The organism is Pseudomonas sp. AC136 (assembly GCF_979258585.1).
This window is the reverse complement of sequence record NZ_OZ409865.1, coordinates 3,769,807-3,826,090: the sequence shown is the minus strand read 5'-3', so window position 1 is coordinate 3,826,090 and position 56,284 is coordinate 3,769,807. Positions and strand designations below refer to the sequence as shown.

Genomic DNA, 56,284 nt, shown 5'->3' with positions numbered 1-56,284 from the left:
TCTTCTTTCGAGCCCAGGTAAACGGCTACGCGCTGGTGCAGGGAAGTCGGCTGAATGTCGAGGATACGTTCCAGACCATTAGTGGAAACGCCACCGGCTTGCTCGACGATAAAGGACATTGGGTTGGCTTCGTACATCAGGCGCAGCTTGCCGGGCTTGCTCGGCTCGCGCGAATCACGCGGGTACATGAACAGACCGCCGCGCGTGAGGATGCGGTGTACATCGGCAACCATCGCCGCGACCCAGCGCATGTTGTAGTTCTTGCCCAGCGGGCCTTCTTCACCGGCCAACAGCTCGCCCACGTAGCGGCTGACTGGCGCTTCCCAGTGGCGGGAATTGGACATGTTGATGGCGAATTCAGCGGTGGTTTCCGGAATGCGAATGTCGTCGTGGGTGAGCACGAAGCTGCCCAGCTCGCGGTCGAGGGTGAAGCCTTTTACGCCGTTGCCCAGGGTCAGCACCAGCATGGTTTGCGGGCCGTAAATGGCGTAGCCGGCGCACACTTGCTTGGTGCCGGGTTGCAGGAAAGCCTGCTCGTCGAGGCTGTCGTTCTGGCTCAGGTATTGGTCCGGGCAACGCAGTACCGAGAAGATGGTGCCAACCGAGACGTTGACGTCGATGTTGGAGGAGCCATCCAACGGATCGAACACCAACAGGTAGGCGCCTTTCGGGTATTTGCCGGGGATCTGGTAGGCGTTGTCCATTTCTTCGGACGCCATGCCGGCCAGGTGACCGCCCCATTCGTTGGCTTCGAGCAGAATCTCGTTGGAGATGACGTCGAGTTTCTTCTGCACTTCACCCTGCACGTTTTCGGTGCCCATGCTGCCCAGTACGCCACCCAGGGCGCCTTTGGATACCGCGTGGCTGATCTCTTTGCAGGCACGCGCGACCACTTCGATCAGGAAGCGCAGATCGGCGGGAGTGTTGTTACTTCGGGTCTGCTCGATCAAGTAGCGGCTGAGGGTAACGCGGGACATGGAAGGCTCCAGAGGGTTTGAAATCCCGCGCAGTTTAGCGCGAGTCTGTCAGCAATTCCTCCTGTCAGACCCAGGGGCTGTCAGGAGAGTTCAGTAGTTGCCTAGGACATTGCCTAGAGCGACGCACTATCCATGCCACAAACTCTGTTACGACCGCTACGTTTGGCTTGGTAGAGCGCTTTGTCAGCGATTTGCAGCAGGTCATCCAGGAACTCGCCCTGGGCTGGCCAGAACGCCAACCCGGCGGACAGCGTGACGGCTTGCGGACCATTGCGCGTGGCCACTTGGGTGGTCGCCAACTGCATACAAATGGCCTCAACGCGCTGGCGAGCTTCTTCTGGCGCGACGCCGGGCAGAATCAGCAGGAACTCCTCACCACCGATACGAAATACCGCGTCGGTACTGCGCAAGGCATCGGTGAGCAACTGCGAAACCAGCACCAGCACGTCATCGCCGACCAAGTGGCCATGGGCGTCGTTGAGTGCTTTGAAATGGTCGAGGTCGATCAGCGCCAGCGCCAACGGTCTCTGCTCGCGCTGGGCGCGGGCCAGTTCACGGTCGAAGAATTCTTCGAGGTAGCGGCGGTTATACAGGCCGGTCAGCGGATCGCGCAGGGCCTGTTCCTGCAAGCGTTCGTGCAGGCTGGAAATGGTGCGCAAGCGGTCTTCGCTCACGGCCAGCGCTTCGGCCAACTTGCGCTCGCTGATGTGCCGCTGGGTGACGTCGCGCAGGTAGAGCATTTGCCCCAGCACCGAGGAACTGCTGCGCGTGGCACGCTCGATGGCGCGGCATGACACTTCGAAATAGCGAGCAGGATTGTCCAGCGTCAGCAGCCGGTCACCATTGGCGCTCAGCGGTTGGCTCAGCACGGCTTCCAGCGCGGCGCCATAAACCGGCCACTCGGCCAGGGGCACGCCTTGCCAGGTATCGCTTTGGCCGGCTAGGCGGCACGCCGCCGGGTTGGCTTCGAGCACGCGCTGTTGGGTGTCGACCACCAGCACCGGATCGAGCAATTCCTCAAGCAACAAATGCCGCGCCACGGGCAGCAGATCAAACAGCCGCACGCCGACAATCAGCCAGGAAAACGCCAGCAAGGTGAAGGCGAAACAGAACGGCGTCGGGTCGAAGCCAAACAGCTGAACGTCCCAAAAAACATAGGAGAGGTTGGCGCCCCACGGCAGCAGCGTGACCAGCCCGAACGCCAGGTAATGACGGCGATGCACACCGGTGCTGAGCACAGCCGCTTTGATCAGCACGGCCAGGCAGAACAGCACAAAGGCGTACTCGTAGATTGCCGTGGCGTAGAACAACGGGCCGTGCCGGTAAAGAATCGGCGCGCCGGGCAGTTCGGAGGCGGGGCCGGTGTCCGGCGTATAGAACAAGCCATGCCACGGGTTGCTCAGCGCCAAGGCCCAAACCACCAAGGGAACCACGGCGAACACCGCGACCTGACTCAGCGGCAGCGGCTGCCGCTCGCTGTTGACGTATTGCCAGAGAAACACCGCCCAAAACGTCGGCAGGCCGACGATGCCCGGCCACGCCATGCTGGCCCAGAACTGCTTGCATTCACCGCCCTGCGCAGCCAACTCCAGGCTGGCGGCGAGCAGCCACCAGAGGCTGGCCATATGCAAGAGAAAGAAACTATCCCGACCGGGAAAGCTGCGTTGGCGGGTAACCCAATGGGCAAGCATGACCACGCCCAGGCATACCACTAGGGTAAACACCACCGGCATGCTCAACGCCCAACCTGAATTACTGCAAAGGCTCATGACCCTACACCTACAGCCAAACGGCCCATCGCCCGGAACCGGGGAGCCATCTGCGGGTAAATGGTAGAAAGGTGCACCGGCCCAGCCAGAAGGCTCAATGCCAGTATCGAAGCGAACGCGCAACGATACGCCATCTAAGCGGAAAAACGTAGGTGGGCCAGGTAGGGTTGAGCGGAGCCCACCCTACTCCTGAGGCTTCTGCGCCTTTAACAAGCTCAGCGCCATGCCTACCAGCAGCGCCACACCCACGAGCAACACAGCCCAAAGCCCGTAACGCTGCCAGTCAACGTTCGCGGCGGGGCTCGCCGCCTGCGTGGCGGGGGGTGCCGCCACCGGTGTGCCGGCCTTGGCGATGCCGAGCGAGGCCAGGCGTTTATCGTCGTAGCCGGGAATCAGCGTGCTCAGCGGCAAGTTGTTGGCCGTACCACTCGCGTCACCCAGCGCCAGCACATACGGCGCGCTGCCCCGGGCGAGGAACACCAACTGCGTTGAGCGCAAGCCGATGCGCACGGTCGGCGCGGCCTGGCCCAGCCCGCCGCCGCGCGGGTCGACCTGCAAGCGCAGGTGTTGCACCCACTGGCCGGGTAGCTGCAGCTCATCATGGATCACGTCTTTGCCATTTTCCGGCAGGCGATACAGCAGGCCGCGCGTAAGCGACTGCCAATTGTCTTTGCTGTCACGCCGGGTGCTGACAGTAACCGGGGCCAGCGTGTTGGCTTGCGTCAGCTCCACGCGCAGCAGCTCAAGGGGCAACGGCACGGGCAAGTCGAGGGTGTATTCGCCGTCTTTCACCTGCTTGGTTGGCAAACCGTCGGACCACGACACCGGCGCCGCCACGCTGTTGTGGGTGGTGCTGCTCAGCTCGACGCTGACCAACACCGGTGCTTTTTGCGGCGCCAGCCAGAGCAAGCGCAAGTAGCGGGCGCGCTGGCCCGGCAAGGTGGTGTCGCGCTGTTCGATGCGCTCATCGGCGAAGGCCAGGCGGGCGATCTGGCCGTCTTCCCACGGGGTCCAGGTTTGCAGGTCGTCGCTGGCTTCGATGGAGAAACGCTGGAACCCGTCCTGCTCGGAGGTCCAGTCCAGGCTCAGTTTGTTCAGCGGCGCGTCGATGGCGCTGGCGTCGAGCAACCAGCCGCGCAGCACCTGATTGGGTTTGTCGGTGGCAGTCGCCGCCTCCGGGCCAACTTCAACAATGGTGCCCGTGGTGGTGCGCTGTACCCGCACGCTCGGCGCGCCGGCCGGGGCGTCGGCGGCGGCGTACAGCGGGAACCATTTCACCGCAGTGGCGGTGTTGGTTTCGCTGCGTTCGGCACTGCCAGCGGTCAAGGCATAGGCCTGCGCCTGGCCTTCGGCGTTGAATACGCGCACGTCACGCAGGTCGCCGAAGCGTGCGGCCAGGCGCAGAGCCATGGGTACTTCGAGCCGGTACCACGGCCCTTCGCCGCTCAGCGTCAAGGGAACCTGCGTGGCATAGTCGCCCGCTTGTTCGGCCAACGCGCCAGCGCAGGCCAGTGCCATCGCACCGCCCACCAACACACGGCGCATGGCCGCCAAAGAAAACAACGCACTCATGAACTGACCTGCTCTTCTTCAGTTTCAGTGGCCGCATGCCGAGGTGGCAGTGGCGCGAAATAGCCGACCACCAGCAACAGCACGCCGACACCAATAAACGACACGATGCGCTCCAGACCGCCACGGTTGCCCAGCTCGACAAAGAACAGCTTGGCGACCACCACGGCAATCAACGCGGCGCCCACCAACCACACTTCGCGACGGCTGCGCAGGTGGCCGAAAATCATCAGCGCCAGGGCGATCAGCGTCCACACAATCGACAAGCCCGCCTGCACCAACATCGATTCCAGCAGCAAATCCAACTGATACGGCACGCCGCCCCAGTGGTGCGCCGCGCGGAACACCAAAGCGGTGAACAAGGCAAACAACGAGGCGCCCGCCACCACCTGGGGCAGCCAGCCCAGGCGCTCGCCGCTAGGCAGGTGCGGCAAGGCGGTATGCAGCCAGCGACATACACCGAACAAGGCGAACAACAGGCCCAGCTCCAGCGGGTTGATCAGTGGCACGTAGGGCAGCGGGTCGGCATTGCCATCGCTGGCGATATTGGCCAGCCAGAACCAGCCGAGCATCAGCACCGCCAACGGCAGCGCGGCCAAGTGACGGTACTCGCGCGGGTAAGCGCGCACCGGCCACGGCCAATTACGCGGCGAGGCCATGGCCAGCAGGTAAATGCTCGGCAGCACCGCCCAACCCAACCAGCGCCAGGCGTTGTAATGGTCGGACAGCACGTACAGCAAATAACGCAGCTCCAGCGCCAGCACGCCGAGAATCAGCCAGCAGCCGAGCACATGCGCAGCGCTCAATGCGTTCGCGGGCAACAAGCCGGCCAGGCGGCGCAACGACCACAGGTGCACGGCAAATACCAAGCCCCACGCCAGCCAACCGAAGTTGGCCGCCGGGTGATAGGCCTCGTGCCAGATGTACAACAGCACCACGCCGGCAGCCGGCACCAGCATCGGACACAGCAACGCCAATGCCTGCCATTTCTCCCGCCCAGCCAGCCAACTCCAGAGCGCCACGCTCACCGCCGCCACCATCAGCAACAGCGGCGCCTGCAACGCCGGCTCGGCAAAACGCAGCACTTCGCTGACAGTCGCCAGCACCCACCAACCGGCGCCCCATACCAGCAGAAGTTGCGACAGCCGTTCCAAACTCAGCGAGCCCATTACATCGGCATCGTTGCGGGCGGCGCGCATCAGGCGCCACGCGCCGACCATGGCGGCCAGCGCCAGGGTTGCGGGCGTCCAGAAGCCGGCATGGGCCAGCGGGCGCAGGCCTTCGCTGCTCAGCGGTCCCAGCAACAGCGGACTGGCCGCCAGAAACGCCACGCCGCCCACTGCCTGCAGCAGCAATCCAAAGACAAAACTGGCGCGCTGTTGCAAATGCAGGCTCAGCCACACGATCAGCAAGCCGCTGCCCGCCCACACCGCGCTGGCGGTTTGCCAAGGCAGCACAAACAGCACGGCCAGATTGATAAACACCAGGCCCACCAGCAGCACCAGCGACAGCCCGCGCATCAGGCCGGCGTCGTTGCGCACTTCTTTATCGCGCGCCGCCACCAACATGCCGCCGACCAGCGCCAGGCCAATCAACGAGGCCACCAGCAAGCCGCGCCAGCCAGCACTGAACACGCCGCTGTCGTCGCCGGTCGCGCCGCGCAGTTGCAGCAGGAACAAGGCACCACCCACCAACTGCACGGCGAACGAGGAAAACAGGAAGCTGCGGGCGCGGATGCGCAAGCCGACAAACAAAGTCGCCAAGCCCGCCAACGCCCAGACGATAGCCGTGGCTTCGGCACGCAGGTTCAGCGGCGCCAACAGATAAAGGAACGTCAGGCCCAGCACTGCCAGCATCGGCAGAAACCGGCGCTCCAGCTCGGTGGTGTGATCATCCGGGGCTTTGCGCAATTGGTAATGGCTGAACAACAACGCCAGGCCGAGCATCAACGCCCCGAGCCATGAGCCGTAGAGCAGCGAGGTAACGCCGATGTGCAGGTCCACCAGAAACGCCAGCGCCGCGCCCAGTTGCAACAGCAGGGCAAAGGCACGAGCCAATGGCCGTTGCTGACGCAGGCCCAGCCAGTAAATGCCGGCACCCTCGACGGCCCAGGCGGCGGAGGTCCAGCTGGCGTCCAGCCCCAACGGAATGGCCAGCGAACCGAAGATCACGCCCAGCGCCATGCAGGTTTCCACCAGCAGCAAGGCACGGCCCGGTGCGCGACCGACCAGAATGCGGGCGATGAGCATATACAGCAGGCCCATGGCCAAGGCGCTGAACGCGGCGGCGAATTCAATGTGGTGCACCAGCGCGAACTGCAAGCCAAAGCCCACCAGCGGCGGGCCGAACAGCATGGTGCCGTCGACATAGTCGCCCTGACGGCGGGACCAGAGCAGCAGCGCGTCGCGGCTATCGTCCACCGGCCCGACGCTGTGCTCGCGCAGCTTGCGGCGCGCAAACAGCAGGCCGATGGCGACGTACATCAGGAAGAACACAATCAGGAACGGCTCGGTGCTCCACAGCAGCTCCGGCGTATAGGAGCGCATGCCCCAGGCGAAGCCGATGCCAAAGGTGCCGACAAAACCGATCAGGTTGAGCATGCGCCACGCCTTGAACCAGGCGATGGCGAAGATGCCGCTGTTGAGCAGGATGAAGTACGAAAACAGCGCGACGTGATTGCCGCTGCCGGTGGAGGTCAGAATCGGCGCCGCGAAACCGCCTAGGGCGGCGACAGCGGCCAGCGCCATGGCGTTCTGCGTGACAGCAAGAATGGCCGAGCAGATGGTCACGATCACCAACAGGCTCAGGGCCATTTTCGGGTCGAGCAGCGGATGCAGGCGGAAGGCCGCGAACACCGTCAGGTACAGCACGGCGATGCCGGTGCCCTGCAGCATCAAGGCGTAATTGGGGTTGCGTAGCCGCAGCCACCAACCCAGCGCCAGCAACGCCACCGCACTGGCGGCCACACCGGCATAACGCACCTGCACCGGCACGACCATGCCTTCGGTGGCGTAACGCAGCAAAAAGGCCAGACCGAGAAACAGCAGCACCACGCCAATGCGCAGTACGGTATTACCCCCGAACAGCCAGTTCTTCGCGGCGCTGAAACCGCGCTCGAACAGGTTGGGTTCACGGGGAGTCGGCGGTTGGCGAGGCGGTGCGGCAGGCGCCACGGGCTCGCGGGCCCAGTCGCTGACGGGCATTTGGTCGACAACGCCGGTCACCGACTTCGGCGGTGTGGCCAGCAACTCGGGCGGAAGCTCAAACACCAAGCCGGGCTCGCTGGTGGGAACGGCAACCGGCTCGGGCTGCGGGTCGAATTCGAAGGTGAAATCCAGATCGTCGACCGCGCCGCTGGAAAGGGGCGCTTCGGCTGCGGTGGCCGGCGCGAGTGGCGGCTCGGCGATAGGAGCGCTGCCGCCGGTGGCGAGGCGCTCTTCAAGATGCGTTAGGCGCGTGGTGACGGCGAGGGTGCCGCGCTCAAAGCGCTCGGCGAAACCGCTCAGTTTGGTCTGCAGCTCGTCATGGCGCAGTTGAAGGTTGCGCAGCTGAAGCCAGAGGCCAGCGGCAAAACCCAGCGAGGCGCCGAGCAACCCATCCGTAATCGACTCATCCAGCGAAACGCCGATGAGCAGACCGACCAGCATGAAAATCCATTGCATGCAGCGCTTCCTAGTGAGGCGAGGTGCCAGCCAGAGACAGCCACTGTTGTGGCGGCGTCACATCCCGCCACCGGGCATCCCTGTCCAGCACGCGCAGGCCTTGGCCCGCAACGGCGGCAGTATATCCGCCCTACCCCACCGCACCGCTACTACCAGCGCACGCTTTGCGCGTGATTCGGCGGATGGTTGTTCACAATTTCACCAATATCGCTATGATGCCGCCCCCACCGCTTCGCGCCCCTGCCCCACTGGCCGGGCGCAGCGTTTTCCACAGGTATGCACGTCATGACAAAGTTATTGGTAGTTGGCGCTGAGCTCGATCGCACCGACACCTGGATCAAATACGAACGCACCATGTGCAGCAGCTGCGTATCGAGCTGCTGCACCATGCCGGTGGAAGTGAAATTCAACGACCTGCTGCGCATCGGCCTGGTGCAAGAGTTCGAACGCAGCGAACCGGCCAAGCAGATCGCCAAACGCCTCATGAAAGAAGGTGTGGTGGAACGTTTCAACCAGAAGTACGGCATCTACACGCTGACGCGCATGGGCAACAACGATTGCCTGTACCTGGACCGCAAAAGCCGGTTGTGCACCATTTACGAACAGCGCCCGGATACCTGCCGCAACCACCCCAAGATTGGGCCTCGGCCGGGGTATTGCGCGTATAAGCCGAAGGCGGCTGCAAAGGTTTGATCAACCACCGTTTTGTTTTTGTAGGAGCGACCTTGGTCGCGAACGGCGCAAACGCCGCTCTGTAATTTCGTTTGCAGGGTTCGCGAGCAAGCTCGCTCCTACGGCCTTTGAGAAGAAACGCTGCTAAAAAAAAACGCCCCCGGTCTCGCGACCGGGGGCGTTTTTATTTAGCCGAAGCTAAACCTTACTTGGCAGCCTTTTTAGCAGCGCGGGTGCGCTCGCCTTCGTCCAGGATCTTCTTACGAAGACGGATGGATTTTGGCGTCACTTCGCACAGCTCGTCGTCCTGGATGAATTCCAGAGCCTGTTCCAGGGTGAAACGAACCGGCGGAACCAGGGCGATGGTTTCGTCCTTGCCCGAAGCACGCATGTTGTCGAGCTTCTTGCCTTTGGTTGGGTTCACGCCCAGGTCGTTGTCACGGCTGTTCAGACCAACGATCTGACCGTTGTAGATATCCTGACCGTGCTCAACGAACAGCTTGCCGCGCGCTTGCAGGGTTTCCAGGGAGTAGGTCAGTGCCTTGCCGGTTTCAACCGAAACCAGTACGCCGTTCTGACGGCCAGACATGTGGCCCGACTTCATCACGTCGTAACGGTCGAAGATCGAGGTCAGGATGCCGGCACCGTTGGTGAGGGTCAGGAACTGGTTACGGAAACCGATCAGACCACGGGCTGGAATGTTGTATTCCAGACGTACACGGCCTTTGCCATCCGGGGACATGTTGGTCAGGTCGCCTTTACGCAGACCCATCTCTTCCATGACCTTGCCCTGCGATTCTTCAGGGATGTCGATGGTGACGTTTTCGAACGGTTCGTTCTTCACGCCATCAACCACACGGATGATTACTTCCGGACGGCCTACGCCCATTTCAAAACCTTCGCGACGCATGGTTTCGATCAGTACGGACAAGTGCAGCTCGCCACGGCCCGATACTTTGAAACGATCAGCCGAGTCGCCTTCTTCAACGCGCAGTGCCACGTTGTACAGCAGCTCTTTGTCCAGACGCTCTTTGATGTTGCGGCTGGTCACGAACTTGCCTTCTTTACCGCAGAACGGCGAGTCGTTTACCTGGAAGGTCATCGAAACGGTCGGCTCGTCAACGGTCAACGGCTTCATGGCTTCAACGTTGTTCACGTCGCACAGAGTGTCGGAGATGAACAGCTGGTCCATACCGCTGATGCAGACGATGTCGCCAGCGGCGGCTTCTTCTACGTCTACGCGGTGCAGGCCGTGGTGACCCATCAGCTTGAGGATACGACCGTTGCGGCGCTTGCCGTCAGCGTCGATGGCCACAACCGGGGTGTTCGGCTTGACGCGACCACGGGCGATACGGCCAACGCCGATAATGCCGAGGAAGCTGTTGTAGTCCAGTGCCGAGATTTGCATCTGGAACGGACCGTCGCGGTCAACGGCCGGAGCCGGAACGTTGTCGACGATGGACTGGTACAGGGGGGTCATGTCTTCAGCCATGTCGGTGTGGTCGAGACCAGCAATACCGTTCAGGGCGGAGGCGTAAACCACTTTGAAGTCCAACTGTTCTTCGGTAGCACCGAGGTTGTCGAACAGGTCGAAGATCTGGTCCAGAACCCAATCCGGACGCGCGCCTGGACGGTCAACTTTGTTGATCACAACGATAGGACGCAAGCCGGCTTCGAAGGCTTTCTTGGTTACGAAGCGGGTTTGTGGCATCGGGCCGTCTTGGGCGTCGACCAGCAGCAGAACCGAGTCAACCATCGACATAACGCGCTCAACTTCGCCGCCGAAGTCGGCGTGGCCGGGGGTGTCGACGATGTTGATGTGGTAGCCGTTCCAGTTGATCGCGGTGTTCTTGGCAAGAATGGTAATGCCGCGCTCTTTTTCCTGGTCGTTGGAGTCCATCACGCGCTCGTCGTTGAGCTCGTTGCGCTCCAGGGTGCCGGATTGACGCAGGAGTTTATCAACCAGGGTGGTCTTACCATGGTCAACGTGGGCGATGATGGCGATGTTGCGTAGATTTTCGATCACTTTTGCATCTCGATCAGAGGATTCGGTTCGCCGCTAAGTCTAGGCGGCCAGTATGAAGAATGAGTGGCTCAACTGCCCCGTCGGTCGGGGGGGCGGTGGCGGATACTGCCGCCATTCAGACCCGGCGTTTTATGCCGGACGATAAACGCGCACATTGGCATGCCCCTCGCTGAGCAAGTGGTGGGCATGCAGGCGGCTCATCACGCCTTTGTCGCAATACAGCAGGTACTGACGGGTAGGGTCCAGTTCCTTGTAGCGACTGTTGAGCGCGAAGAACGGCAACGCTCTTACTTCGATGCCGTCCAACTCCAGCGGCAAATCTTCCTGGGCGTCCGGGTGACGGATGTCCAGCACGATCTGCCCAGGCAAGGCTTCACTCAATTCCTCGACCTGGATGTCTTGCCCCAACTCGTCGATCACCCGATCAATCGTTACCGAACGAGCGCGCTCCAGGGCACGCTCGAATACGGTCATGTCGATCTGGGCTTCTTCGTAAACGACGCGGTCAGGTTTTGCGCGGGTGGTCGGGTTTACCGAAATCACGCCGCAGTATTCAGGCATGTGCTTGGCGAAATCGGCGGTGCCGATGGCCTCGGCCATGTTGATGATGTCTTGCTTGTGGCTGGCAATCAGCGGGCGAATCACCAACTTGTCGGTGGCACGGTCGATGACCGAGAGGTTCGGCAGCGTCTGGCTGGAAACCTGGGAAATGGCCTCGCCGGTAACCAGTGCGTCGATATCCAGACCATCCGCAATTCGGCTGGCGGCCCGCAGCATCATGCGCTTGAGCACGACGCCCATGTGGGCGTTGTCGACCTTGCCGAGAATTTCGCCGAGCACTTCTTCAAACGGCACGCTGATAAACAACACGCGGTGCGAACTGGCGTATTGGCTCCACAGATAGTGGGCCACTTCCATCACGCCCAGCTCGTGGGCACGGCCGCCAAGGTTGAAGAAACAGAAGTGGCTGATCATGCCGCGACGAATCATTTGATACGCGGCCACGGTGGAGTCGAAGCCGCCGGACATCAGCACCAGCGTCTGCTCGATGGCGCCAAGCGGGTAGCCGCCCAGGCCTTCGTGCTGGCTGTGGATGATATAGAGAAGCTGATTGCGGATTTCCATACGCACCAACAGCTCGGGATCTTTCAGCGAGATACCGGCAGCGCCGCACTGACGACGCAATTGGCTGCCGACATAACGCTCGACGTCCATCGAACTGAAGCTGTGCTTGCCGGCGCGCTTGCAGCGCACGGCGAATACTTTGCCGGCTAGCTGATCGCCGAAGTGGGCTTTGCATTTTTCGACCATGTCGTCGAAATCGCCCAGCGGGTATTCGTTCACTTCCAGGAACTGACCGATGCCGGAGATGCGCCCGAGGCGCTGTTTCAGCTCGGCCAGAACTCTGGGCTCGGTGAGACTGGTCTCGACGTCAATGTTGTCCCACACGCCGTCCACCACCAGATTCGGATCCAGGTCACGCATCACCGCACGAATATTCTTCGTGAGCTGGCGGATGAAGCGCGTACGCACCGGCCGGCTTTTTATGGTGATCTCGGGGAAGACTTTGACGATAAGTTTCATGAAAACAGCGCGCGCGAGCCTGGCCTAAATTAAGGGGCGCGGATTATAGCGGAAATTGCTCAAGGTTTAACCAGGCAATGCGTAGAAAGATCCGGCGCGCACCAAAATGCATCACTGCATTTACTGAGAGAATCATTTTGGTGCGTTGCGCCTCGTTCTTTTCACGCGCAGCCCCCGCAGCGCCTGACTTTCGAGCAACAAACCCACTTCGGGGCACTGGCATGCAATTTGCTCCCTTGTGAGGCAGGTTGCCCTGGCGGACTATGCCGCCCGGCTTCACCGTTTTATTTGGGGCTAAAAAATCACAACGCCCCACCATCTGGAGGACACCATGTCGAAGGCGCTTCAACTAATCAAAGATCACGACGTGAAGTGGGTTGACCTGCGCTTCACCGATACCAAAGGCAAGCAGCACCACGTGACCATGCCGGCCCGTGACGCCCTTGACGACGAATTCTTCGAAGTCGGCAAAATGTTCGACGGTTCCTCGATCCATGGCTGGAAAGGCATCGAAGCCTCCGACATGATCCTGCTGCCAGTAGACAGCACTGCCGTTCTCGACCCGTTCACCGAAGAGCCGACCCTGATTCTGGTCTGCAACATCATCGAACCGTCGACCATGCAAGGCTACGACCGTGACCCGCGCTCCATCGCTGCTCGCGCTGAGGAATACCTCAAGTCGACCGGCATTGGCGACACCGTATTCGTAGGCCCGGAGCCTGAGTTCTTCGTATTCGACGAAGTTAAATTCAAGTCCGACATTTCCGGCTCGATGTTCAAAATCATCTCTGAACAAGCGTCCTGGAACACCGACAGCGATTTCGAAACCGGCAACAAAGGCCACCGCCCAGGCGTCAAAGGCGGCTACTTCCCGGTTCCTCCAGTCGACCACGACCACGAAATCCGTACTGCCATGTGTAATGCCATGGAAGAAATGGGCCTGGTCATCGAAGTTCACCACCACGAAGTGGCGACTGCCGGCCAGAACGAAATCGGCGTGAAGTTCAACACCCTGGTTGCCAAGGCTGACGAAGTTCAAACCCTGAAGTACTGCGTACACAACGTGGCCGATGCCTACGGCAAAACCGCGACCTTCATGCCTAAGCCTCTGTACGGCGACAACGGCTCGGGTATGCACGTACACATGTCCATCTCCAAAGATGGCAAGAACACCTTCTCCGGCGAAGGCTATGCCGGCCTGTCCGACACCGCTCTGTACTTCATCGGCGGCATCATCAAGCACGGTAAGGCTCTGAACGGCTTCACCAACCCGTCGACCAACTCGTACAAGCGTCTGGTCCCAGGTTTCGAAGCTCCGGTAATGCTGGCCTACTCGGCTCGCAACCGTTCCGCCTCCATCCGTATTCCTTACGTGTCGAGCCCGAAAGCCCGCCGTATCGAAGCACGCTTCCCGGACCCGGCTGCTAACCCGTACCTGGCATTCGCCGCCCTGTTGATGGCTGGCCTGGACGGCATCCAGAACAAGATCCACCCTGGCGATGCTGCTGACAAAAACCTGTACGACCTGCCACCAGAAGAAGGCAAGCTGATCCCACAAGTGTGCGGCAGCCTGAAAGAAGCCCTGGAAGAGTTGGACAAGGGCCGTGCGTTCTTGACCAAAGGCGGCGTGTTCAGCGACGACTTCATCGATGCCTACATCGAGCTGAAGAGCGAAGAAGAAATCAAAGTGCGCACCTTCGTGCACCCTCTGGAATACGACCTCTACTACAGCGTTTAAGTAGTAGCGTCCAAGCCAGACATGTCGCTTGCTTAGCGGCGTGATTGAAAAGGCCTCCCTCGGGAGGCCTTTTTTATTTTGGTGTGATTAACACCCCAGCCATAACGGTACGAACTTGCCAGCGCGGCGTTGCAGTGCAAGGCTTAGCACACATTCCACGAGACCCCCGCCATGCGCCTGATCGTGACCTGCCTGCTCGCCGCCCTCGCCCTGCCAGCCAGTGCCGAGATTTACAAATACACCGACGCCAACGGCAATACCGTGTTCACCAACCAGCCACCGCAAGGCACCAACGCGCAGGAAGTTTCGCTGCCGCCTGTCAACACGGTGCAATCGCCACCGCCGCCGACCATGCCCAACAGTAGCCAGAGCGGCGCGCCCGAGGAACAGGTGTACAGCGTGGTGGAAATCACTAACGTGCCGACCGAAGATGCGCTGCGCAGCAACAACGGCAACTTCACCGTGGGCGTTCGTCTGGAACCGGCACTGCGCATTGGCGACAGCATTCAGTTGGTGCTCGACGGCCAACCCTACGGCGGCCTCACCAACAGCCTGCAATTCCCGCTGAACAATATTGAGCGCGGCGATCACACCTTGGGCGCCCAAGTGTTTAGCGGCGACCGCCTGATTCAGCAGAGCCCCACTATTTCCTTTACCGTGCAGCGCACCAGCACCAACAATCCTGCGCGCGTGGCACCGCCCAAACCGACCCCAAGGCCAGCTAACTAAACCATGCGATTCGCTCTGTTCTGCCTGCTGTTGCTGGGCCTGCCAGCCATGGCCGATGTGTACACCTACATCGACAGCGAAGGTAACCGGGTATTTACCGACCAGCCGCGCGCCAATGCCAAGAAGCTGGACATCGCGCCCACTAACGGCATGAACCAGACCAACCCACCCAGCGTGCGTACAGTCACGCCGGTGGCGCCTGTCGCCGAATTGCCGGCGTACCAGCTGTTGCGCATTCTGGTACCGGAGCCGGATGCGACTATCCGCGAAGGGTCGTCCGGCGATTTGATCGTCACGCTCACCAGCGACCCGGGCTTGATGGACGACCACACCTATCGCCTGCTGCTCGACGGCAACATCATCGGCGCGCCCAGCCGCAGCCCGGTGTTTCCGCTGACCAATCTGGACCGCGGCACCCATCAGTTGGCGGCCGAAATCATCGATAGCCAGGGGCGCATCATCGAGCGCACGCCCAGCCAGCCCGTGCACATTGTGCGCACGTCGCTCGACAGCAAGCGCCGGGCAAACCCGTGCAAGAAAGACGATTACGGCGTGCGCCCGGAATGCCCGATTGGCGATAAGCCCGAAGAAGACGACGACATCTCCATCCTGCCGTTTTTCTAACGCCTGAAGCAAAGCACCAATATGGTGCTTTGCAGCGCACCAAATTCTATGCTCTCCCTGTTTTGGTTCGCACACGACAGCGGCTGGTGCAGCAAAACAAGCCAATTTCCCCATTCAGGCGCGTATCGCGCGTCTTTTCGGGGCTTTGGTTTGCTTTTTGCATTTTCAGTCCCATTCTCGGGATCCCATAGATGACCATCAACGACGCGCTGCACCGCCTGCTGCTGGACAACCTGACCACTGCGACTTTGTTGCTCAACGCGCAATTGCGCCTGGAGTACATGAACCCCGCAGCGGAGATGCTGCTTGCCGTTAGCGGTCAACGCAGCCACGGGCAATTCATTAGCGAATTGTTCACCGAGTCGCCCGAAGCGCTGGCCTCATTACGCCAAGCCGTCGAAGAGGCCCATCCCTTCAATAAGCGCGAAGCTGTGCTGATCGCGCTCACCGGCCAAACGCTGACGGTGGACTACGCGGTAACGCCGATCCTTAACCGGGGCGAGACCCTGTTATTACTCGAAGTGCATCCGCGTGATCGGTTGCTGCGCATCACCAAGGAAGAGGCCCAGCTGTCCAAGCAGGAAACCACCAAGATGCTGGTGCGCGGCCTGGCCCACGAAATAAAGAATCCGTTGGGCGGAATTCGCGGCGCCGCGCAACTGCTGGCGCGTGAACTGCCGGACGAGAACCTCAAGGACTACACCAACGTCATCATCGAAGAGGCCGACCGCCTGCGTAACCTGGTCGACCGCATGCTCGGCTCGAACAAGTTGCCGTCGCTGGCGTTGACCAACGTGCATGAAGTGCTGGAGCGTGTCAGCAGCCTGGTCGAGGCGGAAAGCCAAGGCGGCATCACCTTGGTGCGCGATTACGACCCGAGCATTCCCGACGTGTTGATCGACCGCGAGCAGATGATTCAGGCGGTGCTCAATATCGTGCGCAACGCCATGCAGGCCATCGGCGGCCAGAACGAGTTCCGCCAAGGCCGCATCCTGTTGCGCACACGCACCTTGCGGCAGTTCACCATCGCCCACACCCGACATCGCCTGGTGGCCAAAGTCGAAATCATCGACAACGGCCCCGGCATTCCCGCTGAACTTCAAGAAACCATCTTCTATCCCATGGTCAGTGGTCGTCCGGACGGTACCGGACTGGGCTTGGCTATTACCCAGAACATCATCAGTCAGCATCAGGGACTGATCGAATGCGAGAGCCACCCTGGCCATACCGTGTTTTCGATCTTTCTGCCGCTGGAACAAGGAGCTACTTCGTCATGAGCCGCAGCGAAACCGTCTGGATTGTCGACGACGACCGTTCCATCCGTTGGGTACTGGAAAAAGCCCTGCAGCAAGAAGGCATGACCACCACCAGCTTTGACAGCGCTGACGGTGTGCTCACCCGCCTCACTCGCCAACAGCCGGACGTGATCATTTCGGACATTCGTATGCCCGGCGCCAGCGGCCTGGATTTGCTCGCCCGCATACGCGAGCTGTATCCGCGCCTGCCCGTGATCATCATGACGGCCCACTCCGACCTTGAAAGCGCGGTCGCTTCTTATCAGGGCGGCGCCTTCGAATACCTGCCCAAGCCATTTGACGTGGACGAGGCGGTTTCGCTGGTCAAGCGCGCGTTCCAGCACGCTCAGGAACAGCAAGGCCTGCACGTTCCCGTAGAACAAACCCGCACGCCGGAAATCATCGGTGAAGCGCCGGCGATGCAAGAAGTGTTTCGCGCCATCGGCCGTCTGAGCCACTCGAACATCACCGTGCTTATTAATGGTGAGTCCGGCACTGGCAAGGAATTGGTGGCGCACGCGCTGCACCGCCACAGTCCACGTGCGGCCTCGCCGTTCATCGCACTGAATATGGCGGCCATTCCGAAAGACCTGATGGAATCCGAACTCTTCGGCCATGAGAAAGGCGCGTTTACCGGCGCCGCGAACCAGCGTCGCGGCCGCTTCGAACAGGCCGATGGCGGCACGCTGTTTCTGGATGAAATCGGCGATATGCCGGCCGATACGCAAACCCGCCTATTGCGCGTGCTGGCCGACGGCGAGTTCTACCGCGTGGGCGGACATACGCCGGTGAAGGTGGACGTGCGCATCATCGCCGCCACGCATCAGAATCTGGAAAACCTGGTGCAAGCTGGCAAGTTTCGCGAAGACTTGTTCCACCGCCTGAACGTCATCCGCATTCACATTCCTCGCATGTCGGATCGTCGTGAAGACATTCCGACCCTGGCGCGCCACTTCCTCGCCCGGGCGGCGCAGGAGTTGGCAGTCGAGCCGAAGCTGCTTAAAACCGAAACTGAGGACTACCTGAAGAACCTGCCGTGGCCAGGCAACGTGCGCCAACTGGAAAACACCTGCCGCTGGATTACGGTGATGGCGTCGGGCCGCGAGGTTCACATCGACGACCTGCCCCCGGAATTGCTCACGCAGCCCCAAGACAGTGCTCCGGCGACCAATTGGGAGCAGGCTTTGCGCCAATGGGCCGATCAGGCGCTCGCGCGCGGGCAGTCCAGCTTGCTTGATACGGCTGTGCCGACGTTCGAACGAATCATGATTGAGACTGCGCTGAAACACACCGCCGGACGCCGCCGCGACGCCGCCGTTTTGCTGGGCTGGGGCCGTAACACCTTGACCCGTAAGATAAAAGAGCTGGGTATGAAGATCGACGGCGGCGACGACGAGGAAGACGAGGGCTAGACCTTCCGGTCAAACGCACACAGAAAAGCGAGCCCTGAGCTCGCTTTTTTTTGCCCAAAACCGACGTTGCAACAAAACTGGCACACGCCCTGCATAGTGTTAAGTACGCAACACGAAACACCCCCAGTTTTCGGGGACCTTGGTACAGGCAGGCCGGGGATTCCCCTTTTTTATTCTGCGGTTCAACCCGCAACCGTCACTCCGCAGCAAGGCTGATCACCAGCCGCCAGCTCCCACCCTCCGCTGTACCGTGCCACTGGGCACGCAGCGGACGGGCCGCCACCAAGTTAAGCAGCAACCCACCCTTACTTCGCAAAAGCCGCCAATTGACGTTCTTACCGTCGAGTTGCAGCTGCCCTTGTCGCGAGCTGCCTTCGGCATCAAAGCGCATTACCAGCGCACCATCCACGTGCTCGGCGGTCACTTTTGGTTCGGTATCGAACAGCAGCTCAAGGCCGCCTGAAACGACTTGGACCTTCTCCAACATTATGGGCTGCGGATCACCGAGGCGGCCAATCATCATTCCCACCAGAAAACCGAACAGCGCGAGCGAGGCGATTACCCGGAGCAATAATTTTGGCCGCGGATCGGGCTCCACAGGGGTAAAATCGTCCACGCCCTCAAGTCGGAGTCGTGCATGTTTCACGTGATTTTGTTTCAACCGGAAATCCCCCCCAATACCGGCAACATTATCAGGCTCTGCGCCAATAGCGGATGCAGTCTGCACCTGATCGAACCGATTGGTTTCGAGCTGGACGACAAGCGTCTGCGTCGTGCGGGCTTGGACTATCACGAATACGCGACGCTTACGCGCCACGCAGATCTGAACAGCTGCTTGGAAAGCTTGGGCCACCCCAGGTTATTCGCGTACACCACCAAAGCATCTCGCCCTTTCCACGAGGCCACCTATGCCAAAGGCGACGCGCTGTTGTTTGGCCCGGAAAGCCGGGGATTGCCAGCTGAGGTGCTGGAGGCGCTGCCGGCCGAGCAACGGCTGCGCCTGCCAATGCGACCGGGCTGCCGAAGCCTAAATCTCTCGAATACAGTAGCGGTGGCTGTTTATGAAGGTTGGCGTCAGCTGGGGTTTGGCCTGGACTGATTACCTCGCGAATAAAAAAGGCGCCCCTGAAAGGCGCCTCTTTTTTTTTGCGTAACGGTTATTCCACGTTTAAACCGAGCGCCTTCGCCACACCGCGCCCGTACGCTGGGTCGGCCTGGGTGAAGTGCTGGAGCTGACGCAGCTGTACGTCTCGAGTAACGCTGTGCATCGCACCCGCGATATTGCTAATGAGCAACGCTTGTTGATCGCTATTCATCAAGCGGAACAGCGCTCCTGCCTGGCTGTAGTAATCGCTGTCGGTGCGGTGGTCGTAACGGTCGGCCGCGCCTTCCAACGCCAACGCAGGCTCACGATACTGCGGCGCTTGTTTCGGCGCGCTGGCGTAGCTGTTCGGCTCGTAGTGCGTGGCGGCCCCACCGTTGCCATCGAAGCGCATGGAGCCATCTCGTTGGTAGTTATTCACCGGCGATTTAGGCGCGTTTACTGGCAACTGCTGGTGGTTAGTGCCGATGCGATAGCGATGGGCGTCGGCGTAAGCGAATACGCGGCCTTGCAGCATGCGGTCGGGCGACAACCCCACACCTGGCACCACGTTGCTCGGCGCAAACGCTGCCTGCTCGACCTCGGCAAAATAGTTCTGCGGGTTACGGTTCAGCTCGATCACGCCGACCTCGATCAGCGGAAACTCCTTCTGCGACCAGGTTTTGGTCACGTCGAACGGATTCTCGCGATGGGCAGCGGCTTGCGTCTCGGACATCACCTGAATGCACACAGTCCACTTCGGAAACTCGCCGCGCTCGATGGCACCGAACAGGTCGCGCTGGGCGTAGTCCGGGTCGGTGCCGGCCAAGCGAGCAGCATCAGCGGGCGCCAGATTCTTGATGCCTTGCTGACTCTTGTAATGCCATTTCACCCAGTGACGCTCGCCGTTAGCGTTGATCAGGCTGAACGTGTGGCTACCAAAGCCATGCATAAACCGATAACCGTCTGGGATACCGCGGTCGGAAAACAGAATGGTTACCTGGTGCAGCGATTCAGGCGAAAGCGACCAGAAATCCCACATCATCTGCGGACTCTTAAGGTTGCTCTGCGGCAGGCGCTTTTGGGTGTGAATGAAGTCGGGAAACTTCAATGGATCGCGAATAAAAAACACTGGGGTATTGTTGCCGACGATGTCCCAGTTGCCTTCTTCGGTATAGAACTTCAACGCAAAACCGCGCGGATCGCGTTCGGTGTCAGCAGAGCCACGCTCGCCGCCCACCGTAGAAAAACGCAGGAAAATGGGCGTTTGCTTTCCGATCGCACTGAACAGATTGGCATAGCTGTATTGAGTAATATCGCGGGTAACCGTGAAGGTTCCGTATGCGCCGGAGCCCTTGGCATGCACGCGACGCTCAGGAATAACCTCACGATTGAAGTGGGCGAGTTTCTCGACGAGATGGAAGTCGTCCAACAACAGCGGGCCGCGTGCGCCTGCGGTGCGAGAATTCTGGTTATCTGCAACCGGCGCGCCGCTTGCGGTTGTGAGGATAGGGGACTCGCTCATTGGTGCTCTCCTGGTCATTTCATCCGGTGTCGCCCGGCGTTGACGGAGATATTAAAGACCGCTATCGAAAGGACCCAATTCATTAACCTAACGCTATCGATAGGTAAATTCTTTCACTCAGCGCCATTTCGATAGAGAGGCTTTCTTCGGGCATAAAAAAACCGGGCCAGGCCCGGTTTTTTCTTACAACCTACGACTTACTCGGCGTCTACTGCTGCGCCGCCGACCGGACGGTCAACCAGCTCAACATAAGCCATTGGAGCATTGTCGCCAGCGCGGAAACCGCACTTGAGGATACGCAGGTAACCGCCCTGACGGGTGGCGTAGCGCTTGCCCAGGTCGTTGAACAGCTTGCCAACGATGGCTTTCGAACGAGTACGGTCGAAGGCCAAACGACGGTTAGCCAGACTATCTTCTTTAGCCAGGGTAATCAGCGGCTCGGCTACGCGACGCAGTTCCTTGGCCTTAGGCAGGGTCGTTTTGATCAGCTCGTGCTCAAACAGCGACACCGCCATGTTTTGAAACATGGCCTTGCGGTGAGCGCTAGTGCGGCTCAGGTGACGACCACTCTTACGATGACGCATGGTTCTATTCCTTACCAAACTTACGTTCGGTGATTACGACGATCAGGCAGTCGCCTTGTCGTCCTTCTTAAGACTTGCCGGTGGCCAGTTGTCCAGGCGCATACCGAGAGAAAGACCACGAGAGGCCAGCACGTCCTTGATCTCAGTCAGGGACTTTTTGCCCAAGTTCGGAGTTTTCAACAGCTCTACTTCGGTGCGCTGAATCAGGTCGCCGATGTAGTAGATGTTCTCCGCCTTCAGGCAGTTGGCCGAACGAACGGTCAATTCCAGGTCATCAACCGGACGCAGCAGGATCGGATCGATCTCATCTTCCTGCTCGATCACCACTGGCTCACTGTCACCTTTGAGATCGACGAACGCAGCCAACTGCTGTTGCAGAATGGTTGCAGCGCGGCGGATGGCCTCTTCAGGATCCAGGGTACCGTTGGTTTCCAGGTCAATAACCAGCTTGTCAAGGTTAGTACGCTGCTCAACACGGGCGTTTTCAACAACGTACGCAACACGGCGTACGGGGCTGAAAGAAGAGTCCAACTGCAAGCGACCAATGCTGCGGCTTTCGTCTTCATCACTCTGACGCGAATCAGCAGGCTCATAGCCGCGACCACGAGCCACAGTCAGCTTCATGTTCAGTGCGCCGTTAGAAGCCAGGTTGGCAATAACGTGATCACCGTTGACGATCTCGACATCATGATCCAGCTGAATATCGGCAGCGGTAACAACGCCCGAGCCCTTCTTCGCCAGTGTCAGAGTCACTTCGTCACGACCGTGCAACTTGATAGCCAGACCTTTCAGGTTGAGCAGGATTTCAATTACGTCTTCCTGTACACCTTCGATGGCGCTGTACTCGTGGAGTACACCGTCAATCTCGGCCTCGACTACTGCACAGCCAGGCATTGAGGACAACAAAATGCGACGCAGCGCGTTGCCCAACGTGTGGCCAAAACCACGCTCGAGAGGCTCGAGAGTGATTTTAGCGCGTGTCGGACTGACCACCTGCACATCAATATGGCGGGGGGTCAGGAACTCATTTACCGAAATCTGCATGGATGCACCTATTTTCTAGCCCTTACTTGGAGTAGAGCTCGACAATCAGGCTTTCGTTGATGTCAGCCGAGAGGTCACTGCGAGCTGGAACGTTCTTGAAAACGCCCGACTTCTTCTCAGTGTCAACATCGACCCACTCAACGCGGCCACGCTGGGCACACAGCTCAAGAGCTTGAACAATGCGCAGCTGATTCTTCGATTTCTCGCGAACTGCAACCACGTCACCAGCACGAACCTGGTAGGACGGGATGTTTACAGTTTTACCGTTGATGCTGATCGCTTTGTGCGAAACCAGCTGACGTGATTCGGCACGGGTAGCACCAAAGCCCATACGGTATACAACGTTATCCAGACGGCATTCGAGCAGTTGCAGCAGGTTCTCACCAGTAGCGCCTTTCTTGCCGGCAGCTTCTTTGTAGTAACCGCTGAATTGACGCTCGAGCACGCCATAGATACGACGGACCTTCTGCTTTTCACGCAGTTGGGTACCGTAGTCGGATTGGCGACCGCGGCGCTGACCGTGGATACCAGGGGCAGCTTCAATGTTGCACTTCGATTCCAGGGCGCGAACGCCGCTTTTCAGGAACAGGTCAGTGCCTTCACGACGCGCCAGTTTGCATTTTGGACCAATGTAACGAGCCATTATCTATCGTCTCCTGATTACACGCGGCGCTTCTTCGGCGGACGGCACCCGTTATGCGGGATTGGCGTCACGTCGGTGATGCTGGCGATCTTGTAACCGCAGCCGTTCAAAGCACGGACAGCGGACTCACGACCTGGACCTGGGCCCTTGACGTTAACGTCGAGGTTTTTCAGGCCATATTCCAGCGCAGCTTGACCAGCACGTTCAGCAGCTACTTGAGCAGCGAACGGAGTGGACTTGCGTGAACCGCGGAAACCCGAACCACCAGAGGTAGCCCACGAAAGGGCGTTACCTTGACGATCGGTAATGGTCACAATGGTGTTATTAAAAGACGCGTGGATGTGGGCGATGCCATCAACCACTGTCTTTTTGACTTTTTTACGAGGACGAGCAGCAGGTTTTGCCATGACTAGATTCCTGTCGATTCGCGGGCGCGATTACTTGCGGATCGGCTTACGCGGACCCTTACGGGTACGTGCGTTGGTCTTGGTACGCTGGCCACGGACCGGAAGGCCGCGACGGTGACGAAGGCCGCGGTAGCAACCCAGGTCCATCAAGCGCTTGATTTTCATGTTGACTTCACGGCGCAGGTCACCTTCGGTGTTTACCTTTGCCACTTCGCCACGCAGAAGCTCAATCTGCTCATCGCTCAGATCTTTGATCTTTGCCGCCGGGTTAACCCCGGTGGTTGCGCAAATTTTTTGCGCAGTTGTGCGACCAACACCGAAGATGTAGGTCAGCGAGATAACAGTATGCTTGTTATCTGGAATGTTGACGCCTGCAATACGGGCCATTCAATGAAACTCCAATTGACAGCTACCTACGCCCCGGAAGCCAAGAAAAGGGCGCGAGATATTAACGCTGTAATAACAAATAAGCAACCCGACAGCGCACTAGCTGCCGGGCTTATAGCTTTTGATCACACTCAGCCTTGGCGCTGTTTGTGACGCGGTTCTGCACTGCAGATAACTCGCACGACACCTTCACGGCGAATAATCTTGCAGTTGCGGCACAGCTTTTTCACCGATGCACGAACTTTCATCACCAACTCCTCGAACCTTATGGACACATTAACGGAGCATGCCGTTGCCGTAGCCCTTCAGGTTGGCTTTCTTCATCAGGGATTCGTACTGGTGCGAAACGAGGTGCGATTGTACTTGGGACATAAAGTCCATCACAACCACTACCACGATCAGCAACGAGGTCCCGCCAAGGTAGAACGGCACGTTTGCGGCAACCACCAGGAACTGGGGCAGCAAACAAACAGCCATCATGTACAAAGCACCGAACATGGTTAAGCGAGTCAACACGCCATCGATATAGCGCGCCGATTGCTCACCTGGACGGATGCCAGGAATAAAGGCACCAGACTTCTTCAGGTTTTCCGCTACGTCTTTCGGGTTGAACATCAACGCTGTGTAGAAGAAGCAGAAGAAAACAATCCCCGCACTAAACAGCAAAATATTCAACGGCTGACCAGGAGCGATAGCCTGCGAAACATCCTGAAGCCAGCCCAAACCTGCAGACTGACCAAACCAGGCACCCAGCGAAGCCGGGAACAACAGAAGGCTACTGGCAAAAATCGCCGGAATAACGCCGGCCATGTTTACCTTCAGCGGCAAGTGGCTCGTCTGTGCAGCGAAAACCTTGCGGCCCTGCTGACGCTTGGCGTAATGCACAGCGATACGACGCTGGCCACGCTCAATGAACACCACGAAACCGATGATCGCTACCGCGAGAAGGCCGATTGCAACCAGAGCGAAGATGTTGATATCACCCTGACGCGCAGACTCGAAAGACTGCCCAATTGCACGCGGCAAACCAGCGACAATACCTGAGAAGATCAACATCGAGATGCCGTTGCCGACACCGCGCTCAGTGATCTGCTCACCCAGCCACATCATGAACATGGCACCAGCAACAAATGTGCTGACTGCCACGAAGTGAAAGCCGAAATCGCCCGAGAACGCTACACCCTGACCAGCCAGGCCAACGGACATGCCGGTTGCCTGTACAAACGCCAGAATCAAGGTGCCGTAGCGGGTGTACTGGCTAATCTTGCGACGGCCAGATTCACCTTCCTTCTTCAACTGCTCCAGCTGCGGGCTAACAGCAGTCATGAGCTGCATGATGATCGATGCCGAAATATACGGCATGATCCCCAGTGCAAAAATGCTCATGCGCTCCAGCGCGCCGCCGGAAAACATGTTGAACAAGCTAAGAATGGTCCCCTCGTTCTGCCGAAACAGATCCGCCAGCCGGTCCGGGTTGATACCTGGAACTGGGATGTGTGCACCTATCCGATAGACGATGATCGCCAACAGGAGAAAGCGCAGACGAGCCCAGAGCTCGGATAACCCGCCATTGCTGAGCGCTGAGAGAGCACCTTGCTTAGCCATTTATTCCTCGAATTTGCCGCCAGCTGCTTCGATAGCCGCGCGCGCACCTTTGGTGGCCGCGATACCTTTGAGGGTCACCGCACGAGTAATCTCACCGGACAGCATCACTTTCACGCGCTGTACGTTTTGATTAATCAGGTTGGCATCCTTCAGGGACTGCAAAGTCACAACATCGCCTTCCACTTTATTCAGCTCGGAAGTGCGAACTTCTGCACGATCCATAGCCTTCAGGGAGACGAAGCCGAACTTCGGCAGACGACGATGCAGCGGCTGTTGACCGCCTTCAAAGCCCGGAGCGATGGTGCCACCGGAGCGGGAGGTCTGACCTTTGTGGCCGCGGCCACCAGTCTTACCCAAACCGCTACCGATACCACGGCCCGGACGGTGCTTCTCGCGACGGGAACCCGGCGCAGGACTCAGATCGTTCAGGTACATGTGTTAACCCTCAACTCGCAGCATGTAGTAAGCCTTATTGATCATCCCGCGATTCTCGGGAGTATCCTGGACTTCTACAGTGTGACCGATGCGACGCAGACCCAAACCCTTAACGCACAGTTTGTGGTTAGGGATGCGGCCGGTCATGCTTTTGATCAGCGTAACTTTAACGGTAGCCATGATCAGCGGATCTCCTCGACGCTCTTGCCGCGCTTGGCAGCAATAGAACCTGGGGATTGCATAGCTTTCAAACCTTTGAAAGTGGCGTGAACCACGTTTACCGGGTTAGTCGAGCCGTAGCACTTGGCCAATACGTTCTGCACGCCAGCAACCTCGAGGACAGCACGCATAGCGCCGCCAGCGATGATACCGGTACCTTCAGAAGCAGGCTGCATGTATACCTTGGAGGCGCCATGGGCAGACTTCATTGCGTATTGCAGAGTAGTGCCGTTAAGGTCCACTTGAATCATGTTGCGACGAGCAGCTTCCATCGCTTTCTGGATAGCAGCTGGTACTTCGCGAGACTTGCCACGACCGAAACCTACACGGCCCTTGCCATCACCCACCACGGTCAACGCGGTGAAAGTGAAGATACGGCCGCCTTTTACGGTTTTAGCTACACGATTAACCTGAACCAGTTTCTCGATGTAGCCTTCGTCGTTGCCGTTGTCACGGCTGTCGCGTCTTTGATCGTTATTTGCCATAACTTAGAACTCCAGCCCGCCTTCACGAGCAGCATCAGCCAGCGCCTTGACGCGGCCGTGGTACTTGAAGCCAGAACGGTCGAATGCCACCTGAGTGACGCCAGCGGCTTTCGCACGCTCAGCAACCAGTTGGCCAACTTTCGTGGCCGCGTCGATGTTGCCAGTGGCACCAGTACGCAGATCCTTGTCCAAAGTCGAAGCGCTTGCCAAGACTTTGCTGCCGTCGGCCGAGATGACCTGGGCGTAAATGTGCTGCGAAGAGCGGTACACGCAGAGACGCACGGCTTCTAGCTCGTGCATTTTCAGGCGTGCTTTGCGAGCGCGACGCAGTCGAGTAACTTTTTTGTCGGTCATTTGCTATGCCCTACTTCTTCTTCGCTTCTTTACGGCGGACGACTTCGTCTGCGTAACGCACACCTTTACCTTTGTAAGGTTCTGGCGGACGGAAGTCACGGATCTCAGCGGCCACTTGACCTACCAGCTGCTTGTCGATGCCCTTGATCAGGATATCGGTTTGGCTAGGAGTTTCTGCGGTTACGCCTTGTGGAAGTTCGTAATCCACCGGGTGCGAGAAGCCAAGTGCCAGGGAAAGGATTTCGCCTTTAGCCTGAGCCTTGTAACCAACACCAACCAGCTGCAGCTTGCGCTCGAAGCCTTGGCTGACGCCGATTACCATGTTGTTCACCAACGCACGGGTGGTACCGGCCATTGCACGAGTTTGTTGGTCGCCATTGCGAGCAGCGAAACGCAACTCACCAGCTTCCTCAACAATTTCAACGGACGAATGAACGTTCAGTTCGAGAGCGCCTTTGGCACCCTTCACCGAGAGCTGTTGGCCGGCGAGTTTGATCTCGACACCAGCTGGCAGCTTAACGGGGTTCTTAGCAACGCGAGACATGCTTGTTCCCCCCTTAGAACACGGTGCAGAGCACTTCGCCGCCGACACCGGCAGCGCGCGCAGCACGATCCGTCATCACACCTTTGTTGGTGGAGACGATGGAAACGCCGAGACCGCCACGAACTTTCGGCAGATCATCAACGGACTTGTACTGGCGCAGGCCTGGACGGCTGACGCGCTTCACTTCTTCGATGACCGGGCGGCCTTCGAAATATTTCAGCTCGATGGACAGCTGCGGCTTGACGTCGCTGCTGATCTGAAAACCCGCGATGTAACCTTCGTCCTTCAGGACTTTGGCTACAGCCACCTTCAACGTGGAAGAGGGCATGCTTACGACGGACTTTTCAGCCATCTGGGCATTACGGATACGAGTTAGCATGTCCGCTAACGGGTCCTGCATACTCATGGGCTAGGTGCTCCTGAAACAAAAGAATTAGCCAAACGGCTACTGCATGTCGCTAGAAAAATGCCGTGCATATAAAAGCCAGGCTCAGGCGAGCCGAGCATTCTAGAGACTGATTAAAAATGAATCAAGCCCCAAAAGGGGCTTGATTCATTTTTGCTCTGTACCAGGGCCAACTCCGTAAAGAGCCGACCCCGGTTTGTCGAGACTTCGACTTACCAGCTGGCTTTCACCAGACCTGGCACATCACCGCGCATTGCAGCTTCGCGCAGCTTGTTACGGCCGAGGCCGAACTTGCGGTACACGCCGTGCGGACGACCGGTGATGCGGCAACGGTTACGCAGGCGCGAAGCGCTGGCGTCACGTGGTTGCTTTTGCAGAGCGATCTGCGCTTCCCAACGAGCTTCCGGACTGGCGTTCGGATTAACGATGGTAGCTTTCAGCTCAGCACGCTTTTTGGCGTACTTGGCAACCGTTTGCTGACGCTTCAGCTCGCGGTTTTTCATGCTTGTCTTGGCCATGTTCCTACTCCGATCAGTTGCGGAACGGGAATTTGAAAGCACGCAGCAAGGCGCGACCTTCATCATCCGTACGAGCAGTAGTGGTCAGGGTGATGTCCAGACCGCGCAGCGCGTCGATTTTGTCGTAATCGATTTCCGGGAAAATGATCTGCTCTTTAACGCCCATGCTGTAGTTGCCACGACCGTCGAAGGACTTGGCATTCAGGCCGCGGAAGTCACGCACGCGCGGCAGGGAGATCGAAAGCAGACGATCCAGGAATTCGTACATACGTTCGCGACGCAGGGTCACTTTCACGCCGATCGGCCAACCTTCACGAACTTTGAAGCCCGCGATGGATTTCTTGGCATAAGTCACAACGACTTTCTGACCGGTGATCTTTTCCAAATCCGCTACCGCGTGTTCGATGATTTTCTTGTCACCGATCGCTTCGCCAAGACCCATGTTTAGGGTGATTTTGGTAACGCGCGGAACTTCCATCACGTTCGAGAGCTTGAGTTCTTCCTTAAGCTTCGGAGCGATTTCTTTCCGATAAATCTCTTTTAGTCGTGCCATGGTCTTCTACCTAGCAGTGTTCAAGCATCAACCGCTTTTTGGGTCGACTTGAAGACACGAATTTTTTTGCCTTCTTCTACTTTGAACCCAACGCGATCAGCCTTGCTGGTTTCAGAGTTGAAAATGGCGACGTTAGAAGCGTGCAGAGGCGCTTCTTTCTCGACGATACCGCCTTGAACGCCCGACATAGGGTTCGGCTTGGTATGGCGCTTCACCAAGTTGATCCCACCAACGACCAAACGGTCGTCAGCGAGAACCTTGAGCACCTTGCCACGCTTACCTTTGTCTTTGCCGGCGATCACGATGATCTCGTCGTCACGACGAATCTTTTGCATGTCGGATCTCCTTACAGCACTTCAGGGGCGAGCGAGACGATCTTCATGAACTTCTCAGAGCGAAGTTCACGGGTCACGGGCCCAAAGATACGGGTGCCGATCGGCTCTTGCTTGTTGTTCAGCAGAACAGCAGCGTTGCCATCAAAGCGAATGATCGAACCGTCAGGGCGACGAACGCCGTGACGCGTGCGGACTACTACTGCAGTCATCACTTGGCCTTTCTTCACTTTACCGCGCGGAATTGCTTCTTTGACGGTAACTTTGATGATGTCGCCGATGCCGGCATAACGACGATGCGAACCGCCCAACACCTTGATGCACATAACACGACGAGCGCCGCTGTTATCAGCTACATCGAGCATGGATTGAGTCTGAATCATATAATTTCTCCGACCCCTAGTCCTTAGACTTCCACTGCGCGTTCAACGACTTCAACCAGTGCCCAATTTTTGGTCTTGGCCATCGGACGAGTTTCACGAATAGTGACTTTGTCGCCGATGTGGCACTGGTTGGTCTCGTCGTGGGCGTGCAATTTGGTCGAACGCTTCACGTATTTACCGTAGATCGGGTGCTTAACGCGACGCTCGATCAGTACGGTGATGGTCTTGTCCATCTTGTCGCTGACGACACGGCCAGTCAGCGTACGGACAGTTTTTTCAGCTTCAGCCATGATTACTTACCTGCCTGCTGGTTAAGCACAGTCTTCACGCGAGCGATGTCGCGCTTAACTTGCGAGAGCAGGTGAGACTGCCCCAACTGACCAGTTGCTTTCTGCATACGCAGATTGAACTGGTCGCGCAGCAGGCCGAGCAGTTGCTCGTTCAGCTGCTGTGCTGATTTTTCACGAAGTTCATTCGCTTTCATCACATCACCGTCCGTTTAACAAAGGAGGTGGCGAGCGGCAGCTTTGCAGCAGCCAGGGCGAAAGCCTCACGCGCCAGCTCTTCGGAAACGCCTTCGATCTCGTACAGGACTTTGCCTGGCTGGATCTGGGCTACCCAATATTCAACGCTACCCTTCCCTTTACCCATCCGCACTTCGAGAGGCTTCTTGGTAACAGGCTTGTCAGGGAACACGCGAATCCAGATTTTCCCGCCACGTTTTACGTGACGAGTCAGAGCACGACGAGCGGACTCAATCTGACGGGCGGTGAGACGACCGCGGGCAACAGACTTCAGCGCGAACTCGCCGAAGCTGACTTTGCTACCGCGCTGTGCCAGACCACGGTTGTGGCCTGTCATCTGCTTGCGGAACTTCGTACGCTTTGGTTGCAACATTTGGCGTACCCCTTACTTAGCAGCTTTTTTACGAGGCGCTGGTGCTTGTGGTTTCAGTTCTTCTTGGCGACCACCAATTACTTCGCCTTTGAAGATCCAAACCTTTACACCAATCACACCATAAGTGGTGTGCGCTTCGTACGTGGCATAGTCGATATCGGCACGCAGGGTGTGCAATGGCACACGACCTTCGCGATACCACTCGGTACGGGCAATTTCTGCGCCGCCCAAACGACCGCTCACTTGGATTTTGATGCCCTTGGCACCAATACGCATGGCGTTCTGTACAGCGCGCTTCATAGCGCGACGGAACATCACGCGACGCTCCAGCTGCTGAGCTACGCTCTGCGCAACCAGCATACCGTCGAGCTCCGGCTTACGGATCTCTTCGATATTGATGTGCACAGGCACACCCATTTGCTTGGTCAGGTCCTGACGCAGCTTCTCAACATCTTCACCTTTCTTCCCGATAACGATACCTGGACGAGCGGTATGGATGGTGATGCGTGCAGTCTGAGCCGGGCGATGGATATCGATACGGCTTACGGACGCGCTTTTTAGTTTGTCTTGGAGGTATTCACGCACCTTCAGATCTGCGAACAAATAGTCCGCATAAGTCCGACCGTCTGCGTACCAGACGGAGGTGTGCTCCTTGACGATTCCCAGGCGAATGCCAATGGGATGTACTTTCTGACCCATCTCTTCGACTCCGTTACTTGTCAGCAACCTTGACAGTGATATGGCAAGACCGCTTGACGATGCGATCAGCACGGCCTTTGGCACGTGGCATGATGCGCTTCAGCGAACGCCCTTCGTTGACGAAAACAGTAGAGACTTTAAGGTCGTCTACGTCAGCGCCTTCGTTGTGCTCGGCGTTGGCTACAGCCGACTCCAGCACTTTCTTCATGATTTCCGCGGCTTTCTTACTGCTAAAAGCCAGCAGGTTGAGCGCTTCGCCCACCTTCTTCCCGCGGATTTGGTCGGCGACCAAGCGGGCTTTCTGGGCGGAGATTCGAGCGCCCGACAACTTAGCGGCTACTTCCATTTCCTTACCCCTTAACGCTTGGCTTTCTTGTCAGCCACGTGCCCGCGATATGTACGGGTACCGGCGAACTCGCCCAGTTTGTGACCGACCATGTCTTCGTTCACGAGAACTGGAACATGTTGACGACCGTTATGCACAGCTATGGTCAGACCGACCATTTGTGGCAGGATCATCGAACGACGCGACCAGGTTTTCACCGGTTTGCGATCGTTCTTTTCCACCGCCACTTCGACCTTCTTCAGTAGGTGAAGATCGATAAAAGGACCTTTTTTCAGAGAACGTGGCACTGTCGTATCCCTCTATTTACTTGCGACGACGGACGATCATGTTATCGGTGCGTTTGTTACCACGAGTCTTCGCGCCCTTAGTCGGGAAGCCCCATGGAGACACCGGATGACGACCACCAGAGGTACGACCTTCACCACCACCATGTGGGTGGTCAACCGGGTTCATGGCAACACCACGAACGGTTGGGCGAACGCCACGCCAGCGCTTGGCACCAGCTTTACCCAGCGAACGCAGGCTGTGCTCGGAGTTCGAGACTTCGCCCAGGGTCGCACGGCATTCAGCCAGTACTTTACGCATTTCACCGGAACGCAGACGCAAGGTCACGTATGCGCCTTCACGAGCGATCAGCTGTGCCGAAGCACCAGCGGAGCGAGCGATCTGAGCGCCTTTACCCGGCTTCAACTCAACACCATGAATGGTGCTACCCACTGGGATGTTACGCAGTTGCAGCGAGTTGCCCGGCTTGATCGGGGCGAGAGCGCCCGAGATCAGCTGGTCGCCAGCACTCACGCCTTTAGGGGCGATGATGTAACGGCGTTCGCCGTCTGCATACAGCAGCAGTGCGATGTGAGCGGTACGGTTTGGATCGTATTCAATACGCTCGACTGTGGCAGCGATGCCATCTTTGTCGTTGCGACGGAAATCGACCAGACGGTAATGCTGCTTATGGCCACCACCGATGTGACGAGTGGTAATACGGCCATTGTTGTTACGACCACCAGTCTTCGACTTCTTCTCGAGCAGCGGTGCGTAAGGAGCGCCTTTGTGCAGCTCCTGGTTGACCACCTTGACCACAAAACGGCGGCCAGCGGAGGTCGGTTTGCATTTAACGATTGCCATGATGCTCCCCTTCCTTACTCAGCACTGCTGCTGAAGTCGAGATCTTGACCCGGCTGAAGGGAGATAACTGCCTTCTTCCAGTCGTTACGCTTGCCCAGACCGCGAGCAGTACGCTTGCTCTTACCCAGAACATTCAGGGTAGTAACACGCTCTACTTTCACGCTGAACAGGCTTTCGACGGCCTTTTTGATTTCCAGCTTGGTTGCATCGGTAGCAACCTTGAAAACGAACTGGCCTTTTTTGTCAGCCAAAACCGTGGCTTTCTCAGAGACGTGCGGGCCAAGTAGCACTTTAAATACGCGTTCCTGGTTCATCCCAGCAGCTCCTCGAATTTCTTCACGGCCGACACAGTGATCAACACTTTGTCGTAGGCGATGAGACTAACTGGATCGGAACCCTGCACGTCGCGGACATCTACGTGTGGAAGGTTACGAGCAGCGAGGTACAGATTCTCGTCGACGGAGTCGGAAACAATCAGTACGTCGGTCAGGCCCATGCCATTCAGTTTGTTCAGCAGGTCTTTGGTTTTCGGTGCATCAACAACGAAATCCTGAACCACAACCAAACGATCAGTGCGGACCAGCTCAGCGAGGATGGAGCGCAGTGCTGCGCGATACATCTTCTTGTTGAGCTTTTGGCTGTGATCCTGAGGACGAGCAGCGAAAGTGGTGCCGCCGCCGCGCCAGATTGGGCTACGGATGGTACCAGCACGAGCACGACCAGTACCCTTCTGACGCCATGGGCGCTTACCGCCACCACGAACATCGGAACGGGTCTTCTGCTGAGCAGTACCTTGACGGCCGCCGGCCATGTAGGCCACGACTGCTTGGTGAACCAGCGTCTCGTTGAACTCGCCGCCGAAAGTCAGTTCGGAAACTTCGATCGCTTGAGCGTCATTTACATTTAATTGCATTTTCGCTTCCCCTTAACCGCGAGCCTTGGCTGCCGGACGCACAACCAGGTTGCCACCGGTAGCGCCAGGAACAGCGCCCTTTACCAGCAGCAGATTGCGTTCAGCGTCGACGCGCACAACTTCGAGGGACTGCACGGTCACGCGCTCAGCGCCCATATGACCGGACATTTTTTTGCCCTTGAATACACGACCAGGAGTCTGGCACTGGCCGATAGAGCCAGGGACGCGGTGGGAGACGGAGTTACCGTGGGTGTTATCTTGACCGCGGAAGTTCCAGCGCTTGATGGTACCGGCGAAGCCTTTACCCTTGGACTGACCGGTGACATCCACCAGCTGACCTGCTTGGAAAATTTCTGCATTGATCAGATCGCCAGCCTGGTACTCGCCTTCTTCAAGACGGAATTCCCAGACGCCGCGACCGGCAGCTACGTTTGCTTTAGCGAAGTGACCTGCCTGAGCAGCAGTCACGCGCGAAGCACGACGCTCACCGACAGTGACTTGCACTGCACGATAGCCATCGCTTTCTTCAGTTTTGAACTGGGTGACGCGATTCGGCTCGATCTCAATGACCGTAACCGGAATGGAGACACCTTCTTCGGTGAAAATACGGGTCATACCGCATTTACGACCGACTACACCAATAGTCATGTTGTAAACCTCATGAGTGTACGGGGCTTTCACCCGCTATGGCCGCCCATTTCAGAGCGTTACACGACTAAAACCAGACGGTTTTAGCCGAGGCTGATCTGAACTTCTACGCCAGCTGCAAGATCAAGCTTCATAAGAGCGTCAACGGTTTTATCCGTTGGTTGGACGATGTCCAGAACGCGCTTGTGAGTGCGAATCTCGTACTGGTCACGCGCGTCTTTGTTGACGTGCGGGGAAACCAGAACAGTGAAACGCTCTTTGCGAGTGGGCAGAGGAATCGGACCACGCACTTGAGCACCAGTACGTTTCGCGGTTTCCACGATTTCCTGGGTGGACTGGTCAATCAGGCGATGATCAAAAGCCTTCAACCGAATCCGGATTTGTTGATTTTGCATTGTCCACAGACTCCCAGTTGCTATTCCCAACGCGCGCAATACGCCCGTTAAAAGGAGGCGCAATTCTATAGATGCCCCCTACGGGTGTCAACTCAATAAAAAAACCCCCGCAAGCGGGGGTTTTTTCTAGCCAATCAACGATTACTCGATGATTTTGGCAACTACGCCAGCACCAACGGTACGGCCGCCTTCGCGAATCGCGAAACGCAGACCATCTTCCATGGCGATCGACTTGATCAAGGTAACAACCATCTTGATGTTGTCGCCTGGCATTACCATCTCAACGCCTTCCGGCAGTTCGCAGCTACCAGTAACGTCGGTAGTACGGAAGTAGAACTGAGGACGGTAGCCTTTGAAGAACGGAGTGTGACGACCACCTTCGTCTTTGCTCAGGATGTAAACCTCAGCTTCGAACTTGGTGTGCGGCTTAACCGAACCCGGCTTGGCCAGTACTTGACCACGCTCAACGTCTTCACGCTTGGTACCACGCAGCAGAACGCCGCAGTTCTCGCCAGCACGACCTTCGTCGAGCAGTTTGCGGAACATTTCAACGCCGGTGCAGGTAGTCTGAGTGGTGTCACGCAGACCAACGATTTCCAGAGGCTCTTGAACCTTGACGATACCGCGCTCGATACGACCGGTAACTACAGTACCGCGACCCGAGATCGAGAATACGTCTTCGATTGGCATCAGGAATGGCTTGTCGATAACACGAACTGGCTCAGGAATGTAGCTATCCAGAGTCTCAACCAGCTTCTTGACAGCGCTGGTGCCCATTTCGTTGTCGTCTTGGCCGTTCAAAGCCATCAGAGCCGAACCGATGATGATCGGAGTGTCGTCGCCTGGGAACTCGTAAGTGCTCAGCAGATCACGAACTTCCATCTCTACCAGTTCCAGCAGCTCAGCGTCGTCCACCATGTCAGCCTTGTTCAGGAAGACAACGATGTAAGGAACGCCTACCTGACGGGACAGCAGGATGTGCTCACGAGTTTGCGGCATCGGACCATCAGCGGCCGAGCAAACCAGGATCGCGCCGTCCATCTGAGCAGCACCAGTGATCATGTTTTTTACGTAGTCAGCGTGACCTGGGCAGTCAACGTGCGCGTAGTGACGCACGGCCGAATCGTATTCAACGTGAGCGGTGTTGATGGTGATACCACGAGCTTTTTCTTCTGGAGCGCTGTCGATCTTGTCGAAGTCAACACGAGCCGAACCGAAAACCTCGGAGCAAACACGGGTCAGAGCAGCGGTCAGAGTGGTTTTACCGTGGTCAACGTGACCGATGGTGCCAACGTTGACGTGCGGTTTGTTACGTTCAAATTTTTCTTTAGCCACGACAATAAACTCCTTGCCTAAAGGGGCTGATATCAGCCTTGTTTTTTGATCAGAGCTTCGACGATGTTCGACGGAGCTTCAGAGTATTTGGAGAATTCCATGGAGTAGCTCGCGCGACCCTGAGACATGGAGCGGACGTCAGTCGCGTAACCGAACATCTCACCCAACGGCACTTCGGCGCGGATAACCTTGCCTGAAACCGTATCTTCCATGCCCTGAATCAGACCACGACGACGGTTCAAGTCACCCATCACGTCGCCCATGTAATCTTCCGGGGTTACCACTTCAACTTTCATGATCGGCTCAAGCACAACACCGCCACCTTTCTGGGCCAGCTGCTTGGTCGCCATGGAAGCTGCGATCTTGAACGCCATCTCGTTGGAGTCAACGTCGTGGTAGGAACCATCAAACACGGTAGCCTTCAGGCCGATCAGCGGATAGCCGGCAACAACGCCGTTCTTCATCTGCTCTTCGATGCCCTTCTGGATTGCCGGGATGTACTCCTTCGGAACCACACCACCTACCACTTCGTTGACGAACTGCAGACCTTCCTGACCTTCGTCAGCAGGTGCGAAGCGGATCCAGCAGTGACCGAACTGGCCACGACCACCGGACTGACGAACGAACTTACCTTCGATTTCGCAGTTCTTGGTGATCTTCTCGCGGTACGAAACCTGCGGCTTACCGATGTTGGCTTCAACACCGAATTCGCGCTTCATACGGTCGACGAGAATGTCGAGGTGCAACTCACCCATTCCGGAGATGATGGTCTGACCAGTCTCTTCGTCGGTTTTGACGCGGAACGATGGGTCTTCCTGAGCGAGCTTACCCAGAGCGATACCCATTTTTTCCTGGTCGTCCTTGGTCTTGGGCTCTACGGCAACCGAGATAACCGGCTCCGGGAAGTCCATACGAACCAGGATAATTGGCTTGTCAGCGGAGCACAGGGTGTCACCGGTGGTGACGTCCTTCATGCCGATCAGGGCAGCGATGTCGCCAGCGCGTACTTCTTTGATCTCTTCGCGGGTGTTTGCGTGCATTTGCACCATACGACCCACGCGCTCTTTTTTGCCTTTAACCGAGTTGATAACGCCGTCGCCGGAGCTCAACACGCCCGAGTAAACGCGGGCAAAGGTCAAAGTACCCACGAATGGGTCTGTAGCGATCTTGAACGCCAGAGCCGAGAAGGGCTCGCTGTCGTCTGCATGACGCTCCATTTCAACAGTCTCGTCATCCGGGTCGGAACCCTTGATGGCAGGAATGTCGACAGGGGCCGGCAGGTAGTCAACGACGGCGTCGAGAACCAGGGGAACGCCCTTGTTCTTGAACGAGGAACCGCAAACAGCCAGGACGATTTCGCCAGCGATAGTACGCTGACGCAAAGCGGCCTTGATTTCCACGTTGGTGAGTTCTTCACCTTCGAGGTACTTGTTCATCAGCTCATCGCTGGCTTCGGCAGCAGCCTCAACCATGTTGCTGCGCCACTCGTTAGCCAACTCCTGCAGCTCGGCTGGAATAGCTTCGCGACGAGGAGCCATGCCCTTGTCGGCGTCATCCCAGTAAACCGCTTCCATGGTGATCAGATCGATCTGACCCTGAAAGTTGTCTTCGGCACCAATAGCCAATTGGATTGGCACCGGAGTGTGACCCAGACGCTGCTTGATCTGACCAACAACGCGCAGGAAGTTTGCGCCAGCACGGTCCATCTTGTTTACGTAAACAAGACGTGGAACGCCGTATTTGTTGGCTTGACGCCATACGGTTTCCGACTGCGGCTCAACACCCGAAGTACCGCAGAACACAACGACTGCGCCGTCGAGTACGCGCAACGAGCGCTCTACTTCGATGGTGAAGTCAACGTGCCCGGGGGTGTCGATGATGTTGAAGCGGTAGCTGTCTTTGTGCTGCTTGACGGAACCGGACCAGAAAGCGGTGGTAGCAGCAGAAGTAATGGTAATACCACGCTCCTGCTCCTGAACCATCCAGTCCATGGTCGCGGCGCCATCATGCACCTCGCCCATTTTGTGGTTCACGCCGGTGTAGAACAGTACGCGCTCAGTGGTAGTGGTTTTGCCAGCATCCACGTGCGCGACGATACCGATGTTACGGTAGCGGTTGATCGGTGTAAGACGAGCCATAAAGCCCTCGCAATATTAGAAGCGCTGAATTTAGAAGCGGTAGTGCGAAAATGCTTTGTTGGCTTCAGCCATACGGTGCACGTCTTCACGCTTCTTAACTGCAGCACCTTTGCCTTCAGCAGCATCCAACAGTTCGCCAGCCAAACGCAGGGCCATGGATTTCTCGCCACGTTTACGGGCGAAATCTACCAACCAGCGCATGGCCAGGGCGTTACGACGGGACGGACGAACTTCGACCGGAACCTGGTAAGTAGCACCGCCAACACGGCGCGACTTCACTTCGACCAGCGGAGCGATGGCGTCGAGAGCTTTCTCGAAGATTTCCAGGGGATCGCTGTTCTTACGCTCTTTAACCTTTTCCAGCGCGCCATAAACGATACGCTCGGCAACGGCTTTCTTGCCGCTTTCCATCACGTGGTTCATGAACTTGGCCAGGATTTGGCTACCGTATTTTGGATCGTCAAGCACTTCGCGCTTGGCTGCTACACGTCTTCTTGGCATGGATAAGCCCTCAAACGGTCTTCAGGTTAGCCCGGGAACAATAAAACCTCTGGATGACAATCCTGGGTTGAACGCCCGACCTTACTCTTATCGACTCAGAAAAATGAAAATCTATTTTGGGTGAAACGACCGATTACTCGGACGCTGCACTTACTTCGGACGCTTGGTACCGTATTTCGAACGGCCTTGGTTACGACCTTTAACACCGGAAGTATCCAGGGAACCGCGAACGGTGTGGTAACGAACACCTGGCAAGTCTTTTACACGACCGCCGCGGATCAGTACCACGCTGTGTTCTTGCAGGTTGTGGCCTTCACCGCCGATGTACGAGGAAACCTCGAAACCGTTGGTCAGACGAACACGGCATACTTTACGCAGTGCCGAGTTAGGTTTTTTCGGCGTGGTGGTATACACACGGGTGCATACGCCACGACGTTGCGGGCAGTTCTGCAGCGCAGGAACGTCTGATTTCTCGACGATACGCTTACGCGGCTGACGTACCAGCTGGTTGATAGTTGCCATCTACTAGCTCCACTGTTGTCTTTCGACGCTATTGTCTTACAAGAAAAACAAAATGGCAGGACATGAGTCCCGCCAAATTTAGGGGTACAAGAGTCTAAAGAGCTTCTGGCACCCCGTCAAGACAAGGCCCGGTGAGGCTTTCGCTTCACCGGGCCCTGACCCGATTGGCAACCTGTAGCGATTACAGGTTGTTCAACGCTTCCGACAGTTGAGCTTCAGCTTCGCTGGCGCTCACTTGAACCGGCTTGCCGGCTTCACGACGACGCTTACGCTCGCTGTGATAAGCCAGGCCCGTACCGGCTGGAATCAGACGACCTACCACCACGTTCTCTTTCAAGCCGCGCAGGAAGTCGCGCTTGCCGGTAACCGCAGCCTCAGTGAGGACGCGCGTGGTTTCCTGGAAGGAAGCCGCCGAGATGAACGATTCGGTGGACAGCGACGCCTTGGTGATGCCCAACAGCACGCGGTCAAACTTGGAGATGAACTTGTCGTCAGCACTCAGACGCTCGTTCTCACCCAGTACGTGTGTCAGTTCCATCTGGTCGCCCTTAATGAAACTGGAGTCGCCGGATTCGGTGATCTCAACTTTACGCAGCATCTGACGCAGGATGGTTTCGATGTGCTTGTCGTTGATCTTCACGCCCTGCAGGCGGTAAACGTCCTGGATCTCGTTGACGATGTACTTGGCCAGCGCGCTGACGCCCAACAAACGGAGGATGTCGTGCGGATCGCTCGGACCGTCGGAGATGACTTCGCCGCGGTTCACTTGTTCGCCTTCGAAGACGTTCAGGTGACGCCATTTCGGAATCAGCTCTTCGTACGGATCGCTACCGTCGTTCGGGGTGATAACCAGACGGCGCTTGCCTTTGGTTTCCTTACCGAACGCGATGGTGCCGCTGACTTCCGCCAGGATCGAGGCTTCTTTCGGACGACGCGCCTCGAACAAGTCGGCAACACGCGGCAGACCACCGGTGATGTCGCGGGTTTTCGAAGTTTCCTGCGGGATACGGGCGATAACATCACCGACACCCACTTGCACACCATCCGCCACACCGACCAGGGCGTTGGCTGGCAGGAAATACTGAGCCGGTACGTCGGTACCTGGCAGCAGCAAGTCTTTGCCATCGATGCCAACCATCTTCACAGCGGGACGGATGTCCTTGCCGGCGGCCGGGCGATCTTTCGGATCCAGTACTTCAATATTGGTCAAACCCGTCAATTCGTCAGTCTGACGCTTGATGGTGATGCCTTCTTCCATGCCCACATACGTCACGGTACCTTTCATTTCGGTAACGATCGGGTGGGTGTGCGGATCCCATTTGGCGACGATAGCGCCGGCATCCACTTTGTCGCCTTCCTTGACGGAAATAACGGCGCCGTACGGCAGCTTGTAACGCTCGCGCTCACGACCGAATTCATCGGCCAGAGCCAGCTCACCGGAACGCGATACTGCAACCAGGTTGCCGTCAGCACGCTCAACGTGTTTCAGGTTATGCAGACGGATTGTGCCGCCATTTTTCACCTGAATGCTGTCAGCAGCTGAGGTCCGGCTTGCCGCACCACCGATGTGGAACGTACGCATGGTCAGCTGGGTACCCGGCTCACCGATCGACTGAGCAGCAATTACGCCAACAGCTTCGCCGATGTTGATCTGGTGACCACGAGCCAGGTCGCGACCGTAGCACTTGGCGCAAATACCGTAGCGGGTTTCGCAGCTGATCGGCGAACGCACGATCACTTCATCGATGCTGTTCAGCTCGATGAACTCAACCCACTGCTCATCAACCAATGTGCCGGCTGGAACGATGACTTCTTCAGTGCCTGGTTTGAACACGTCGCGGGCAATAACTCGGCCCAGTACGCGCTCACCCAGAGGCTCAACTACGTCACCGCCTTCAATGTGCGGAGTCATCAGCAAGCCGTGCTCAGTACCGCAATCGATCGCGGTAACAACCAGATCCTGAGCTACGTCAACCAGACGACGAGTCAGGTAACCGGAGTTCGCGGTTTTCAACGCGGTATCCGCCAGACCTTTACGAGCACCGTGCGTGGAGATGAAGTACTGAAGTACGCTCAGGCCTTCACGGAAGTTCGCGGTGATCGGCGTCTCGATGATCGAGCCGTCCGGCTTGGCCATCAGGCCACGCATACCAGCCAGCTGACGAATCTGAGCTGCCGAACCCCGGGCACCGGAGTCAGCCATCATGTACATGGAGTTGAAGGACTCCTGATCCACTTCTTTACCATGACGGTCGATGACTTTCTCTTTCGAGAGGTTCGCCATCATCGCCTTCGACACTTCGTCGTTGGCCTTGGACCAGAGGTCGATCACCTTGTTGTACTTCTCGCCCTGGGTAACCAGGCCCGAGGCGTACTGGCTTTCGATTTCTTTAACTTCTTCGGTAGCCGCATCAATGATGCGCGCTTTCTCATCAGGGATGACGAAGTCATTCACACCGATGGAAACGCCGGAGATAGTTGAATAGGCGAAGCCGGTGTACATCAACTGGTCAGCGAAAATCACGGTGTCCTTCAAGCCAACGGTGCGATAGCACTGGTTGATCAGCTTGGAGATCGCCTTTTTCTTCATCGGCTGGTTGACGACGTCGTACGGCAGGCCAGCAGGAACCACCTGGAACAACAGCGCGCGGCCGACGGTGGTGTCAACGATGCGGGTGTTCTTGGTGATGCTGCCATCGCGGTCTTTGATGACCTCGTTGATACGCACCTTAACTTTGGCGTGCAGCGCTGCTTCGCCGGCGCGGAATACGCGGTCGACTTCCTGCAGGTCTGCAAACACGCGGCCTTCGCCTTTGGCGTTGATCGCTTCGCGGGTCATGTAGTACAGACCCAATACAACGTCCTGCGACGGAACGATGATTGGCTCACCGTTGGCTGGCGACAGAATGTTGTTGGTCGACATCATCAACGCGCGCGCTTCCAACTGGGCTTCCAGTGTCAGCGGTACGTGTACGGCCATTTGGTCGCCGTCGAAGTCGGCGTTGTACGCGGCGCAGACCAGCGGGTGCAGCTGAATAGCTTTACCTTCGATCAGTACTGGTTCAAACGCCTGGATACCCAGACGGTGAAGGGTCGGCGCACGGTTGAGGAGCACGGGGTGTTCGCGAATCACTTCAGCGAGAACGTCCCAAACCTCTGGCAGCTCGCGCTCAACCATTTTCTTCGCGGCTTTGATGGTGGTGGCCAGGCCACGCATTTCCAACTTGCCGAAAATGAACGGTTTGAACAGCTCGAGGGCCATCTTCTTCGGCAGACCGCACTGGTGCAGACGCAGAGTCGGGCCCACGGTAATAACGGAACGACCGGAGTAGTCCACGCGCTTACCGAGCAAGTTCTGACGGAAACGACCTTGCTTACCCTTGATCATGTCGGCCAAGGATTTCAGCGGACGCTTGTTCGAGCCAGTGATGGCACGACCGCGACGGCCGTTATCGAGCAAGGCGTCAACCGCTTCCTGCAGCATGCGCTTTTCGTTGCGCACGATGATGTCCGGTGCGGACAGATCGAGCAGGCGCTTCAGACGATTGTTACGGTTGATTACCCGACGATACAGATCGTTGAGGTCGGACGTGGCGAAACGACCACCATCCAGCGGAACCAATGGACGCAGATCTGGCGGCAGAACCGGCAGAACGGTCAGCACCATCCACTCTGGGTGGTTTCCGGAACCCTGGAAGGCTTCCATCAACTTCAGACGCTTGGACAGCTTCTTGATCTTGGTTTCAGAGTTGGTCTGCGGAATCTCTTCACGCAGGCGGCCGATTTCGTGCTCCAGATCGATAGCGGTGAGGAGCTCGCGAACAGCCTCGGCACCCATACGGGCGTCGAAGTCGTCACCGAACTCTTCGATGGCTTCGAAATATTGCTCGTCGTTCAGCAACTGACCCTTTTCCAGGGTAGTCATGCCCGGATCGATAACGACATAGCTCTCGAAATAGAGAACGCGCTCGATATCACGCAGGGTCATGTCCAGCAGCAGGCCGATACGGGACGGCAGCGATTTCAGGAACCAGATGTGGGCAACCGGCGAAGCCAGTTCGATGTGCGCCATGCGCTCACGACGAACCTTGGCCAGCGCAACTTCAACGCCGCACTTCTCGCAGATCACGCCACGGTGCTTGAGGCGCTTGTACTTACCGCACAAGCACTCATAGTCTTTTACTGGGCCAAAGATCTTGGCGCAGAACAGGCCGTCACGCTCAGGTTTGAACGTACGGTAGTTGATGGTTTCCGGCTTTTTAACTTCACCGAAGGACCACGAACGGATCATCTCTGGCGACGCCAACCCAATACGGATGGCATCGAACTCTTCGACTTGACCCTGGTTTTTCAGCAAATTCAGTAGGTCTTTCAAGGCCTTTCCTCCTGGCGGAGCAAGGAGCGGGCTCTACAGCCCCGCTCCCATTGCGCTTCGTGTTATTCGGTTTCCAGATCGATATCGATACCGAGCGAACGGATTTCTTTGATCAACACGTTGAAGGACTCGGGCATGCCCGGCTCCATGCGGTGATCACCGTCCACGATGTTTTTGTACATCTTGGTACGGCCGTTCACGTCATCCGACTTAACGGTCAGCATTTCCTGCAGGGTGTACGCGGCGCCATATGCTTCCAACGCCCAAACTTCCATCTCCCCGAAGCGCTGACCACCGAACTGCGCCTTACCACCCAGCGGCTGCTGGGTAACCAGGCTGTAGGAACCGGTAGAACGAGCGTGCATCTTGTCGTCCACCAGGTGGTTCAGTTTCAGCATGTACATGTAGCCAACGGTTACGCGGCGCTCGAACTGATTGCCGGTACGGCCATCGAACAGCTGCATCTGGCCGCTTTCCGGCAGATCTGCCAGTTTCAGCATGGCCTTGATTTCGCTTTCCTTAGCACCGTCGAATACAGGCGTTGCCATCGGCACGCCGCCACGCAGGTTCTTCGCCAGATCCAGAATTTCCTGGTCAGACAGGTCTGCCAGCGTTTCTTGACGGCCACCGATCTCGTTGTAGATCTGGTGCAGGAACTTACGCAGCTCAGCAACCTTGCGCTGCTCTTCGAGCATGCGGTTGATCTTCTCGCCCAGACCTTTGGCCGCGAGGCCCAGGTGAGTTTCGAGGATCTGACCGACGTTCATACGCGAAGGTACGCCCAGCGGGTTGAGAACGATATCGACCGGAGTGCCATAGGCATCGTGCGGCATGTCTTCAACCGGCATGATCACGGAGACCACACCCTTGTTACCGTGACGACCGGCCATCTTGTCGCCCGGCTGGATGCGACGACGGATTGCCAGGTAAACCTTGACGATTTTCAGCACGCCAGGAGCCAGGTCATCGCCTTGCTGCAGCTTGCGCTTCTTGTCTTCGAACTTGTCGTCGAGCAATTGGCGGCGATCAACGATATAAGCCTGCGCTTTCTCAAGCTGCTCGTTCAGAGCATCTTCAGCCATACGCAGCTTGAACCACTGACCACGCTCGAGGCCGTCGAGGAACTCGTCCGTGATCTCGGCGCCTTTCTTCAGACCTGCGCCGCCTTCAGCTTTCTTGCCAACCAGGGCAGAACGCAGACGTTCGAAGGTTGCACCTTCAACAATACGGAACTCTTCGTTGAGGTCCTTACGGATCTCGTCGAGTTGCATCTTCTCAATCGACAGTGCCCGAGCGTCACGCTCTACACCGTCACGGGTGAAGACCTGTACGTCGATAACAGTACCTTTGGTACCAGTCGGTACGCGCAGGGACGTGTCTTTAACGTCGGAAGCCTTCTCGCCGAAGATCGCACGCAGCAGTTTTTCTTCCGGAGTCAGCTGGGTCTCGCCTTTCGGAGTGACCTTACCTACCAGAATGTCGCCGGCGCCAACTTCAGCACCCACGTAAACGATACCGGCTTCGTCCAGCTTGTTCAGCGCAGCTTCGCCCACGTTCGGAATGTCCGACGTAATCTCTTCTGGCCCGAGCTTGGTGTCACGTGCCACACAGGTCAGTTCCTGAATGTGGATCGTGGTGAAACGGTCTTCCTGAACCACACGCTCCGACAGGAGAATGGAGTCTTCGAAGTTGTAGCCGTTCCAGGCCATGAACGCGATGCGCATGTTCTGACCCAGAGCCAGCTCACCCATATCGGTGGACGGACCGTCGGCCAGGATGTCGCTGCGCTCGACCTTGTCACCCTTGCTCACCAGCGGACGTTGGTTGATGCAGGTGTTCTGGTTCGAACGGGTGTACTTGGTCAGGTTGTAGATGTCGACACCGGCTTCGCCAGTCTCAACTTCGTCATCAGCAACACGAACCACGATACGGCTGGCATCAACGGAATCAATCACACCGCCACGGCGAGCAACGACGCAAACGCCGGAGTCACGCGCAACGTTGCGCTCCATGCCGGTACCAACCAGCGGCTTGTCCGAACGCAGTGTCGGAACAGCCTGACGCTGCATGTTCGAACCCATCAACGCACGGTTGGCGTCGTCGTGCTCGAGGAACGGAATCAACGAAGCGGCGACGGACACAACCTGCTTCGGCGAAACGTCCATCAGCGTGACGTCTTCCGGCACCTTGACGGTGAACTCGTTCAAGTGACGAACAGCTACCAGCTCGTCTACCAGCTGACCTTTCTGGTTCATCGTTGCCGATGCCTGAGCGATAACGTGGTCTGCCTCTTCAATTGCAGAGAGGAACACGATTTCGTCAGTAACCAGGGTGTCCTTCACCACACGGTACGGGCTCTCGAGAAAGCCGTACTGGTTGGTGCGGGCATAGGCTGCCAGGGAGTTGATCAGACCGATGTTCGGACCTTCCGGCGTTTCGATCGGGCAAACACGACCATAGTGCGTCGGGTGTACGTCACGAACTTCGAAGCCGGCACGCTCACGAGTCAAACCACCCGGGCCGAGAGCAGAAACGCGGCGCTTGTGAGTGATCTCGGACAGCGGGTTGTTCTGGTCCATGAACTGCGAAAGCTGGCTCGAACCGAAGAACTCTTTCACCGCCGCAGCCACAGGCTTGGCGTTGATCAGATCTTGCGGCATCAGGCCTTCGCTTTCAGCCATCGACAGACGCTCTTTGACCGCGCGCTCTACGCGCACCAGACCCACGCGGAACTGGTTCTCGGCCATCTCGCCAACACAACGCACGCGACGGTTACCCAGGTGGTCGATGTCATCGACGATCCCTTTGCCGTTACGGATGTCGACCAGCGTCTTGAGAACTTCGACGATGTCTTCCTTGCTCAATACGCCCGAACCTTCGATTTCGGTACGACCGATACGACGGTTGAACTTCATGCGACCTACAGCGGAGAGGTCGTAGCGCTCAGCGCTGAAGAACAGGTTGTTGAACAGGGTCTCGGCGGCGTCCTTGGTAGGTGGCTCGCCTGGACGCATCATGCGATAGATCTCAACCAGCGCTTCCAATTGATTGGTAGTGCCGTCGATTTTCAATGTGTCGGAGATGAACGGACCGCGGTCGATATCGTTGGTGTACAACGTTTCGATACGCACGACCTGAGCCTTGGCAATTTTCGCCAGGATCTCGGTGTTCAGCTCGGTGTTGCATTCGGCGATGATTTCGCCGGTAGCCGGATGCACGATGGCTTTTGCCGAGGTACGACCGATTACGTAGTCCAGCGGCACTTCCAGGGTCTTGATCCCGGACTTGTCCAACTGGTTGATGTGGCGCGCAGTGATACGGCGGCCTTGCTCAACGATGACCTTGCCCTTCTCGTCTTTGATATCGAGAACAGCAATTTCGCCACGCAGACGGTGCGGAACCAACTCAAGGCTGAGATTCTCGCCCTGTACGTGGAACACGTTGGTCTCGTAGAACGCGTCGAGCACTTGCTCGGTGGTGTAACCCAGAGCGCGCAGCAATACCGAGGCCGGCAACTTGCGGCGACGGTCGATACGTACGAATACGGCGTCTTTCGGGTCGAACTCGAAGTCCAACCACGAACCGCGGTAAGGAATGATGCGCGCCGAGTACAGCAGCTTGCCCGAGCTGTGAGTCTTGCCACGGTCGTGGTCGAAGAACACACCTGGGGAGCGGTGCAGCTGGGACACGATGACGCGCTCGGTACCGTTGATAACGAAGGTACCGTTCTCGGTCATCAGGGGGATTTCCCCCATGTAGACTTCTTGCTCTTTGATGTCCTTGATCGCTTTGTTCGACGATTCCTTATCGAAAATGATCAGCCGGACTTTTACCCGCAGCGGCACGGCGAATGTCACGCCACGCAGCACGCACTCTTTCACGTCAAATGCCGGTTCGCCCAGGCGATAACCGACATATTCCAGAGCAGCATTGCCGGAATAGCTGATAATCGGGAAAACGGACTTGAAGGCCGCATGCAGGCCGATGTCGCGGAACTGATCCTTTGTAGCTCCCGCCTGCAGGAATTCGCGATACGAATCCAGCTGGATGGCCAACAGATAAGGCACATCCATGACATCCGGCAACTTGCTAAAGTCCTTGCGGATACGTTTTTTCTCAGTATATGAGTAAGCCATCAGCGTTCCCCAGCTTGGTCACCTGCTTATTTGGCTCCTCCCGACGGGAGCAGCCAGAAAATCTTGCAAACTCTCGGTTTGCGCCACCCCTCGGGGCGGTTACTGCTTCAGCTACAGGCCAACCCTCGAAGGCGGCCTATAACGGAAAAAGGCCGGTGGCAATTGCCACCAGCCATCAGCCTTTCGCTCAACGCTTGGGCTGTAGACGCAAGGTCGTCGCTTACTTGAGCTCGACTTTAGCGCCTGCTTCTTCCAGGGCTTTCTTGGCAGCTTCGGCTTCGTCTTTCGACACGCCTTCTTTAACGATGCCAGGAGCGCTGTCAACAACAGCTTTAGCTTCTTTCAGACCCAGACCGGTCAGTTCACGAACGACCTTGATCACGTTTACTTTCTTCTCGCCGGATTCAAGCAACATTACGTTGAATTCGGTTTGCTCTTCAGCAACAGCAGCTGGGCCAGCAGCTGGGCCAGCGGAAGCAGCAGCAGCGCTAACGCCGAACTTCTCTTCCATTGCTTTGATCAGCTCAACGATTTCCAGAACGGATTTCTCGCCGATTGCGTCGATGATTTCTTGATTAGACAGAGCCATGACTCTAATTCCTGTATTGGGGTGACAGCCTACGCGGCCATCGAAATAAACAATAAACGCGAAAGGAGTTGCTCAGCCTCAGGCTGCGGCAGCTTCTTTCTGGTCGCGAAGGGCCGCCAGAGTACGAGCCAATTTGCTGGTTGCGCCTTGAATCACGCTCATCAGCTGAGAAATTGCTTCGTCACGGGTCGGCAGGCTTGCCAGTACGTCGATCTGATTAGCTGCGAGGAACTTGCCCTCGAACGCAGCTGCCTTGATCTCGAACTTATCCTGACCTTTGGCGAACTCTTTGAACAAACGGGCAGCAGCGCCCGGATGTTCGTTAGAGAATGCAACCAGGGTCGGGCCAGTGAACACGTCGTTGAGCACGTCATATTGAGTGCCGGCAACGGCGCGCTTGAGCAGGGTGTTACGTACAACGCGTACGTAAACGCCAGCTTCACGAGCCTCTTTACGGAGTCCGGTCATTGCGCCTACTGTCACACCACGGGCATCAGCCACGACAGCGGACAGAGCGACTTTGGCAGCCTCGTTGACTTCAGCGACGATGGCCTTCTTGTCTTCGAGTTTAATTGCCACGGGTTAACTCCTGCTTGTTACGTTTCATCTGGCCGGAGCCAGATGTCGTTTGGTGTCAGATTCCGTAAGGAACCGCGAGCACCATCTGCGTAGGCTTGTGGTTTAAGACTTGCGTCGCCTACGGTCTTGGATAGCCCCCGCCAGGCAGGGACCCCAATCTTTCAACAATCGGAGCAATTACTTGCTCCGACTGATTTGTCTTACGCGTCCAGCGAGCCCTGATCGATAACCAGGCCTGGGCCCATAGTGGTGCTCAGGGTAACGCGCTTAACGTAGATACCTTTCGAAGAAGCTGGCTTGATGCGCTTGAGATCAGCGATCAGGGCCTCAACGTTTTCCTTCAGCTTGATGGCTTCGAAGCCAACTTTGCCAACGGAAGTGTGGATGATGCCGTTTTTGTCGGTGCGATAACGAACCTGACCAGCCTTGGCGTTTTTCACGGCAGTGGCTACGTCTGGAGTTACGGTGCCGACTTTAGGGTTAGGCATCAGGCCACGTGGACCGAGGATCTGACCCAACTGACCTACAACGCGCATGGCGTCCGGGGAAGCGATAACTACGTCGTAGTTCAGCTCGCCGGCTTTCATTTCAGCAGCCAGCTCATCCATACCAACGCGATCAGCGCCGGCGGCCAGAGCAGCTTCAGCTGCCGGGCCCTGAGTGAACACTGCGACGCGAACGGTTTTACCGGTGCCGTGCGGCAGAACGGTAGCGCTACGCACAACCTGGTCGGATTTACGTGGGTCAACGCCCAGATTCACAGCGATGTCAAACGACTCGGTGAACTTAACTTTCGACAGCTCGCCCAGCAGGGTGGCCGCTTCTTCAAAGCTGTAAGACTTGCCGGCAACAACTTTCTCGGCAATAGCCTTTTGGCGCTTGGTCAACTTAGCCATTACACACCCTCCACGTTAAGGCCCATGCTGCGAGCAGAGCCAGCGATGGTGCGTACGGCTGCGTCCATATCAGCAGCGGTCAGATCAGCCTGCTTGGTCTTGGCGATCTCTTCGAGCTGAGCACGAGTAACGGTGCCAACCTTGACGCTGTTCGGGCGAGCCGAACCGCTAGTCAGACCAGCAGCTTTCTTCAACAGAACCGAAGCTGGGGTGCTTTTGGTTTCGAAGGTGAAGCTACGATCGCTATAAACAGTGATGATCACTGGAGTCGGCAGACCAGGTTCCATGCCCTGAGTCTTGGCGTTGAACGCCTTGCAGAATTCCATGATGTTCACGCCATGCTGACCGAGAGCCGGGCCGACGGGCGGGCTAGGGTTAGCTTGTGCAGCCTTTACTTGCAGCTTGATATAAGCCGTGATTTTCTTAGCCATTAGCTACTCCAATTCGGGTTCTGACGCCTTACGGCTCCCCGGTTTACTTACGTGTTTATCCCAGTGACGACAAAACCCCGCAGCCTGAGGCTGCGGGGTACGGGATGCTTTGTCAGCTATGCCTTTTCGACCTGACTAAACTCCAGCTCAACCGGAGTGGAGCGACCAAAAATAGTCACAGCCACCTGAATCCGGCTTTTTTCATAGTTCACTTCTTCGACAACGCCGCTGAAATCAGCGAACGGACCGTCAATTACGCGGACCATCTCACCTGGTTCAAACAGCGTTTTCGGCTTCGGCTTGTCGCTACCATCAGCGACGCGACGCAGAATTGCATCAGCCTCTTTATCGGTAATCGGCGCTGGCTTATCAGCGGTACCGCCAATAAAGCCCATGACGCGAGGCGTATCCTTGACCAAGTGCCAAGTGCCTTCGTTCATGTCCATCTGTACCAGAACATAACCGGGGAAGAACTTGCGTTCACTTTTGCGCTTCTGGCCATTACGCATCTCAACCACTTCTTCAGTGGGGACCAGAATCTCGCCGAACCCATCTTCCATGCCGGCCAGCTTGACGCGCTCGATCAGAGAGCGCATTACATGCTTCTCGTAACCCGAGTAAGCATGCACAACGTACCAACGCTTAGCCACGGGACACCTTTAACCAACGATCATGGAAACAAGCCAGCCTAGCAGGGAGTCAAGCCCCCACAGCAACAGCGCCATCACCAGCACAACCGCCACTACGATGAGCGTGGTTTGCATGGTTTCCTGGCGAGTCGGCCAAACGACCTTTCGTATTTCAACCCGAGCTTCTTTAGCCAGCCCGAAAAATGCCTGCCCTTTAGCAGTTTGCAACGCAACAGCAGCCGCAACAGCTGCAATTGCCAACAAACCGAGGACACGGTACAGAATCGGCTCACCAGAGAAGAACTGATTGCCAACCACGCCAACCACCACCAAAGCGACTACAACGAGCCACTTGAGCAGATCAAAGCGCGATTCTTTGGCTTCAGCCTTAACAGTCATTTACGAGGATCCTGTGAAAGGAGTGCCAGCTTCAATTTCTTGATGAAACTGGCAGGTCAGGAGGGAATCGAACCCCCAACCTACGGTTTTGGAGACCGTCGCTCTGCCAATTGAGCTACTGACCTAAAACAAAATCAGGCCGACCATTATGCCGGCCTGACGGGGACTTATCAACGATTACTCGATGATTTTGGCAACTACGCCAGCACCAACGGTACGGCCGCCTTCGCGAATCGCGAAACGCAGACCATCTTCCATGGCGATCGACTTGATCAAGGTAACAACCATCTTGATGTTGTCGCCTGGCATTACCATCTCAACGCCTTCCGGCAGTTCGCAGCTACCAGTAACGTCGGTAGTACGGAAGTAGAACTGAGGACGGTAGCCTTTGAAGAACGGAGTGTGACGACCACCTTCGTCTTTGCTCAGGATGTAAACCTCAGCTTCGAACTTGGTGTGCGGCTTAACCGAACCCGGCTTGGCCAGTACTTGACCACGCTCAACGTCTTCACGCTTGGTACCACGCAGCAGAACGCCGCAGTTCTCGCCAGCACGACCTTCGTCGAGCAGTTTGCGGAACATTTCAACGCCGGTGCAGGTAGTCTGAGTGGTGTCACGCAGACCAACGATTTCCAGAGGCTCTTGAACCTTGACGATACCGCGCTCGATACGACCGGTAACTACAGTACCGCGACCCGAGATCGAGAATACGTCTTCGATTGGCATCAGGAATGGCTTGTCGATAACACGAACTGGCTCAGGAATGTAGCTATCCAGAGTCTCAACCAGCTTCTTGACAGCGCTGGTGCCCATTTCGTTGTCGTCTTGGCCGTTCAAAGCCATCAGAGCCGAACCGATGATGATCGGAGTGTCGTCGCCTGGGAACTCGTAAGTGCTCAGCAGATCACGAACTTCCATCTCTACCAGTTCCAGCAGCTCAGCGTCGTCCACCATGTCAGCCTTGTTCAGGAAGACAACGATGTAAGGAACGCCTACCTGACGGGACAGCAGGATGTGCTCACGAGTTTGCGGCATCGGACCATCAGCGGCCGAGCAAACCAGGATCGCGCCGTCCATCTGAGCAGCACCAGTGATCATGTTTTTTACGTAGTCAGCGTGACCTGGGCAGTCAACGTGCGCGTAGTGACGCACGGCCGAATCGTATTCAACGTGAGCGGTGTTGATGGTGATACCACGAGCTTTTTCTTCTGGAGCGCTGTCGATCTTGTCGAAGTCAACGCGAGCCGAACCGAAAACCTCGGAGCAAACACGAGTCAGCGCAGCGGTCAGAGTGGTTTTACCGTGGTCAACGTGACCGATGGTGCCAACGTTGACGTGCGGTTTGTTCCGTTCAAACTTTTCTTTAGCCATCAGAGCGTCTCCCATCGATTAAGTGCGCGAACCACGCAACCATTAAAACAAAGGCAGATATTTGCATATCTGCCTTTTAATAATGGAGCTCTTGAGCGGATTTGAACCGCTGACCTCACCCTTACCAAGGGTGTGCTCTACCAACTGAGCTACAAGAGCAAACTCTTTAAAACAAACGCCGCAAACATGGAGCGGGTAGCGGGAATCGAACCCGCACCATCAGCTTGGAAGGCTGAGGTTCTACCGTTGAACTATACCCGCGGAGCCTGCAGCTCTCGCTAAATATGGTGGAGGGGGAAGGATTCGAACCTTCGAAACTCGCGTGTCAGATTTACAGTCTGATCCCTTTGGCCACTCGGGAACCCCTCCAAAGTGAGGCGGCATTCTCTTCGCATGCCACCCTACTGTCAAGCAATTCCTCATAAAAAACTTGAGGTTAGCGCAATCGACAGCAACTTTTCAGAACACCCCGAAAGGCAACCCTGCAAAGCGGGCGCCATTCTATTCAAACTAATTGGGCGATGCAACGCTTTCGCAAGGCATTAATTGATGTTGCAGGCCGCCAAAATCTCTTGCCAACAGTTGCAGCAATCCATCATCAACCAACCGGCGACTACCCGGAGCAATTCGCACCCAGAAATTGCGATGCGCACGAGGCAACTCACGCATCTGAGGCTCGTACCCCACCTCACGCAGCCTCTGCATCACGCTTTCTGCAGACTCATTACGAGGAAACATGCCTAGCGAAATACCGTTCGAAAGATCGCCTTGAGTGATGATGTAGCTGTCTATTTTTCTTGCCTGCAGCTCTTTTAACTGACGCAAGGATGCCTGGCGCGAGGCGAGCGGCGGCAAGTAAACCCAATAATCGAGCCCTGCCGGAGCATCCACAACCTGGACGCTAGACTGAATATCCAACGTAATCAGACGCTGCTCCACCAGCCTTGCGGATTCTTCATGATCGAAACCACCGAGATACATACACACCTCGGCAGCCTCAGCAGGCTCGTCGTCAGAACGCTCGCGGCGACGCTGCGCGCCGTCGGACTCACTAAGCAAGCGAATGTCACGACGCACCTCCTGATGCAAAGATAAAGGCGCAACTTCCTTGACGCGAAGCGGGGCCTGCTGCTGATGCCAGACGTAGTAGAAAAGATTCAAAACCAGCAGAAACAAAAACAACCAACGCATATGGACCTCAAGGCAACGGACATGCGATAGCAAGGCCGACGAAAATCAGGTCGGGCATTGCACGCGCAGCAGGCAGAATTTCTTTGACGGACCCCGCATCTCCCCCTGTAAGAAAGACAGAAAAAGAGTCAGCCCAATATCCGCGAGCCAGCTCAAGCTGAGTTTGAACGAACCCTCGCAGCATCAACGAACAACCTCGCTCCACAGCCTCAACCGTGGAGCGCCCCGGAACCAAGACCTGCATAGCCTCTTCAGCAGCGTCATCTTCGTAACGAATCCGGCGGGTGTGCGTCCGCAGCTGACTTCGCATCAGCGGCAGCCCCGGGCAAATAAACCCACCCAGGTGCTCCCCGCCGGCATCAACAAAGTCTGACGTCACGGCAGTGCCGAGATCCAGAACCAGACAGGCACCACCAGCAAGACGATACGCGCCAAGCACCGCCATCCATCGATCCAACCCTAACCGCTCGTAATCGCTGTAGCCGTTCTTGACACCGGCAGCGGACGGCGCCGGGCGCGCGCACAATGCCAACACACCAAACTGTTGAGACAAGAGCTCCACAATCGATGCTGTCTCCTCATCACTCCTAACACTTACCAATCTCGCCGCGCTGAACACTACGCCTGGTAACGCCCAGAGTGCAGCAAGAAGCTCATCAGCGCTCCCCACTACACCACTATTGAAAACTGCCGCTTGATCCAGCACGCGCCACTTAATAAAGCTGTTGCCGCAGTCAAGCTCAAGAATCATCACGCAACCTCAAACTAAGCTCACCGCCACTATATTGGTGCTCAGTTCCAGCAACCAAGAGGCGCAAGGCGCCCTGGGCATTTACTCCAAGCACAACCCCATCAATGCTCTGACTCCCCGCAGAAAGGCGAACCTTTTGGCCTTGCCACAAATGCTCGACCTCCCACTCCTCCCGAATCGCTTTAAACCCTTCTTTGAGGTGCGTCCGCAAGTAGCGACTTAAATGCACGTTCAAGCTATTAATAAGCACACTGCGGTCGATCATTTTGCCGCTTTCAAGGCGCATGGACGTCCAAGGCTGGTCGATCACATTCTGACTGCGCATATTGACGTTGATCCCAACACCGATCACTACATGGCAAACATCTGCCGGATCACCGGACAACTCCAGCAATATGCCGGCGATCTTTTTACCGCGCACCAGGATATCGTTTGGCCATTTAAGCCCCCCACCTGCTACACCCAATTCGCGTATCGCACCCAGCACCGCTAGCCCAACGACCAGACTCAGCCCCTCAAACTGAGCCGCCCCGCCCTCCGCGCGCAAGAGAAGGCTGTAATAAACATTTTCCCCAAAGGGACTAGCCCATTGCCGGCCGCGCCGGCCGCGCCCAGCGGTCTGCCGCTCGGCGACTACAAAAAATGGGGGTGAAAATCCTCTTTCGAGGCATCTGAACGCTTCAGCATTAGTCGAATCAATGCTTTCAACCACATAGGGGGACCATCCCCCTGGATTGGGCAGCAGATGATCACGCTCCAATAGAGAGATAGGGCTTTCGAGGGAATATCCTCGCCCGCGCACTTTGTGGATAAGGAGACCGTGCGCTGACTCCAACTCTTTAAGCTGTTTCCAGACAGCCGCACGACTTATACCTAGGGCCCGGCCAAGAGCCTCGCCCGAATGAAAGCGACCATCTTGCAGAAGCGTCAGTAAATCCGGCATTTGCAGTAAGCCCAACTGAAAGGCACGCATCATATCGATGCACTTGGGGATTGCATAGAAAGCATACGAAGCTGGTGATCAGGACACTCGAGACAGCTCGCCGGGCGCGCTTCACTTTTCCGCGCCCAAAAACAAACCCCCTACCCGTTTTCACGAGTAGGGGGTTTGGAATTTAAGCTTGACGATGACCTACTCTCACATGGGGAGACCCCACACTACCATCGGCGATGCGTCGTTTCACTACTGAGTTCGGGATGGGATCAGGTGGTTCCAACGCTCTATGGTCGTCAAGCAATTCGGGTGGAGCGTCGCGTTAGCGCAGCTCCAAATTGGGTATGTGATGGTGTTGCGGGTAATTTGTGTGTTTGCCGAATTTTCGGTTTGTATCGTCTTCACACCGTCAATTTGCGCTAAGCAAATTGCTTGGGTGTTATATGGTCAAGCCTCACGGGCAATTAGTATGGGTTAGCTCAACGCCTCACAACGCTTACACACCCCACCTATCAACGTCGTAGTCTTCGACGGCCCTTTAGGGGATTCAAGATCCCAGTGAGATCTCATCTTGAGGCTAGTTTCCCGCTTAGATGCTTTCAGCGGTTATCTATTCCGAACATAGCTACCCGGCGATGCCACTGGCGTGACAACCGGAACACCAGAGGTTCGTCCACTCCGGTCCTCTCGTACTAGGAGCAGCCCCTCTCAAATCTCAAACGTCCACGGCAGATAGGGACCGAACTGTCTCACGACGTTCTAAACCCAGCTCGCGTACCACTTTAAATGGCGAACAGCCATACCCTTGGGACCGGCTTCAGCCCCAGGATGTGATGAGCCGACATCGAGGTGCCAAACACCGCCGTCGATATGAACTCTTGGGCGGTATCAGCCTGTTATCCCCGGAGTACCTTTTATC

General features: G+C 57.1%; 59 protein-coding genes, 4 tRNA genes and 2 rRNA genes (2 of these 65 running past the window's edge). 7 read left to right on the top strand and 58 right to left on the bottom strand.

What is annotated here, in order from left to right:
• From ACZZZU_RS17050 to ACZZZU_RS17035, 4 genes are all read right to left on the bottom strand, one after another.
• Positions 1-977 carry the 5' portion of a class 1 fructose-bisphosphatase gene (locus tag ACZZZU_RS17050; protein ID WP_122453869.1) on the bottom strand. It extends 34 nt beyond the left edge of the window, so only the first 977 of its 1,011 coding nucleotides appear in the window; the start codon lies at positions 975-977; its stop codon lies off the left edge, out of view.
• A gap of 113 nt (positions 978-1,090) precedes the next feature.
• Positions 1,091-2,746, bottom strand: a complete 1,656-nt coding sequence (locus ACZZZU_RS17045) for a histidine kinase N-terminal 7TM domain-containing diguanylate cyclase (RefSeq protein ID WP_463551261.1) — start codon at positions 2,744-2,746, stop codon at positions 1,091-1,093.
• Positions 2,747-2,929: 183 nt separating this feature from the next.
• Entirely contained in the window at positions 2,930-4,318 is a 1,389-nt protein-coding gene (locus ACZZZU_RS17040; RefSeq protein WP_463551260.1) for a DUF3999 domain-containing protein, read from the bottom strand.
• Complete coding sequence (locus tag ACZZZU_RS17035; protein WP_463551259.1) at positions 4,315-7,977, bottom strand: DUF2339 domain-containing protein; 3,663 nt, start codon at positions 7,975-7,977, stop codon at positions 4,315-4,317. The genes ACZZZU_RS17040 and ACZZZU_RS17035 overlap by 4 nt, the downstream gene beginning before the upstream one ends.
• A gap of 285 nt (positions 7,978-8,262) precedes the next feature.
• On the opposite strand from ACZZZU_RS17035, the gene ACZZZU_RS17030 reads away from it, so the two are divergent.
• Entirely contained in the window at positions 8,263-8,670 is a 408-nt protein-coding gene (locus tag ACZZZU_RS17030; protein ID WP_122493524.1) for a YkgJ family cysteine cluster protein, read from the top strand.
• Positions 8,671-8,854: 184 nt separating this feature from the next.
• Here ACZZZU_RS17030 and typA read toward each other — a convergent pair whose 3' ends face one another.
• Positions 8,855-10,675: a translational GTPase TypA gene (typA, locus tag ACZZZU_RS17025; protein ID WP_122453865.1), complete on the bottom strand. Its 1,821-nt coding sequence runs from the start codon at positions 10,673-10,675 to the stop codon at positions 8,855-8,857.
• A gap of 129 nt (positions 10,676-10,804) precedes the next feature.
• Positions 10,805-12,259, bottom strand: a complete 1,455-nt coding sequence (gene thiI, locus ACZZZU_RS17020; protein ID WP_463551258.1) for a tRNA uracil 4-sulfurtransferase ThiI — start codon at positions 12,257-12,259, stop codon at positions 10,805-10,807.
• Between the two features lie 331 nt (positions 12,260-12,590).
• Between thiI and glnA the strand changes: the two genes are divergently transcribed.
• The 5 genes from glnA to ntrC all read left to right on the top strand — a co-directional run bounded on the left by glnA (position 12,591) and on the right by ntrC (position 18,057).
• The gene (glnA, locus tag ACZZZU_RS17015; protein ID WP_122493526.1) at positions 12,591-13,997 is read left to right on the top strand and encodes a glutamate--ammonia ligase; all 1,407 of its coding nucleotides are present in this window, start codon (positions 12,591-12,593) and stop codon (positions 13,995-13,997) included.
• Positions 13,998-14,168: 171 nt separating this feature from the next.
• Positions 14,169-14,726 carry a DUF4124 domain-containing protein gene (locus ACZZZU_RS17010; RefSeq protein WP_463551257.1) on the top strand — a complete coding sequence of 186 codons (558 nt, stop codon included), beginning with the start codon at positions 14,169-14,171 and terminating at the stop codon, positions 14,724-14,726.
• 3 nt (positions 14,727-14,729) lie between these two features.
• Complete coding sequence (locus tag ACZZZU_RS17005) at positions 14,730-15,350, top strand: DUF4124 domain-containing protein (protein WP_463551256.1); 621 nt, start codon at positions 14,730-14,732, stop codon at positions 15,348-15,350.
• Positions 15,351-15,541: 191 nt separating this feature from the next.
• Positions 15,542-16,627 carry a nitrogen regulation protein NR(II) gene (gene glnL, locus ACZZZU_RS17000; protein WP_122493529.1) on the top strand — a complete coding sequence of 362 codons (1,086 nt, stop codon included), beginning with the start codon at positions 15,542-15,544 and terminating at the stop codon, positions 16,625-16,627.
• Entirely contained in the window at positions 16,624-18,057 is a 1,434-nt protein-coding gene (gene ntrC, locus ACZZZU_RS16995) for a nitrogen regulation protein NR(I) (protein WP_122493530.1), read from the top strand. The genes glnL and ntrC overlap by 4 nt, the downstream gene beginning before the upstream one ends.
• Before the next feature lie 196 nt (positions 18,058-18,253).
• On the opposite strand, the gene ACZZZU_RS16990 is transcribed toward ntrC, so the two are convergent.
• A complete protein-coding gene (locus tag ACZZZU_RS16990; protein WP_463551255.1) occupies positions 18,254-18,673 on the bottom strand; it encodes a hypothetical protein in 420 nt (139 codons plus the stop codon).
• Positions 18,674-18,694: 21 nt separating this feature from the next.
• Here ACZZZU_RS16990 and ACZZZU_RS16985 point away from each other — a divergent pair, with 21 nt between their 5' ends.
• Positions 18,695-19,156, top strand: a complete 462-nt coding sequence (locus tag ACZZZU_RS16985; RefSeq protein WP_463551254.1) for a tRNA (cytidine(34)-2'-O)-methyltransferase — start codon at positions 18,695-18,697, stop codon at positions 19,154-19,156.
• A gap of 58 nt (positions 19,157-19,214) precedes the next feature.
• Here the strand turns inward: ACZZZU_RS16985 and ACZZZU_RS16980 are convergent, their stop codons facing one another.
• The 51 genes from ACZZZU_RS16980 to ACZZZU_RS16730 all read right to left on the bottom strand — a co-directional run.
• Positions 19,215-20,663, bottom strand: a complete 1,449-nt coding sequence (locus tag ACZZZU_RS16980) for a catalase (RefSeq protein WP_463551253.1) — start codon at positions 20,661-20,663, stop codon at positions 19,215-19,217.
• A gap of 197 nt (positions 20,664-20,860) precedes the next feature.
• Positions 20,861-21,247: a 50S ribosomal protein L17 gene (rplQ, locus tag ACZZZU_RS16975; protein WP_108096517.1), complete on the bottom strand. Its 387-nt coding sequence runs from the start codon at positions 21,245-21,247 to the stop codon at positions 20,861-20,863.
• 42 nt (positions 21,248-21,289) lie between these two features.
• A complete protein-coding gene (locus ACZZZU_RS16970) occupies positions 21,290-22,291 on the bottom strand; it encodes a DNA-directed RNA polymerase subunit alpha (RefSeq protein ID WP_108096518.1) in 1,002 nt (333 codons plus the stop codon).
• Positions 22,292-22,313: 22 nt separating this feature from the next.
• On the bottom strand, positions 22,314-22,934 hold the full coding sequence (rpsD, locus tag ACZZZU_RS16965) for a 30S ribosomal protein S4 (protein ID WP_122493535.1): 621 nt from the start codon (positions 22,932-22,934) through the stop codon (positions 22,314-22,316).
• A 17-nt stretch (positions 22,935-22,951) separates the two neighbouring features.
• The gene (rpsK, locus tag ACZZZU_RS16960; RefSeq protein WP_002555466.1) at positions 22,952-23,341 is read right to left on the bottom strand and encodes a 30S ribosomal protein S11; all 390 of its coding nucleotides are present in this window, start codon (positions 23,339-23,341) and stop codon (positions 22,952-22,954) included.
• 30 nt (positions 23,342-23,371) lie between these two features.
• Positions 23,372-23,728: a 30S ribosomal protein S13 gene (rpsM, locus tag ACZZZU_RS16955; RefSeq protein ID WP_108096520.1), complete on the bottom strand. Its 357-nt coding sequence runs from the start codon at positions 23,726-23,728 to the stop codon at positions 23,372-23,374.
• Positions 23,729-23,859: 131 nt separating this feature from the next.
• Entirely contained in the window at positions 23,860-23,976 is a 117-nt protein-coding gene (gene rpmJ / locus ACZZZU_RS16950; RefSeq protein WP_002555468.1) for a 50S ribosomal protein L36, read from the bottom strand.
• A gap of 28 nt (positions 23,977-24,004) precedes the next feature.
• A complete protein-coding gene (gene secY / locus ACZZZU_RS16945) occupies positions 24,005-25,333 on the bottom strand; it encodes a preprotein translocase subunit SecY (RefSeq protein ID WP_122493536.1) in 1,329 nt (442 codons plus the stop codon).
• On the bottom strand, positions 25,334-25,768 hold the full coding sequence (rplO, locus tag ACZZZU_RS16940; RefSeq protein ID WP_108096522.1) for a 50S ribosomal protein L15: 435 nt from the start codon (positions 25,766-25,768) through the stop codon (positions 25,334-25,336). It abuts the gene before it with no gap.
• A 3-nt stretch (positions 25,769-25,771) separates the two neighbouring features.
• Positions 25,772-25,948, bottom strand: a complete 177-nt coding sequence (gene rpmD / locus ACZZZU_RS16935; protein ID WP_003176408.1) for a 50S ribosomal protein L30 — start codon at positions 25,946-25,948, stop codon at positions 25,772-25,774.
• Positions 25,949-25,950: 2 nt separating this feature from the next.
• Positions 25,951-26,472 (bottom strand): 30S ribosomal protein S5, encoded by a 522-nt coding sequence (gene rpsE, locus ACZZZU_RS16930; protein WP_108096524.1) that lies wholly within the window; start codon positions 26,470-26,472, stop codon positions 25,951-25,953.
• Positions 26,473-26,475: 3 nt separating this feature from the next.
• Complete coding sequence (gene rplR / locus ACZZZU_RS16925) at positions 26,476-26,826, bottom strand: 50S ribosomal protein L18 (RefSeq protein ID WP_110618212.1); 351 nt, start codon at positions 26,824-26,826, stop codon at positions 26,476-26,478.
• A 10-nt stretch (positions 26,827-26,836) separates the two neighbouring features.
• On the bottom strand, positions 26,837-27,370 hold the full coding sequence (gene rplF, locus ACZZZU_RS16920; RefSeq protein ID WP_108096526.1) for a 50S ribosomal protein L6: 534 nt from the start codon (positions 27,368-27,370) through the stop codon (positions 26,837-26,839).
• A gap of 13 nt (positions 27,371-27,383) precedes the next feature.
• On the bottom strand, positions 27,384-27,776 hold the full coding sequence (gene rpsH, locus ACZZZU_RS16915) for a 30S ribosomal protein S8 (RefSeq protein WP_108096527.1): 393 nt from the start codon (positions 27,774-27,776) through the stop codon (positions 27,384-27,386).
• 212 nt (positions 27,777-27,988) lie between these two features.
• On the bottom strand, positions 27,989-28,294 hold the full coding sequence (gene rpsN / locus ACZZZU_RS16910) for a 30S ribosomal protein S14 (RefSeq protein ID WP_463551252.1): 306 nt from the start codon (positions 28,292-28,294) through the stop codon (positions 27,989-27,991).
• 13 nt (positions 28,295-28,307) lie between these two features.
• Positions 28,308-28,847, bottom strand: a complete 540-nt coding sequence (rplE, locus tag ACZZZU_RS16905) for a 50S ribosomal protein L5 (protein WP_110618210.1) — start codon at positions 28,845-28,847, stop codon at positions 28,308-28,310.
• A 20-nt stretch (positions 28,848-28,867) separates the two neighbouring features.
• Positions 28,868-29,182 (bottom strand): 50S ribosomal protein L24, encoded by a 315-nt coding sequence (rplX, locus tag ACZZZU_RS16900; protein ID WP_056836274.1) that lies wholly within the window; start codon positions 29,180-29,182, stop codon positions 28,868-28,870.
• Positions 29,183-29,193: 11 nt separating this feature from the next.
• Positions 29,194-29,562: a 50S ribosomal protein L14 gene (gene rplN, locus ACZZZU_RS16895; RefSeq protein WP_003289207.1), complete on the bottom strand. Its 369-nt coding sequence runs from the start codon at positions 29,560-29,562 to the stop codon at positions 29,194-29,196.
• Positions 29,563-29,585: 23 nt separating this feature from the next.
• Positions 29,586-29,852, bottom strand: coding sequence for a 30S ribosomal protein S17 (rpsQ, locus tag ACZZZU_RS16890; RefSeq protein WP_108096530.1), 267 nt, complete (start codon positions 29,850-29,852; stop codon positions 29,586-29,588).
• A gap of 2 nt (positions 29,853-29,854) precedes the next feature.
• Entirely contained in the window at positions 29,855-30,046 is a 192-nt protein-coding gene (gene rpmC, locus ACZZZU_RS16885; protein ID WP_002555481.1) for a 50S ribosomal protein L29, read from the bottom strand.
• Entirely contained in the window at positions 30,046-30,459 is a 414-nt protein-coding gene (gene rplP, locus ACZZZU_RS16880; protein WP_110618209.1) for a 50S ribosomal protein L16, read from the bottom strand. Before rplP ends, rpmC begins: the two co-directional genes overlap by 1 nt.
• A gap of 12 nt (positions 30,460-30,471) precedes the next feature.
• Positions 30,472-31,158, bottom strand: a complete 687-nt coding sequence (rpsC, locus tag ACZZZU_RS16875) for a 30S ribosomal protein S3 (protein ID WP_027982006.1) — start codon at positions 31,156-31,158, stop codon at positions 30,472-30,474.
• A gap of 13 nt (positions 31,159-31,171) precedes the next feature.
• Positions 31,172-31,504, bottom strand: a complete 333-nt coding sequence (gene rplV / locus ACZZZU_RS16870; RefSeq protein ID WP_003103908.1) for a 50S ribosomal protein L22 — start codon at positions 31,502-31,504, stop codon at positions 31,172-31,174.
• 11 nt (positions 31,505-31,515) lie between these two features.
• On the bottom strand, positions 31,516-31,791 hold the full coding sequence (gene rpsS / locus ACZZZU_RS16865; protein ID WP_003255482.1) for a 30S ribosomal protein S19: 276 nt from the start codon (positions 31,789-31,791) through the stop codon (positions 31,516-31,518).
• A gap of 16 nt (positions 31,792-31,807) precedes the next feature.
• Positions 31,808-32,632, bottom strand: coding sequence for a 50S ribosomal protein L2 (gene rplB, locus ACZZZU_RS16860; RefSeq protein WP_108096532.1), 825 nt, complete (start codon positions 32,630-32,632; stop codon positions 31,808-31,810).
• A gap of 14 nt (positions 32,633-32,646) precedes the next feature.
• Complete coding sequence (gene rplW / locus ACZZZU_RS16855) at positions 32,647-32,946, bottom strand: 50S ribosomal protein L23 (RefSeq protein ID WP_002555488.1); 300 nt, start codon at positions 32,944-32,946, stop codon at positions 32,647-32,649.
• On the bottom strand, positions 32,943-33,545 hold the full coding sequence (gene rplD / locus ACZZZU_RS16850; protein WP_122493538.1) for a 50S ribosomal protein L4: 603 nt from the start codon (positions 33,543-33,545) through the stop codon (positions 32,943-32,945). Before rplD ends, rplW begins: the two co-directional genes overlap by 4 nt.
• Positions 33,546-33,557: 12 nt before the next feature.
• Positions 33,558-34,193, bottom strand: coding sequence for a 50S ribosomal protein L3 (rplC, locus tag ACZZZU_RS16845; RefSeq protein WP_122453851.1), 636 nt, complete (start codon positions 34,191-34,193; stop codon positions 33,558-33,560).
• Between the two features lie 83 nt (positions 34,194-34,276).
• Positions 34,277-34,588, bottom strand: coding sequence for a 30S ribosomal protein S10 (gene rpsJ / locus ACZZZU_RS16840; protein ID WP_003186070.1), 312 nt, complete (start codon positions 34,586-34,588; stop codon positions 34,277-34,279).
• 141 nt (positions 34,589-34,729) lie between these two features.
• Positions 34,730-35,923 (bottom strand): elongation factor Tu, encoded by a 1,194-nt coding sequence (gene tuf / locus ACZZZU_RS16835; protein WP_122453844.1) that lies wholly within the window; start codon positions 35,921-35,923, stop codon positions 34,730-34,732.
• Between the two features lie 32 nt (positions 35,924-35,955).
• Positions 35,956-38,061 carry an elongation factor G gene (fusA, locus tag ACZZZU_RS16830; protein WP_463551251.1) on the bottom strand — a complete coding sequence of 702 codons (2,106 nt, stop codon included), beginning with the start codon at positions 38,059-38,061 and terminating at the stop codon, positions 35,956-35,958.
• A gap of 30 nt (positions 38,062-38,091) precedes the next feature.
• On the bottom strand, positions 38,092-38,562 hold the full coding sequence (gene rpsG / locus ACZZZU_RS16825) for a 30S ribosomal protein S7 (RefSeq protein ID WP_002555493.1): 471 nt from the start codon (positions 38,560-38,562) through the stop codon (positions 38,092-38,094).
• A gap of 150 nt (positions 38,563-38,712) precedes the next feature.
• Complete coding sequence (gene rpsL / locus ACZZZU_RS16820; protein WP_003186084.1) at positions 38,713-39,084, bottom strand: 30S ribosomal protein S12; 372 nt, start codon at positions 39,082-39,084, stop codon at positions 38,713-38,715.
• A gap of 181 nt (positions 39,085-39,265) precedes the next feature.
• Positions 39,266-43,459, bottom strand: coding sequence for a DNA-directed RNA polymerase subunit beta' (rpoC, locus tag ACZZZU_RS16815; protein ID WP_122493539.1), 4,194 nt, complete (start codon positions 43,457-43,459; stop codon positions 39,266-39,268).
• A 62-nt stretch (positions 43,460-43,521) separates the two neighbouring features.
• Complete coding sequence (rpoB, locus tag ACZZZU_RS16810) at positions 43,522-47,595, bottom strand: DNA-directed RNA polymerase subunit beta (protein WP_122453848.1); 4,074 nt, start codon at positions 47,593-47,595, stop codon at positions 43,522-43,524.
• Between the two features lie 220 nt (positions 47,596-47,815).
• Positions 47,816-48,184: a 50S ribosomal protein L7/L12 gene (gene rplL, locus ACZZZU_RS16805; RefSeq protein WP_122453847.1), complete on the bottom strand. Its 369-nt coding sequence runs from the start codon at positions 48,182-48,184 to the stop codon at positions 47,816-47,818.
• Positions 48,185-48,262: 78 nt separating this feature from the next.
• Positions 48,263-48,763, bottom strand: coding sequence for a 50S ribosomal protein L10 (gene rplJ, locus ACZZZU_RS16800; RefSeq protein WP_108096540.1), 501 nt, complete (start codon positions 48,761-48,763; stop codon positions 48,263-48,265).
• Positions 48,764-48,963: 200 nt separating this feature from the next.
• A complete protein-coding gene (gene rplA, locus ACZZZU_RS16795) occupies positions 48,964-49,659 on the bottom strand; it encodes a 50S ribosomal protein L1 (RefSeq protein WP_122453846.1) in 696 nt (231 codons plus the stop codon).
• Entirely contained in the window at positions 49,659-50,090 is a 432-nt protein-coding gene (gene rplK, locus ACZZZU_RS16790; RefSeq protein WP_108096542.1) for a 50S ribosomal protein L11, read from the bottom strand. The genes rplA and rplK overlap by 1 nt, the downstream gene beginning before the upstream one ends.
• Before the next feature lie 116 nt (positions 50,091-50,206).
• Positions 50,207-50,740: a transcription termination/antitermination protein NusG gene (nusG, locus tag ACZZZU_RS16785; RefSeq protein ID WP_108096543.1), complete on the bottom strand. Its 534-nt coding sequence runs from the start codon at positions 50,738-50,740 to the stop codon at positions 50,207-50,209.
• A 9-nt stretch (positions 50,741-50,749) separates the two neighbouring features.
• The gene (gene secE / locus ACZZZU_RS16780) at positions 50,750-51,118 is read right to left on the bottom strand and encodes a preprotein translocase subunit SecE (RefSeq protein WP_122453845.1); all 369 of its coding nucleotides are present in this window, start codon (positions 51,116-51,118) and stop codon (positions 50,750-50,752) included.
• A gap of 49 nt (positions 51,119-51,167) precedes the next feature.
• Positions 51,168-51,243: transfer RNA gene (locus ACZZZU_RS16775), tRNA-Trp, on the bottom strand.
• A gap of 52 nt (positions 51,244-51,295) precedes the next feature.
• Positions 51,296-52,489, bottom strand: coding sequence for an elongation factor Tu (gene tuf / locus ACZZZU_RS16770; RefSeq protein ID WP_122453844.1), 1,194 nt, complete (start codon positions 52,487-52,489; stop codon positions 51,296-51,298).
• 83 nt (positions 52,490-52,572) lie between these two features.
• Positions 52,573-52,648: transfer RNA gene (locus ACZZZU_RS16765), tRNA-Thr, on the bottom strand.
• A gap of 28 nt (positions 52,649-52,676) precedes the next feature.
• Positions 52,677-52,750, bottom strand: a tRNA-Gly gene (locus ACZZZU_RS16760).
• A 24-nt stretch (positions 52,751-52,774) separates the two neighbouring features.
• Positions 52,775-52,858 (bottom strand) — tRNA-Tyr (locus ACZZZU_RS16755).
• Between the two features lie 141 nt (positions 52,859-52,999).
• Entirely contained in the window at positions 53,000-53,680 is a 681-nt protein-coding gene (locus ACZZZU_RS16750; protein ID WP_463551250.1) for an SPOR domain-containing protein, read from the bottom strand.
• 7 nt (positions 53,681-53,687) lie between these two features.
• Positions 53,688-54,431 (bottom strand): pantothenate kinase, encoded by a 744-nt coding sequence (locus ACZZZU_RS16745; RefSeq protein WP_463551249.1) that lies wholly within the window; start codon positions 54,429-54,431, stop codon positions 53,688-53,690.
• Entirely contained in the window at positions 54,421-55,374 is a 954-nt protein-coding gene (gene birA / locus ACZZZU_RS16740; protein ID WP_463552146.1) for a bifunctional biotin--[acetyl-CoA-carboxylase] ligase/biotin operon repressor BirA, read from the bottom strand. The genes ACZZZU_RS16745 and birA overlap by 11 nt, the downstream gene beginning before the upstream one ends.
• 176 nt (positions 55,375-55,550) lie before the next feature.
• Positions 55,551-55,666: ribosomal RNA gene (gene rrf / locus ACZZZU_RS16735) — 5S ribosomal RNA — on the bottom strand.
• A gap of 142 nt (positions 55,667-55,808) precedes the next feature.
• A 23S ribosomal RNA gene (locus ACZZZU_RS16730) occupies positions 55,809-56,284 on the bottom strand; it runs 2,414 nt beyond the window's last position.

What these genes read in the sequence shown, in the direction of transcription:
- ACZZZU_RS17035 (WP_463551259.1), bottom strand. Translation starts at nt 7,977, where the DNA reads ATGCAATGGATTTTCATGCTGGTCGGTCTGCTCATCGGCGTTTCGCTG.
- rpsC (WP_027982006.1), bottom strand. Translation starts at nt 31,158, where the DNA reads ATGGGTCAGAAAGTACATCCCATTGGCATTCGCCTGGGAATCGTCAAG.
- ACZZZU_RS16745 (WP_463551249.1), bottom strand. Translation starts at nt 54,431, where the DNA reads ATGATTCTTGAGCTTGACTGCGGCAACAGCTTTATTAAGTGGCGCGTG.
- ACZZZU_RS17040 (WP_463551260.1), bottom strand. Translation starts at nt 4,318, where the DNA reads ATGAGTGCGTTGTTTTCTTTGGCGGCCATGCGCCGTGTGTTGGTGGGC.
- rpsJ (WP_003186070.1), bottom strand. Translation starts at nt 34,588, where the DNA reads ATGCAAAATCAACAAATCCGGATTCGGTTGAAGGCTTTTGATCATCGC.
- rplK (WP_108096542.1), bottom strand. Translation starts at nt 50,090, where the DNA reads ATGGCTAAGAAAATCACGGCTTATATCAAGCTGCAAGTAAAGGCTGCA.
- thiI (WP_463551258.1), bottom strand. Translation starts at nt 12,259, where the DNA reads ATGAAACTTATCGTCAAAGTCTTCCCCGAGATCACCATAAAAAGCCGG.
- glnA (WP_122493526.1), top strand. Translation starts at nt 12,591, where the DNA reads ATGTCGAAGGCGCTTCAACTAATCAAAGATCACGACGTGAAGTGGGTT.
- ACZZZU_RS17010 (WP_463551257.1), top strand. Translation starts at nt 14,169, where the DNA reads ATGCGCCTGATCGTGACCTGCCTGCTCGCCGCCCTCGCCCTGCCAGCC.
- ACZZZU_RS16970 (WP_108096518.1), bottom strand. Translation starts at nt 22,291, where the DNA reads ATGCAGATTTCGGTAAATGAGTTCCTGACCCCCCGCCATATTGATGTG.
- rplL (WP_122453847.1), bottom strand. Translation starts at nt 48,184, where the DNA reads ATGGCTCTGTCTAATCAAGAAATCATCGACGCAATCGGCGAGAAATCC.
- rplX (WP_056836274.1), bottom strand. Translation starts at nt 29,182, where the DNA reads ATGCAAAAGATTCGTCGTGACGACGAGATCATCGTGATCGCCGGCAAA.
- ACZZZU_RS16980 (WP_463551253.1), bottom strand. Translation starts at nt 20,663, where the DNA reads ATGAGCGAGTCCCCTATCCTCACAACCGCAAGCGGCGCGCCGGTTGCA.
- rplO (WP_108096522.1), bottom strand. Translation starts at nt 25,768, where the DNA reads ATGTACCTGAACGATCTGAGTCCTGCGCCGGGTTCCCGTCGCGAGAAG.
- rpsD (WP_122493535.1), bottom strand. Translation starts at nt 22,934, where the DNA reads ATGGCTCGTTACATTGGTCCAAAATGCAAACTGGCGCGTCGTGAAGGC.
- ACZZZU_RS17005 (WP_463551256.1), top strand. Translation starts at nt 14,730, where the DNA reads ATGCGATTCGCTCTGTTCTGCCTGCTGTTGCTGGGCCTGCCAGCCATG.
- ntrC (WP_122493530.1), top strand. Translation starts at nt 16,624, where the DNA reads ATGAGCCGCAGCGAAACCGTCTGGATTGTCGACGACGACCGTTCCATC.
- rpsG (WP_002555493.1), bottom strand. Translation starts at nt 38,562, where the DNA reads ATGCCAAGAAGACGTGTAGCAGCCAAGCGCGAAGTGCTTGACGATCCA.
- rpmD (WP_003176408.1), bottom strand. Translation starts at nt 25,948, where the DNA reads ATGGCTACCGTTAAAGTTACGCTGATCAAAAGCATGACCGGCCGCATC.
- rpsE (WP_108096524.1), bottom strand. Translation starts at nt 26,472, where the DNA reads ATGGCAAATAACGATCAAAGACGCGACAGCCGTGACAACGGCAACGAC.
- rpsK (WP_002555466.1), bottom strand. Translation starts at nt 23,341, where the DNA reads ATGGCAAAACCTGCTGCTCGTCCTCGTAAAAAAGTCAAAAAGACAGTG.
- rplR (WP_110618212.1), bottom strand. Translation starts at nt 26,826, where the DNA reads ATGACCGACAAAAAAGTTACTCGACTGCGTCGCGCTCGCAAAGCACGC.
- secE (WP_122453845.1), bottom strand. Translation starts at nt 51,118, where the DNA reads ATGACTGTTAAGGCTGAAGCCAAAGAATCGCGCTTTGATCTGCTCAAG.
- birA (WP_463552146.1), bottom strand. Translation starts at nt 55,374, where the DNA reads ATGCCGGATTTACTGACGCTTCTGCAAGATGGTCGCTTTCATTCGGGC.
- rpoB (WP_122453848.1), bottom strand. Translation starts at nt 47,595, where the DNA reads ATGGCTTACTCATATACTGAGAAAAAACGTATCCGCAAGGACTTTAGC.
- rplW (WP_002555488.1), bottom strand. Translation starts at nt 32,946, where the DNA reads ATGAACCAGGAACGCGTATTTAAAGTGCTACTTGGCCCGCACGTCTCT.
- rplD (WP_122493538.1), bottom strand. Translation starts at nt 33,545, where the DNA reads ATGCAATTAAATGTAAATGACGCTCAAGCGATCGAAGTTTCCGAACTG.
- rplN (WP_003289207.1), bottom strand. Translation starts at nt 29,562, where the DNA reads ATGATTCAGACTCAATCCATGCTCGATGTAGCTGATAACAGCGGCGCT.
- rplA (WP_122453846.1), bottom strand. Translation starts at nt 49,659, where the DNA reads ATGGCTAAGTTGACCAAGCGCCAAAAGGCTATTGCCGAGAAAGTTGTT.
- rpmC (WP_002555481.1), bottom strand. Translation starts at nt 30,046, where the DNA reads ATGAAAGCGAATGAACTTCGTGAAAAATCAGCACAGCAGCTGAACGAG.
- rplV (WP_003103908.1), bottom strand. Translation starts at nt 31,504, where the DNA reads ATGGAAGTAGCCGCTAAGTTGTCGGGCGCTCGAATCTCCGCCCAGAAA.
- ACZZZU_RS17030 (WP_122493524.1), top strand. Translation starts at nt 8,263, where the DNA reads ATGACAAAGTTATTGGTAGTTGGCGCTGAGCTCGATCGCACCGACACC.
- ACZZZU_RS16750 (WP_463551250.1), bottom strand. Translation starts at nt 53,680, where the DNA reads ATGCGTTGGTTGTTTTTGTTTCTGCTGGTTTTGAATCTTTTCTACTAC.
- glnL (WP_122493529.1), top strand. Translation starts at nt 15,542, where the DNA reads ATGACCATCAACGACGCGCTGCACCGCCTGCTGCTGGACAACCTGACC.
- tuf (WP_122453844.1), bottom strand. Translation starts at nt 52,489, where the DNA reads ATGGCTAAAGAAAAGTTTGAACGGAACAAACCGCACGTCAACGTTGGC.
- rpsH (WP_108096527.1), bottom strand. Translation starts at nt 27,776, where the DNA reads ATGAGTATGCAGGACCCGTTAGCGGACATGCTAACTCGTATCCGTAAT.
- rplP (WP_110618209.1), bottom strand. Translation starts at nt 30,459, where the DNA reads ATGTTGCAACCAAAGCGTACGAAGTTCCGCAAGCAGATGACAGGCCAC.
- rpmJ (WP_002555468.1), bottom strand. Translation starts at nt 23,976, where the DNA reads ATGAAAGTTCGTGCATCGGTGAAAAAGCTGTGCCGCAACTGCAAGATT.
- rpsN (WP_463551252.1), bottom strand. Translation starts at nt 28,294, where the DNA reads ATGGCCAAGACAAGCATGAAAAACCGCGAGCTGAAGCGTCAGCAAACG.
- rpsM (WP_108096520.1), bottom strand. Translation starts at nt 23,728, where the DNA reads ATGGCCCGTATTGCAGGCGTCAACATTCCAGATAACAAGCATACTGTT.
- rplQ (WP_108096517.1), bottom strand. Translation starts at nt 21,247, where the DNA reads ATGCGTCATCGTAAGAGTGGTCGTCACCTGAGCCGCACTAGCGCTCAC.
- rplE (WP_110618210.1), bottom strand. Translation starts at nt 28,847, where the DNA reads ATGGCACGACTAAAAGAGATTTATCGGAAAGAAATCGCTCCGAAGCTT.
- rplF (WP_108096526.1), bottom strand. Translation starts at nt 27,370, where the DNA reads ATGTCTCGCGTTGCTAAGAACCCCGTTAAGCTGCCAGCTGGTGTCGAG.
- fusA (WP_463551251.1), bottom strand. Translation starts at nt 38,061, where the DNA reads ATGGCTCGTCTTACACCGATCAACCGCTACCGTAACATCGGTATCGTC.
- ACZZZU_RS16985 (WP_463551254.1), top strand. Translation starts at nt 18,695, where the DNA reads ATGTTTCACGTGATTTTGTTTCAACCGGAAATCCCCCCCAATACCGGC.
- ACZZZU_RS17045 (WP_463551261.1), bottom strand. Translation starts at nt 2,746, where the DNA reads ATGAGCCTTTGCAGTAATTCAGGTTGGGCGTTGAGCATGCCGGTGGTG.
- rplC (WP_122453851.1), bottom strand. Translation starts at nt 34,193, where the DNA reads ATGACTATTGGTGTAGTCGGTCGTAAATGCGGTATGACCCGTATTTTC.
- rpsQ (WP_108096530.1), bottom strand. Translation starts at nt 29,852, where the DNA reads ATGGCTGAAGCTGAAAAAACTGTCCGTACGCTGACTGGCCGTGTCGTC.
- rplB (WP_108096532.1), bottom strand. Translation starts at nt 32,632, where the DNA reads ATGGCAATCGTTAAATGCAAACCGACCTCCGCTGGCCGCCGTTTTGTG.
- secY (WP_122493536.1), bottom strand. Translation starts at nt 25,333, where the DNA reads ATGGCTAAGCAAGGTGCTCTCTCAGCGCTCAGCAATGGCGGGTTATCC.
- rpsL (WP_003186084.1), bottom strand. Translation starts at nt 39,084, where the DNA reads ATGGCAACTATCAACCAGCTGGTACGTCAGCCGCGTAAGCGTATCGTC.